Here is a 56,990-nt window from a genome sequence, read left to right on the forward strand (position 1 = left end):
GAAGCCCGCTTACTTACCCGCACCATCAACGGCAAAGAGCGGCAAGTGTTGACCTCAATGGTCGACCCGATGCGCTTTGTGGGCACCGACATCGTCGAGCTCTACAGCCATCGCTGGGAAATCGAGTTGGGCTATCGGGAGATGAAGCACAGCCTGCAACAACACCGATTGACCCTGCGCAGCAAAAAGGCGGCGGGGATACGGCAGGAGCTGTGGGGCGTGTTGTTGGCGTATAACCTGCTGCGCAACCAAATGGTAAAGATGGCAGCGAGCCTCAAGGGGTACACGGCAAGCCAGCTGAGTTTCCACATGGCGTCGGTCTATCTTATCCATGAACTGAGCTGCATGCCGTACCTGTCACCGGGGACTATCCCGAAGCGGGTAGCTGACCTGGAGAAACAAGCGGGACAGTTTGTGCTGCCGGAACGAAGGGAGCGAAGTTACCCCCGCTGCGTGAAACCAAGGCCACAGAGGTACAGTGTGAAAAAAGCCAATAAAAACAATGCCAGTCAGGCTTAACTGACTGGCATTACCCGACATGGCGGGAGCCTTGATTGTAATAAATCATTTAATCGGAATTCGTATTATGGGGACACCCGTAATGATTCCCGGCAACACTCATAACATCTCTTAGCTTTGGCGACTCACCATGCCAACGCAGCTTGGCCACCTTGCCATATTGATGAAAGGTATTGGTACAAGGCTTATCGGCTCATTTTAAGCCGGCGAACCAACCCGCAGATAACCAAAGTCAGCAGTGAGATCGGTCCTGTCGAACCACCACCACCGCCTTTTTCACCACCTTTACCTCCATTATCAGTGTTGACACCTTGCACTGTGATGGCCATCGGTTTGGTAATCACGTTACCGCCAGTACCGCTACGCAGGCCGAGGGTAACCAGAAGTCAGCACCGGAAGTCGCCATCCCATCAAAGTTGCCATCTGGGCCGCCCTTGGTGGTGATCCACATATCGGCACCAGAGCTGTGCGCAGCAAAGGTCAGATCTTGAATGTCTTGTTCATTGGTGCATACACCGTCCCACAGCGGAGGCTGTTTAATGCCGAAGTCAGGGCCATAAGAGTCACGAACAGCAACGACTCGCTCGTTGAGCAGGACAACACCGGCTGAATATCCTGTTTTACAGGTGGGGTTCAGCACGGTATCGCTCATAACGAGGATCTGCTTCACCTCGAAATGCAGGTTCTCAGGATTACCATTTTTGATGATGCCGGTGCGTTGACTGGTGTAATACTCGTCCATAGCTGCTACGCGCTGGTGAATGGTGTTAAATACCTTCTCAGCACCATCCTGAGCAACGATGGACTTGGGCACCATTACGTTTACATCGATAACCGTAGTGGCTATCACCGCATTGCTTACAACCAAGGTTGCAGCCATAAAGAGTAGCTTTGACATCAATAGTTTCTCCGGAACTAGTATAACCATATGAAACCGCAGGCAATACACCATTGAATCCTAACCACAATGAGCTACATGTTTTTTTAAAAAAAACACATCATGATTTGTGAACGAATTCACAATCCTTTAAAACACAAAAACTTTATTAACTCTCTGCTTAACCCCCACTTTTATTACCCCCTCGTGGCTAACCTATTCAATCGCTTTTTCAACTCTACCAATAATGAATAGAGCCACCCGTTGACTTAACAACACGAACACACTCCATACCCAACCATCGAGAGCTAAAAGGAGTCAAAAATGTTATTGAAATTTACATATCATGACCATAAGCCATATTGTTCCACTGCCATTTCCATTGCTTTTATAATACACAAAAACAATTATTAAATTGACTTTCGCAGTATGGATGTTTTTCTATATCATAAAAGCAAGTTGTCTAAAAATATGGTAAGTTGACACATATACCCATCATGTTTAACCTCCTAAAAAAACAGGAGGCTATATGAACAACAACGAACCAGCACTAATAAGAACCAAAACATTATTAAAAAAACTTGGCATATCCAGATCGACGCTGTACAGATGGATTAAAGAAGACAAATTTCCACCACCTATCAATAAAGGCTTTTATTCTGCCGCAGCGGTAAATAATTGGATATCAAGGGAAAATCATTCATCTTAGATGATAAATTACATCAACTTTGGTTCGGTTATATTTAGAGTTCCCGCAATGATTTTACTGCCTCCATTAATTTTTTATCCCATAATTCATATGCCTCACGTTGCTCATCAATCCAGTCATGGAGATTGTAAATAGCCATGACACCCGCCATCCTGTGGCCAAGCATTCTCTCGGTTACCTGAGGCATGACATGCTCTTCCGATAGGCGCGTACTCAATGTTCGACGCATGTCGTGCATACGCCAATACGGCAGATCCAGTTTATCTCGCACACGCTCTGCTAACTGGATCAGAGACGCACTGCTCAACGATCTTTTCGGATTCACTGGCGAGCGACATACTGGCCCTCCCCTGAGCCGAGATCTCGCTGCCGCTTCTTGCAACAACACCATTACTCTCGAAGGAATAGGCCTACGTATTGGCGCCCCACATTTGGCACGAGCAGCGGGAACCGTCCAAATTTGCTCCTCCATATTGAACTCACTCCACTGTGCACCCAATGCCTCGCCGCTGCGACAGCCAAGCAGGATCACTAATTTGGCTGCCAATTTTAATCCGCGGCTGGCCCTGCTCTGTTCAAATGCAATCCAAATCTGAGCGAGTTCACGCATGGTCAACACACGAGTGCCTCTCTCAGGTTGAGAGCCCACATCTTCGGTGCGTAATTGCAGCACCGGGGAGCCGCCAATGAGATTACGCCGAATACAAAAACTAAGAATGGATTTTAACCTGCGCAATAAATGCCCTGCGTTTTTCGGCTTTTTCTTGCCAATCTTATCAAACCACTCCAGCCAGCTCGAAAACGGGATCTGTTCAACCGGAATGCCAATAAACAGAGGTTCGAAATAGCGCTGCATGGTATGCTCATAGAGCATGACCGTACGAGGCCGCAGCTTGGGCAGATGGTGTTCACGAAAATGCTCGCAGCACTGTTTAAGTGTGACATCATGCTTCTGGTGGAGCTTATCCCAGAAAACTCTGGGATGTTCATTACGCTCAAGTGCACCACGGATTGCAGGGATCAACGCCCTGGCATCAGCGAGTTTAAGGTCGGGATAGCGTCCAATTTTGAGTCTCGCCGCTTTTCCTTGCCAGCGATAGCGATATTGCCACGAGATGGTGCCTCGCTCGGTGACCCGAGCTGACAATCCATCACGGTCTGACAATTCCGTCTTGCCAAAGTAGGGCTTACCATAGAGGGCCCGTAGCTTCGTATCAGTAAGTGGCATATGACTCTCCTGTGACTGGTCATCTGATTTTTCACTGACACATTAACGCGTCCTAACGTGTACACAGATATGTACCAAACTGGTCTGAAACGGACTGAATCAAGGTCGGACAAAGTGAGACAATCTGAGATAACACTCCGTATAACGACTTGTTTTTCAAGCATATAGACACAATTCAGAACCACGAAATGAACCAGCAGACAAATCCTACCTTCTATTTCCACGACTACGAAACCTTCGGCATCAGCCCCGCCAAGGACAGGCCGTCGCAGTTTGCCGGTATTCGCACCGATGCGGATTTCAACATCATTGGCGAGCCGCTGGTGATTTATTGCAAACCGCCAGCGGACTACCTGCCGGATCCGGAGGCGTGCCTCATTACCGGTATCACGCCGCAAAAGGCGATGAAGGATGGGCTGTGCGAGGCGGATTTCATTCGCCAGATCCACGAGCAGTTCGCCACTCCGAATACCTGCGTGCTTGGCTACAACAGCATCCGCTTCGATGATGAGGTGACCCGCTACACCCTCTATCGCAACTTCTATGACCCCTATGCCTACAGCTGGCAAAACGGCAACTCCCGCTGGGACATCCTCGACATGCTGCGGGCCTGCTATGCCCTTCGGCCGGAGGGGATCGAGTGGGCCTTTGACGAGGAGGGTAAGCCGAGTTTCCGGCTGGAGAAGCTGACAGTCGCCAACGGCGTGGCCCATGCCAATGCCCACGATGCGCTCTCGGACGTGCTGGCCACTATCGAGATGGCCAAGCTGGTGAAAAAAGCCCAACCCAAGTTGTTTGGTTATCTCTTTGATCTGCGCAACAAAAACAAGGTGAAGGCGCTGATTGACGTGGTGACCATGAAGCCGCTGGCGCACGTCTCCGGCATGTTCTCCCCCTGGCAAGGGTGTGTGAGCTGGGTTTCGCCGCTCGCCTGGCATCCTACCAACCAGAACGCGGTGATCATGGTGGATCTGACCCGCGATCCGACCCCGCTTATCGAGCTCACCAGCGAGGAGATCCGCGAGCGCCTCTATACCAAGAAAGAGGAGCTGGGGGATCTGGCCAGCATCCCAGTGAAGCTGGTGCATATCAACAAGTGCCCGGTGCTGGCGCCGGCCGCTACCCTGACGGCGGAGCGCGCCGACCAGCTTGGCATCGACCGGGAGCAGTGCCGCAAGAGCCTGGATCTGCTGCGCGCCCACCCGGAGGTGCGGGAAAAACTGGTGGAAGTCTTTAATCAGGAGTTCGCCGGCAGCAATGACAGCGACCCTGATACCCAACTCTACGCCGGCTTCTTTGGCCACGGCGACAAGTCCACCATGGATCTGGTGCGCGCCACCCCCGCAGATCTGCTGGGTGAGCGGGAGTTTGCCTTTACCGACGCGCGGCTGCCGGAGATGTTGTTCCGCTACCGCGCCCGCAACTGGCCACACACTCTGAGCGAAACCGAGCAGAAGCGCTGGCGCCTGCACTGCAGCGACTACTTCAGCCGCCGTCTGCCGGACTATGTGCCCCGTCTCGAGGCGCTGGCAGAGCAGAACCAGAGTAACGAACGGAACTTTGCGATTCTCAAGAGTCTCTATCGTTATCTGGAAGATTTATGAGTTGTGAGTAGTTTCACACTAAATCCTTCCCGCCAGCCCCCTTCTTCAGGTCATAATGACGAAGGGGATTTTCCCAAAAACCAATATCTTGCGACATCCTGAGCGGATGTATCCCAAGCAAGTAATCTCTTTGGCCGAACGGAAGCCATTTGCTGATGCCTCGTCACCACGCACTGCTCGGATTACTGACCCTGCTGCCGCTGGCAGCCAACGCCGCATACCGGTTCGATGTGCCGGATTATCTTGCTCGCCTGCCCGAGCAGACCTATCGCATCGTAGAACAGAATTTCAACACTCTTTATCAGCAGACTGACTTCACCCCCCAGATCACCAACAGCTACTTCAACCGCTCCCATCTGTACAAGTTTGTCGGGGTGCCGCTTGCCATCAGTGCCCAGTCCGGTTTCCAGCTGGAGGTGTTTGGTCAGGTCTATAACCGCGCGTCTCAGGCCTATATGCACCTGAGCGAGGATATGTCCCTCTATCGAGTGATGCGGGTCGATCTGATGGGGAACCCCAATGATCAGCTGGCCATCGGCTTTGGTCTGGGGGTACCCATCACCCCGTTGCTGACCCTCAAGGCGATCGCCTCCGGCAGCGACATCCCGGGCTATGGCTCCGCCAAATACGCCGTCGGGGTCGAGTGGCGTTACTGATACCGTCTCCCAAATCACAAAAACTCAGGCTCCCGAAGGAGCCTGAGTTTTTTGAGAGATGCGCCTTATCAGGCGTAGCGGATCACCCGCCCCTCACCCCCTTGCAGGGTTACGGTTGTGCCGACAGCCTGCTCTTGCCAAAAATCGGTTCCCCCTTCCGGCAACAGAAACTCCTGTGGTAACCCCTCCCAATTGAACAGGCAGAGCAGAGTGCCACCCTCGGGAAGGCTCACTTCACCGCAGGCAAAGTCCATCGACTCGAAACGGGCAGAGGGTGCTCGGGCTGCGCAGAGCGCAAGCAGCTTATGCAGTTGCGCCGCCTGCTCCTCATCGAGATCTTGCAGTCGATCACCAGCCAGCATCATGCCGCCGCTCGCCACCAGCGCTGCCAGATGGAAGCTGTAATCCGCCTTGCTTGCCTGCTGGCTCGGTAGATCCCGCAGGCAGATGCAGTCGGGGTCGAGGGCCCAGAGCTTGTCGTTCTGCCAGGCGCGGCAGAAGGCTTCGCGAGCGATCTGGCGATAGCGGTGGCCGTTGCGTTCCACGTCATCGCTCACCCGCATGCCGTGCACCAACCCAAGGCTTGGCCAAATGGGGGCATTGCAACCGAGCAGGAAAGCGCCTTCACCTGCACCACGCAGGATGGCGGCCATACCGCGCCGATAGGCTTCAACCCGGGTGGCAGCCGGATCGTGGAAACGGCCACCGTGGATGGCGCCCCAGAAGTTGGCATCGAGTTTGAAGTAGTGGATACCCCACTGTTCGCGCAGGGTGCGGAACACCTGCTCAAGGTGCGCCTGCACCTCGGGGTGGGTACCATCCAGCACATACCAGGGGGTACAGCGCCAACCACCATAGGTAACCCGCTCTGAGGGCAGCGGCAAGCCGTCATCCCCCTTCACAAACCAGTCGGGGTGATCCTGAAACACCTGCGAACCGGGCTCTGCAATAAAAGGAGCGACCCAGAGGGCAGGCTCGCAGCCAGCCTGTTTGATCTCCTCAGCCAGTGATGCCACCCCCTGCTCGAACTTGGCCGACGGGGTGAGCCAGTCGCCCATCTTGGCCTGATAGCCGTCATCGATCTGCACGTAACGCAGGGCTGGGAAACGCTCGGCACGCACCTGCAGATTTTCGCGAATATCGGCAGCACTCACCTCGGCGTAGTAGTGATACCAAGAGCACCAACCGCTCGGGCGATCACTCACCTTGCCGATCAGCGAGCCATGCTCGGCCTCGATCAGCCGTGCCAACTCAGCCAGCAGATCTTCGCGCTCCGGCCCTTCGAGGCAGATCAGCGCCTCACTCTGCCAATGCTCACCGGCCGCAAGTTTTCGCCCTTCGCAGTTCATCAGGATCTGCAAGCGACCATCGGGGTAGAGGCGAAACTCCCCGCCAAAACGGTGGCAGCTGGCAAAGGCGAGCAGCAGCCACCCCTTGCCATGCTCCACCAGCAACAGGTTGTGAATGGTGTGATAGTCATTGTCATCAGTGATGCGATAAACGCTGGCATCGGGACAACGGCCGACATGTTGCGGTGATTGCCAGCTACCCATGGTCTGGGCCAGCATCTGGAATCCTTCGCCATAAATGGTGCTCTCCACCGGCAGGCCAAGCTTGCCGTCAAACAGCACCCAGCGCTCGACCGGGGTGGCATCAGAACCGGTGTTGTCGAGTCGCACCCGACACAGGGGCCCTTCCCACTGACGGGTTTGCAGCAGATGGGGTGGCAACGCATTATCGTTCGCCAGCTGGCGAACTCGGGACAAGAGGGATGTCATCACTACTCCTTGTAGTTCGAAAAGGGTTCTATCAGACGATGTTCAACAGATAATCTGCATACAAATCAGCTTCAAATGAACTGATTTCAGTTGTTATTGTTTTAATGCCGCGACCCGGCCTCTCTGGTAAACTGCGATTTTTCTTCCCAGTCGATGAGGTTCACGTGATCGCGCAACGCGCCTTGCTGTACTTTCGTGACTTTATGGTCATCGTCGCCTGCCTGCTGGCAGGCAAATCCGTGGCAGCCATCCTGCCTTTCGCCTTTCCCGGCAGCATCATCGGCATGCTGCTGCTGTTTGTGCTGCTCTCCCTGCAACTGATCAAGCTGCACTGGGTCGAGCTGGGCGCTGGCTTGCTGCTGCGCCACATGGGCGTTTTGTTCGTGCCGGTCGCGGTCGGACTGGTGGCCTGGCTAGAGCCCCTGCGCCAATCCTTCGGCGTCATCATGCTCTGCATCGTGCTCGGGATTGTGCTGATCCTCGCCACCGTCGGTCGGCTCTACCAGAGGATGAACAAATGATCTTCTGGCTAGCCATTCCCCTGACCCTGGCGCTCTATTTCGCCACCCGCGCCCTCTATCGCCGCCTGCCCTGGCCCATCATCAACCCGGTGCTGGTGCCAACCGCGGTGATCATCGGCCTGCTACTCTGGCTCGATCTACCCCTTGAGCAGTACGAGCACGGCAGCAGCCTCATTACCATGCTGCTGGAACCCGCAGTAGTGGCACTGGCGCTGCCGCTCTATCAACAGGCGCGCCAGATCCAGGCCAAGCTCAAGCCCATCCTAATCTGTACCCTCGCCTCCGTCTTGATCTCGGTGTGCACAACCCTGCTGATCGGTCATTTTATGGGCACAGATCCGGCGCTACTCGCCTCATTGGCGACCAAATCCATCACCACCCCGCTCGCCATGAGCGTCAGCCAGTCTATCGGCGGCATTCCCGCCATCGCGGCGGCCGTTGTTGTTGTGGTGGGAATTGTCGGTGCCCTGATCGGCTACCCGCTGCTCAAACTGCTGAAAGTGACCGACCCGGAAGCGCAAGGGCTCGCCATGGGGGCCTGTGCCCACGCCATCGGCACCGCCACCTCCGCCGAGAAGGGGATCACCCAAGGGGCCTTTGCATCGCTCGCCATGGTGGTATGCGGGATCCTCACCGCGGCCGTTGCGCCCCTCCTTTTTGCCATCTATCACTGGCTCACCTGACCGATGATTAACCACCCCGACGGCTCTGCAGCGCTGTCGGGGTGCGACCTGCCGCACAATTTGCACAAGACAAACGTTTCCATTACCATCCCCCTCCGTTTGCCCGTCAGGGCGTGAGCCTGCTCACACATTTACCCGAGCTTGCTCCCTACAATGGCCGCCCAATTGGCCTTTGAGGACACACTATGCATCCCCGTTTTGCCAAGCCATTCGATACCCTCTCTGCCCCGCTCAAAGCAGCCGTGCAGCCCATGCTGGATAGTGCCGACTTCAACGCCCGCTTCACGCCGGAGCAAGTCGCCACCCTGAAAGCAGCCACAGGTCTCGATGATCGCGCCCTGCGCCTCGCCCTGTTGCCGCTGGCCGCCGCCTGCTCGGTCGCGCCCATCTCCAAATTTTACGTCGGTGCCATCGCCTGCGGCCTGAGTGGCACCTGGTACTTCGGTGCCAACATGGAGTTTGCGGGGCAAGGTCTGTTCCACTCGGTGCACGCCGAGCAGTCCGCCATCTCCAACGCCTGGCTGGGTGGCGAGACCGGGATCTCTGAAATCACCGTCAACTACACCCCCTGTGGCCACTGCCGTCAGTTCATGAACGAGCTGAGCACCGCCAAGATCCTGAAAGTTTCTCTGCCGGATGACCTGAGCGCCCTGCAATCCTTCCTGCCCCACTCGTTTGGCCCGGCGGATCTCGACATCACGGATGCGCTGATGAGCCCGCAGGATCACGCCGAGCTTGAGCTTCAAAGCGAAGACCCGCTGTGGCAAGCCGCGCTGGCCGCCGCCCGTCAAAGCTATGCCCCCTATAGTCAGGGCTATGCCGCAGTGGCGCTGCAGTTTGCCGATGGCCGCATCTTCTCTGGCCGCTACGCCGAGAACGCCGCCTTCAACCCCAGCCTGCCGCCGATGCAGATGGCCTGCGCCCATGCGGTGCTTAATGGCGAAGATCTCGCCACCATCCGCCGCGCCGTGCTGCTGGAGAACAAAAACGGCCAGATCAGCCAGCGTGACTCCGCCCAGTCCACCCTCAAGGCGCTGGGCTCGGTCGAGCTGGAGTATCAGGCGGTCTGACCCCCGACTTTGCTTAGATAAACAAAAGCCCCCGCACCTTGGTGCGGGGGTTTTTTTACTGGGCTGTTTAACCGGGAACGGCCCTTGGTCTTCACAGCTTGGCCCGGTTGATCACCCCGTCTAACCGATTGCTGATCAGACCGGTTTCAGCCGCGCAGTGAAGTGGCGCAGCAGCGGCGGCTCGTAGTCGAAGGTGAGCCCGCGAATGTCGCTGGCCCGTGCTTTCACCGCGATCAGGCAGTCGGCCACATAGTCCATGTGATCGCGGGTGTAGACCCGGCGCGGAATGGTGAGGCGCAGCAGCTCAAAGTCCGCCTCCTCCTGCTTGCCAGTGGCGGGATCACGCCCCAGCAACAGGGAGCCGATCTCCACCCCGCGCACGCCCCCTTCCAGATAGAGCTCGCAGGCAAGCGCATGGGCCGGGAACTGCTCGGCCGGAATATGGGGCAGCAGCTTCTTGGCATCCACAAACACCGCATGGCCGCCGGTGGGGGTCTGAATGGGGATCCCCGCCTCGGCCAGGCGCTCGCCGAGATAAGCCACCTGACTGATGCGGTAGGTGAGATACTCCTCATCCATCCCCTCCCGCAGGCCGATAGCGAGCGCCGCCATGTCCCGCCCGGCAAGGCCCCCGTATGTGACAAACCCCTCCATCGCCACGCAGCGCACCTGCACCGCGCGGAACAGGTCGAGATCCTCTTTAAAGCAGCAGAGCCCGCCGATATTGACCAACCCGTCCTTCTTGGCCGACATGGTGAAGATGTCCCCCAGCGCAAACATCTGGCGCACTATCTCCTTGATGCTGCACTTCGCATAAGCCGGATCCCGCTCCTTGATAAACCAGGCATTCTCGGCAAAGCGGGCAGCGTCGATCACCACCGGAATCTGGTGACGACGGGCCAGCGCCGAGACAGCCTCCATATTGGCCATGGAAACCGGCTGGCCACCGGCGCTATTGCAGGTGACCGTGATGATGATGCCGGCCACATTGGCTGCCCCCAGGGTCTCGATAGTGTCGCTCAGGCGAGGGAGATCAAAATCCCCCTTCCAGGCGTAGGGGGCCGTGGTGTCGAGGGCTTTCGGGGTGAGCAGGTTGATGGCCCGCGCGCCAGCCAACTCCACATGGGCCTTGGTGGTGTCGAAGTGATAGTTGGAGATAAAGACCGGCGCCTTGCCCTTGCAGCGCTTGACCAGCTCGGGGAAGAGGATCTGCTCCGCCCCGCGCCCCTGGTGGGTGGGCATCACATGCTGATAGCCAAAAATGTCGCGCACCGTGCGCTCCAGCTCGACGAAGTTGCGGCTGCCCGCATAGGCCTCATCCCCCATCATGATGCCGGCCCACTGGCGGTCGGACATGGCGCCTGTGCCACTGTCGGTCAGCAGATCGATATAGACATCCTCGGCCAACAGCAGGAAGGGGTTCCAGCCAGCGGCCTCGAGGGCAGCGCGACGCTCGGCGCCAGTGGTCTGTTTGATGGGCTCAACCATCTTGATACGAAACGGCTCGGGTATACGACGCATATAAGACTCCTCACCGGCGCAAGGCCAGTGTGTTTGAAAGCGGGATTGGCAAAGAGGCCGAGGCGATCAGGGTCGTCCGGCTGACAAATTCAAACGGCGGGTGCCGCCAATCAGCGGTGAGGAAAGTCGAAGGTGAGAATGGGATCCCGGGTATACCAGTGGGCGAGCAGGCAAGCTGCCCGGGGCGTAGCTGTCATGATTGGCATCACTCCCCTCCATATCGGTTGTAGACAGTCGGTGGCCAACAAGATCCATTGATGGATGCTGCCAACAGGCAGCCTCGCCACGTTAACGGCTGGTTAATTTGCAAACAAGGGGTGCACCGACGGGCTGTGCGCCCGCTCACAAAGTTCGCATCTGCGCGGCAAACCGGCAGTGAGGTTGATCCGCCCGCGCCCCCGGTTCGTTATTCTCCCTACCCACACGCCACATCCCCCATCAGCCAAGGCCGGAAGCCATCATGCATCGCAAACCCCATCTGCCCGAGAAGATCTGCCCCGTCTGCCAGCGCCCCTTCAGCTGGCGACGCAAGTGGGCGCGCAGTTGGGAGGAAGTTCGCTACTGCAGCGAGTGCTGTCGCCACGCTCGTCACAGCTGCCAGCAACCTGAGGGGGAGCGAGTGTGATGGAGCTGCGCCTGATTCTCGGCGATCAGCTGAACGCCGCTCACAGCTGGTTTCGCACCCCGGATCCGGCAATCTGTTATCTGATGGCGGAGCTGCGTCAGGAGACCGACTACTGCCGCCACCACCGTCAGAAGGTGCTGGCCTTCTTTGCCGCCATGCGCGCCTTCGCGGCGGCCCTTGGCAAGGCGGGCCACCGAGTCTGTTACCTGACTCTTGATGAGAGTGCCCGCTGGCCCGACTTGCCCAGCCTGCTGGCAGCCCAAATCGCGGCGCATCAGGCCGACAGCTTTGCCTGGCAGAGCCCGGATGAGTGGCGCCTCGCCAACCAGCTGAAAAGCTGGGCGGCTGGCCTTGCCATCCCTGCTACCGAGGTGGATAGCGAGCATTTTCTCACCCCTCGCGATGGCTGGCAGCGCTACCCCCACAGCCGGATGGAGTTCTTCTACCGCGCCCTGCGAAAGCAATATCAAGTGCTGCTCGATGAGCGCGGCCAACCCCTTGGCGGGCGCTGGAATTTTGATGACGAGAACCGCGCCAAACTGCCGGCGAGCCAGCCGATCCCGGCGCCCCTCACCTTTGCCAACGAGGTGAGCGACATCGATGCCATGCTGACCCGCCACGGGGTCAGCACCATCGGCGAGGCGGATGCCAGCGCCCTACCGTGGCCTATCACCCGGCGCCAGAGTCGCGAGCTGCTGGCCCATTTTCTCACCCACTGCCTGCCCCACTTTGGCCGCTATCAGGATGCCCTGAGCGAGCGCGGCTGGAGCCTGTTTCACAGCCGACTGTCGTTTTCCCTCAACAGCAAGATGCTCCATCCGCTTGAGGTGATCCGCGCCGCCGAAGCCCACTGGCAGGCCAATCAGGCCACCATCACGTTGGCGCAGGTGGAGGGCTTTATCCGCCAGATCCTCGGCTGGCGCGAGTTTGTCCGTGCCCTCTACTGGGAGAAGATGCCCGACTATCAGCGCACCAATTTTCTCGGTGCCAACCGGCCGCTGCCCGGTTTCTTCTGGAGTGGCGAAACCAGGATGGCCTGCGTGCGTCACGCCATTGGCCAGTCTTTGGAGCACGCCTACGCCCACCATATCCAGCGGCTGATGGTGACCGGCAACTTTGCCCTGCTGGCGGGGATCGATCCTGACGAGGTGGATCAGTGGTATCTCGGCATCTATGTGGATGCCATCGAGTGGGTGGAGCTGCCCAACACCCGCGGCATGAGCCAGTTTGCCGATGGCGGCCTGATGGGCAGCAAGCCCTACGCCAGTAGCGGCGCCTATCTCGAGCGAATGGGCCACTACTGCAAGGGGTGCCACTATCAGGTCAAAGCCCGCCACGGCGACGGTAGTTGCCCCTTCAACAGCCTCTACTGGCACTTTCTTTGGCGCAACCGGGACAAACTGGGCGGCAATCCCCGCCTCGCCCTCCCCTATGCCAACTGGGATGGCCAAGCCGCCGAACAGCAGCAGGCCATTCTGGCGACGGCGGAGCAGTACCTAATCCAGCTGGAGCAGCTGTAAGCGGGCCATGCCCCCTGACACATACCCCTGACAACAGCGCAGCGATTTACGCTGGCAATCAGGCACGTCATCGCACCAAACACCACCCCGTGACTGGCAGGCAGACGGAGATCCCAATCCTGCGCAGAGCGGTTGAATATCCTGTGGCGGCTGATTATGGTGGTGGCCACATCAGGAGATCAGTCAAGGAAAGACGATATGGAGATAGTGGTTCTCGGTGGCGGCGTGATCGGGGTAACCAGCGCCTGGTATCTGGCCAAAGCGGGTCACAAGGTGACCCTGCTGGAGCGACAAGGGGGCGTCGCCCTTGAAACCAGCCATGCCAACGCCGGGCAGATATCCCCGGGCTATGCAGCCCCCTGGGCGGCTCCCGGCATCCCGCTCAAGGCGGCCAAATGGATGCTGCAAAAGCATGCCCCCTTCACCGTGCGCCCCACTGCCGATCCCTTCCAGCTGCGCTGGATGCTGAAGATGCTCGCCAACTGCACCCCTACCGCCTATGCCACCAACAAGGGGCGCATGGTGCGTCTGGCCGAATACAGCCGCGACTGTATGAAGGCACTGCGCGACGAGCTCAACATCGATTACGAAGGGCGCCAGCTCGGCACCCTGCAACTGTTTAGAAGCCAGTCCCAGCTCGATGCCAGTCAACGCGATATCGAGGTGCTGGAGGAGTACGGCGTCCCCTACCAGTCGCTGGATGCCAGCGGCTGCGAGGCGGCAGAGCCTGCGCTGGCGCGGGTGCGCGGCAAAATCGTCGGTGGCTTGCGTCTGCCCGGCGACGAGACCGGCGACTGCTTCCGCTTCACCAAGGCCCTTGCCCTTGAAGCCGAGAAGCTCGGGGTCAGGTTCGTCTTCAACTGCGATATCGACGAGATTGAGCAAGCCCGCGGCCGCGCCGTGGCGGTGCGGGCGGGCGAGCAGCGCTATCGCGCCGATGCCATCGTCTGTGCGCTCGGCAGTTATGCCACCGGCTTTTTGCGGCCGCTGCTGCGCCCGCTCGGGCTGGAGCTGCCGGTCTATCCGGTCAAGGGCTACTCCCTCACCCTGCCGATGATCAACGCCGAGGCCGCGCCGCGCAGTACCGTGCTCGATGAAACCTACAAGGTGGCCATCACCCGTTTTGACGAGCGGATCCGGGTCGGCGGCATGGCGGAGCTGTCGGGCTACAACCTCGCCCTCAACCCGAGGCGCCACGACACCCTGGCGATGGTGGTGGGGGATCTCTTCCCCGAAGGGGGCGATATCAGCATGGCCGAGTTCTGGACCGGTCTGCGCCCCATGACACCGGATGGCACCCCGCTGGTGGGGCCGAGCCCCATTCCCGGCCTCTGGCTCAATACCGGCCACGGTACCCTGGGCTGGACCATGGCGGCCGGTTCGGGTCAGTTGTTGTGCGATCTTATCAGCGGCAGCGCGCCCGCCATCAGCGATGAAGGGCTGACCCTGGCCCGCTACGCCTGAGCACCCACGCGGTCGGGCTATTTCACCCGCTTTATTGACAGGCCACCGCCATAAGCGGTGGCCTTTTCATCGTTACTGCGCCCCGTTTTGTCCCTCGCTCTGTCGTTGCCGGTTATTGCAGCGAACGGCACAGAATATTGCGCAATTCGACTTGCGCCCGCCGCCACAATCCGTAATGTGGATAGACGCATTTTTCGCAGCGCATATTTTTTAAATGGCTTGTAAAGACCTTGTAAATGGCCTTCGCCAGCAGGGACGCAGGCGTGCAACACCCCTTTCATTAGCAGCAATCCAGGGTAGGACATTATGAAAAAAGTAGGTTTGGTCGGTTGGCGTGGCATGGTGGGATCGGTTCTGATGAGCCGGATGCAGGAAGAGCAGGATTTCGCCCATATTCAACCCACCTTCTTCACCACCTCCCAGGCCGGTGAGGTCGCTCCCAACTTCGGCGTCGATGCCGGTACTCTGCAGGACGCCTTCGATATCGAGGCGCTGGCCAAGCAGGATATCATCATCACCGCCCAGGGCGGCGACTACACCAAGGATGTCTATCCGCGCCTGAAAGCCGCCGGCTGGCAGGGTTACTGGATTGACGCCGCCTCCGCCCTGCGGATGGAGAAAGATGCCGTCATCATTCTGGATCCGGTCAACGGCGACGTCATCGAGCATGCCCTGAACAACGGCATCAAGACCTTCGTTGGCGGCAACTGCACCGTCAGCCTGATGCTGCTGGCCCTCGGCGGCCTGTTCAAGGCCGATCTGGTGGAGTGGGTGAGCGTGGCCACCTATCAGGCCGCTTCCGGTGGCGGTGCCCGCCATATGCGCGAGCTGGTTACCCAGATGGGGATGCTGCGTGATGAAGTGGCGGTCGAGCTGGCGGATCCCGCCTCCGCCATTCTCGATATCGAGCGCAAGATCACCGAGAAGACCCGCTCCGGCACCCTGCCGGTGGACAACTTCGGCGTGCCGCTGGCCGGTGGCCTTATCCCCTGGATTGACACCAAGCTCGACAACGGCCAGAGCCGTGAAGAGTGGAAGGGTCAGGCCGAGACCAACAAGATTTTGGGTATCGAAAACGCCGTCATTCCGGTGGATGGTCTGTGCGTGCGGATCGGCGCCCTGCGCTGCCACAGTCAGGCGTTCACCATCAAGCTGAAAAAAGATGTGCCGCTAGCAGAGATCGAAGCGCTGCTGGCTGCCCATAACGACTGGGTGAAAGTGATCCCCAACGATCGCGACATCACCGCCCGCGAGCTGACTCCGGCTGCCGTCACCGGCACCCTCAGCATTCCGGTGGGCCGTCTGCGCAAACTCAATATGGGCCCTAAGTATCTGGCCGCCTTTACCGTGGGTGACCAGCTGCTGTGGGGCGCCGCCGAGCCGCTGCGCCGCATGCTGCGTATCCTGCTGGCGCGCTAATTCGCAAGCTAGAGGCAGAAACAACAAGGGCGGGGAGTCACACTCCCCGCCCTTTTTATTGGCTGTTTTTATAAGCCCTTTAGCAGGCTCTCACTCTTGCTGTTACTTAAGCAGGATACGCTGACAGCCGCTGTAGATCTCGGCCCGCCCGGGGCGGCAAAAACCTACCAGGGTGAGCCCGGTCTGCTCGGCCCGCTCGACCGCAAGCTCGGTGGCAGCCGAGATAGCGAGCAGGATCTCGACCCCGGCGCTAGCGCACTTTTGCACCATCTCGAAACTGGCGCGGCTGGTCACCAGAATGGCACCGTCACGGCGACCCGTGCGGCACAGATGGCCCACCAGCTTATCCAGCGCAATATGGCGCCCCACATCCTCGCGGATGGCGAGAATATTGCCCTCACCATCCAGATGCACAGCCGCATGGGTAGCGCCGGTGCGCTGGCCCAGCAGCTGGAGCGGGCGCAGCGCGCTCAATACCTTGTCGATATGGCCCACCGCCAGACGCTGACTATCGGGCAAGCTTGGCTGGGTGCGGATCACCTGCTCCAGACTCTCGCTGCCACAGATGCCGCAACCGGTGCGCCCCGCGAGCGTGCGCCGCTTCTCTTTAAGGCGATGGACGCAGCGGTTGGCCAAGGTGATATGCAGCTCAATCCCTTGACAGCCATCGATCTGCTCGATGTCGTGGATATCGAGCAGGCTGTCGATGATCCCCTCGGATAGCGAAAAGCCGATGGCAAAATCCTCCAGATCGGAGGCCGAGCACATCATCACGCTGTGGGCGATGCCGTTGTAGACCAGCGCCACCGGCGTCTCGGAGGGGAGCGCCATTTCGCTGTCGCAGGTCAGCGCATCGGCGCGGTAGTGCACCACCTCGCGGTGGATGGCGCAGCGGGCCAGCTCGTTCTGTTCGCTCTGCTCGCTAAGCTCGCCCCGCGCCTCAAGCTCAAGTAGCTCTCTCATGGTGCGACCCCGTCAATGATCTCGGGATCTCTGGCCGAAATGCCGAGCCGCTTCATTTTGGAGAGCAAGGTGGTGCGCTTCATACCGAGGCGGTTGGCCGCCCCCCGCTCGCCAGCGACGATGCCGTTGCAGTCACGCAGGGCGGCGATGATCGCCTCACGCTCATCAATCGGCCCCTCCTCGGTAAAGAGCGGCGTGGCGGGCTCGTCATAGACCAGGGTCTCAATCTTGTGGTAGCCCTTGAGGGGCATCAGCTCCTCCGGCGAGAGGTTGAGCACATGACCGCGGGTCATCACCACGGCACGCTCGATGACGTTCTCCAGCTCGCGGATATTGCCGTACCAGGGGAGTGACACCAGCATTTTCATGGCATCGGCGGGGATCGAGGTGATGGTGCGGCGCATCCGCTTGGCAATCTTCTTGATGAAGAAGTTGACCAGCAGCGGAATATCCTCGCGCCGCTCCCGCAGCGGCGGCAGCTCGATGGGAAAGACGTTGAGACGGTAGTAGAGATCGCTTCTGAAACGCTTGTTCTTGACCATGGAGAGCAGATCGCAGTTGGTGGCGGCCACCAGCCGCACATCCACTGCGATGGGGTTGCTGTTGCCCACCCGCTCCAGCTCGTGCTCCTGCAATACCCGCAAGAGTTTGGGCTGCAAGTCCAGCGGCATATCCCCCACTTCATCGAGGAACAGGGTGCCCTTGTGGGCCCGCTCGAAGCGGCCGATGCGCTGGGTCAGGGCACCGGTAAAGGCCCCCTTCTCGTGGCCAAACAGATCGCTCTCGATAAGGCCGGTCGGGATGGCGGCGCAGTTCACCTTCACCATCTCGTGGTCGTGGCGGGCACTCAGGGCGTGAATGGCCTGGGCGATCAGCTCCTTGCCGGTGCCGGTCTCGCCGAGGATCAGCACGGTGCTGTCGCTCTCGGCCACCAGCCGCACCTTCTCCAGCACGCTCTCCATCACCGCGCTCTGGTAGATGATGTGGGGGAACTCCCCCTGCATCTGGGGCTCGTTGATGCGAATGGTCTTCTCTTTGGCACCGTTGGTGTTGGAGATCTCCTGCTGTGCCTGCACGTTGTTCATGGCAATCGCCGTGCGCGCCGCCACCTGCTCCAGCAGAGAGATATCGATATCGGCAAAAAAGTCGGCGTTGGGATGCGAGAGGATCAACACCCCCAGCAGGTTGCCCCGATAACGCAGCGGCAAAATGCAGGAGCTGTCGGCCTCGGGGGGCAGGATCTGGGAGGTAAAGCGGCAGCGATTGCTGCAACCGTGGCCGTGTTCGCGATAGACAAAAAACGGCTCGCTATGACCAAGGGCCCCCTGCAGGCACTTCTTTTCAAAACAGGAGTGATCGATGATGCCCGGCTGATCGCTCTGGTGCTGATTGACCAGATAGCTCTTGAAGCTGTCGGAGGTAGCGTTGTACTCCGCCAGACACAAACTGCTGATGCCAAAGTGGTGGTGCAGGATGGTAAACAGGCTCTTGGGCAGCTCGGCGATGCGCACCAGTTTGATCACTGCGTTGGTCACATCCACCAGAATTTTGCAGCTGTCGCGCTCAAGGCGCAGGGAGTTGGCCTGCTCCAGGGTGCGCTCCTTGTCGAGCACGTTCTCCAGCGCAATGGCGATAATGGCCGCCAGCTGGGTCAGCTTGGCCAGGGTCTCCATGGTGAAGCTGTCGAGCTGGGTGTTGATAAACTCGACCCCGCCAAGGTGGCTGCGGGCGGTGGTGATGGGGAGCTGGCAGTAGGAGCGCAGCCCCCCGTAGACCCCTTCGCGATCCAGCGCCGGGCAGCGATTCTCAAAGCGGGCGGCAGCGAGAATGATGGCCTGTTCCGGGGTCTCTTTGGCAGGACGGGGGGAGAGGTGCAGCTCTGCCTTGGGGCAGACCAGATGCTTTGGGCCGGAATGTCCCATGAAGTAGAAGATGGCCTCCTCGTCCGCACCCATGTTGAGGATCAGGTTGACCCGGGTCACGCCGCCGAAGCTGGCATCTATCTTGTTGAGTTTGTGGATAAAATCATCGAGCGTCACGGCCGACAGGAGGGATTTGGAGAGCAGGAGGAAACCGTCGTCCCAGATGGGAGAGATCTCGTCCAGGGGGATGGCACTCACATTTAGCATTGCGGCCTCACGTTATATCGATTTAGTCACCAGTCAGGCTGTCCATGCCATCGCATCACGACAAACACCCGTCACCAAAATAAATAGCCGCAGCCCGTAAAAGCGGCTGCCAATAAGGAAAGCGGTGACGAAAATTGTCGCATGTTGCAATTCCAGAGTTGTTATTAACGAACGACAACAAAAAGTAACATCGTTATCGGGGGATATATTGGAATGGCGACTCATCATAGATGAGCTCAAATTTCATTACAATCCGATTTAATATATCTGATGGCCATATTTAACCGGTTATTTCATCAGTTCTTGATCTCAATTAAGGCGCCCGAAAAGTGGGCCGCCGTCAACTGTCAGATCTGCCTCTCCTCTTCGCTGGCTGCTTCACTGGCTGCGGGTTTCGAGATGGCGTTTGCTGCCCATCCATCGGCAATTTATGAGGTGATGATCCGGCTGTGGCAGCACTTCAGGCCACCGAAGATAAAGAGGGCCGACAAGCTCTGGAAGGCCATCAGCAGCCAGCTGGCGTTGTCGGCAAGCTCGGTGGTGACGCTCTGGTGCGTGAGGTAGATCAGCAGGGTGATCACCCCCAGCAGCAGGCCGTTGATCAAGGTGGTGGAGATAAACCCGATCAGCCAGGCACTGGGAATACTCAAGGCAGAAAATACGCTGCCCATGGCGAGTCGTGCTGCCATAAAACAGCCGAAAAAACCGAAGCCGAGCAGAAATATCATCTCGTCGCGCCAAATATAGCAACCTATTCCCAGCAATATCGCCGCCAGATAGGTGCCAATATAGAAAATTCCGAATAAGCGACCAATTTCATGTTGCATCATTTATCCCCTGTTTTTGGGTAATAAAAGGGTGCCCGACTCGATAAATCCGAGTCGGGTTCCCTTATTTGTGCAGAACGTCCTTTTTTAGGGCGGGTCAGCCTTTGGCTGCGCTGCGCAATTTCGCCTTGAGCGCGCTGTATTCAGTCTGGACGTACACTTCCGCCTCAGGCTGATTGTCGATGCGCTCTATCTTCACCGCGCAGTACTTGTACTCCGGCGTGTGGGAGACGGGATCGACGTGCTCGATGGTGAGCTCGTTGCAGGCCCCGATCCACCACTGGTAGGTCATGTAGACCACCCCGGCATTGACCCGGTCGTTGTAGTTGGCGCGGGTAATTACCTTGCCACGGCGCGACGAGATCCAGACCAGCGCCTGATCCTTCACCCCGAGCTTTTTGGCATCGCTCGGGTGGATCTGCACATAGCCCGGCTCATCGGCCAGGGTCTGCAGCGCCGAGCAGTTGCCGGTCATGGAGCGGCAGGAGTAGTGACCCACCTCGCGCACGGTGGAGAGCACCAGCGGGTACTCGGCACAGGGCTGCTCCAGCGGCGGCCGCCACTCGGAGGCAATCAGCTGACCCTTGCCACTCGGGGTGGTGAACACATTCCCCTCGAACAGAGTGCTGGTGCCCGGGTGATCCTCGGTCGGACAAGGCCACTGCACGCTCTTGAGATCGGCCATCTTGTCGTAGCTGACCCCGGCATAGAGCGGGCAGAGCGCACGCATCTCGTCCCAGATCTCTTCGGTGTTGTGGTACTCCATGGGATAACCCATGGCGGTCGCCATCAACGAGAAGATGGCCCAGTCCGGCTTCACGTTCTCGGGGGGCGTCACCGCCTTGTAGAAGCGCTGGAAGCCGCGATCCGCCGAGCTGTAGACCCCTTCGTGCTCGCCCCAGCTGGTGGCGGGCAGAATGACATCCGCCATCTCGGCGGTCTGGGTCATGAAGATATCCTGCACGATCACCAGCTCCATCCCCGCCAGAGTGCGGCGGAACTGACCGAGATCTGCCTCGGTCTGGGCCGGATCTTCACCGAAGATGTAGAAGGCCTTGCACTTGCCCTCCTCCACCTTGTGGCCAAGCTCGGTCAGGCGATAGCCGGGTTTCTGGGAGAGCGACTCCACGCCCCACGCCTTGGCGAACTTGGCGCTGATGGCGGGATCGGCCACCGACTGATAACCCGGGAACTGGTGCGGCAGCATCCCCATGTCACAGGTGCCCTGCACGTTGTTCTGACCACGCACTGGGCCGCAGCCGGTGCCACGACGACCGAAGTTGCCGGTCAGCAGCGCCAGACCCGCCAGCCCCTTGACCACGTCCACTGCCTGACCGTACTGGGTCACCCCCATGCCCCACAGGATCATGGAAGCAGGCGACTCGGCGTAGGTGCGAATGGCGGCGCGGATATCGGCGGCCTTGAGGCCAGTGATCCCCTCCACATATTCCGGGGTGTACTTGGCCACCGTCGACTTGAAGGTCTCGAACCCTTCGGTGTAGTTGGCGACAAAGGCCTTGTTGTAGAGCCCTTCATTGATCAACACGTTGGCGAAGGCGTTAACCAGCGCCATGTTGGAACCGTTTTTGAGCGGCAGCCACTGATCGGCGATGCGGGCGGTCTCCACCATGCGGGGATCACACACAATCACCTTGGCCCCGTTTGCCTTCGCCTTGAGGATATGGCGGGCCACGATGGGGTGAGAGTCAGCAGCGTTGTAACCAAACACCAGCAGGCACTTGGTCTCTTGAATTTCGGGAATGGCGTTGCTCATGGCGCCGTTGCCTACAGTTGTCTCCAGACCGGAGACTGAGGGTGCGTGTCACACCCTCGCGCAGTGGTCGACGTTGTTCGTCCCAATCACCGCACGGGCAAATTTCTGCATCACATAGTTGGCTTCATTGCCCGGGCCACGGGCAGAGCCGGTGGTCATGATGGCGTCCGGGCCATATTTCGCCTTGATGGCAGCCAGACGGCTGCTGGCAAACTCGATCGCTTCATCCCAGGAGACAGCCTCGAACTTGCCACCGCGCTCGCGGCGGATCATCGGGCTCTTGAGACGGGGGGTCAGCAGGTTGGTGTCGTTCAAGAAATCCCAACCGTAATAGCCCTTGAGGCAGAGCTGCCCCTCGTTGGTCCGGCCGTTGGCGCCTTCGGCCCCCACCACCTTGTCGTTTTCAACCAGCAGGTTGATTTTGCAACCGGTGCCGCAATAGGGGCACACGGTAATGACTTTTTTCATGACTCACACTCTTGTTTGTTAACGAAAAACGGCTCGGCAAGCCCGCTCACACCCGCGCCGGCATCGCCAGCAGTGCCTCGGCACTGGCCAGCTGTTTCTGCCGGTTCAGGTTTTCAAGATGCTCCGGCGTGACCAGCCGCAGCGCCTGGGTCGGACACACCTCGACACAGGCCGGGCCCGCCTCGCGGTGACGGCAGAGATCGCACTTGAGCGCCTGCGCCTTGGTCTGCGGACGCTTGAAGAGCGAATCGGCAGCGGGAGCCACCTCTTTGAGCACCACCGCCATGGCGCCGTAAGGACAGGCCACCACGCAGGACTTGCAGCCGATGCAGCGCTCCTGCAACACCTTGACGCAACCATCCTCGCTGACGATGGCATTGTTCGGGCAGGCCATGGCGCACGGCTTGTCTTCACACTGGCGGCAGAGCACCGGCGTGGTCACCTTGCTGCCCACGATCACCTTCAGGCGCGGCTGAAAGTAGCTGTCCTTGGAGACCAGATGTCCATCCTCGATGGCAAGATGCAGGCCGCCCTCCCGCTCAAGGGTCCCGCTGCAAGACCCTGACTGGTGTGAAACGGCGCAGGCCACCTCACAGGTACGACACCCAATACAGAGACTGGGATCTGCAATCACGAAGCTGTTCATAGAGAGGGATCCTAAATGGTTCGTTACACCGGGCCGCCCGCCGACAGGCAAAGAGGCGGCCAGCCCCCCACAAAGCATTTATCAGACCAAAACGGGCAAATGGTGCGATAAAAAATTGCAAGCAACTGAAAATAAAGGAGTAATCAGAAAGAGATGCGTGCTGAATGCCACTACTGACGAGGGTGACGACGGGGTGGGAAGTGTGATCGACACGACAAAAGTGACGAGCTCGACACTGGCAGTCCAAGCAGCGCCACTCACCTTTGAGGTCAAATACTCGCCAATAAATGAATAATTAATTGATCTTCACCAGATTTTTCACCAATTTCTCTTTTTGACCCCTATCCGATTGGATAGCATGCTTCAGTTGACAACCAGCTCCTTTGGGGGCGTTTCCATACTGATAAGCAACACGACGCAACAGGTTAAAATCAGCAGACTAGGGGCTGTAAATTAAAAGTGGTAGTGCTCTCCGGCATAAATATAAATTTGATTTATATATTATCCTTTGCAAATATAAAAATGAGGCTTAGATGATTAAACTAAAAAGGGTCAAGATTAACGGTTTTAAGTCTACATTGCGTAGTGTTGAAGTTAAATTCCCTGACGAGCCGACATCTATAATATATGGAGATAATGGTTCAGGAAAAACAACTTTTTTAAAAATTCTAAATGCAATATTCACGCAAAATGAATCTATTTTAATCAATGAAGAAGTTAACGCTATTGAAATAGACTATCTGACTAGTAAAAATAAAATTGAAAAAATAGTAATAAATCGTTACGAAGATTTATTAGGTGTAGTTAAAAACACAAAAAGAAGCTATGTCAGAACTAATACAAGAGATAATGAACGTGAACTAATATTAAATAACTACATATGGAGTGATTATGAAAAAAGTGAGCTATCGCAAAGTAAATCACTTTTTTAGGGGTTGATAGAGGTAGTCAGTCTCATAGATTAAATGTAAGTCCTAGGCTGCTTGTAAACTTTCTATCAAAAAACCCTCGTGTCCGTAAAATGTTTGGCTCACTCAGTGAGCTACATGATTTTGCTAGTGAGATTGCATATTATCTTAGGGATCGTGTAAATTCCTCTCAACTAGGCATGAAGACTATAGACTTTGATTCAGACCATGTTTTTTTAAAAGAAATAAATATGGAAAACGTCGAAGACTCCTTACTTAATCGCTATAGACAAGCAAGGAGAAACGCCGCTAGACAAGTGCAAACTGCATTATTTGATACACTTGCGGTAGCAATCTCAGAGCAGCAAAAAAAAGAGGATAATGAAGAGGATATTACAAGTATTTCAGATCAGATCTTCAAGAATAGAGATCTAATAATTGAAGCATTAGATGATAATCTAGAAAATATATTTAAAGATACTATCGTCGAGCAACTTAAAAAAATTGAGTCCAGAGATGACGTCTTAAAATTCAAAACCAATCCCCTTCTTATGAAGCTATTGGTGAAAATGTCCAAACAGCTCAAGGAATCGGAGGATGAATTATCCGCGGTCAATACTGTTATAGATAGGTTCAGTCGATTTACGCATGATGATAAAAAACTAGACTTTACCAAAAGCCAGATCATGGTGAAGGTAAAAGGTGGAGAGCACTCGATTAGTGAGTTATCAAGTGGTGAAAGACATATTCTTACGCTGTTTACCTTACTCCTAGACCAAGGGCGCCACCGGGACTTTATAATCATTGATGAGCCAGAAATATCTTTAAATAGTAAATGGCAAGAAGCCTTATTACCAACGTTAGTGGAACTACTTCCAAATCGTCAAATTATTGTAGCTTCACACAGCCCAATTATTGTCCAATCTATTGATAGCTTGGCAGAGTTAGAGGTTTTGAACTGATGCCTGCTAGAGATATGCAAATTTCACTACATCAAGCTGTAATCAATGCAGTTATGACTAAAAAACCATTGATTGTTGTCGAAGGAAAGGATGATTTAAGCATTTATCATGATCTCCTAAATAACAATGCAAGTAAATTTAACATCAAGCCAATAGAATATTTCAAAGATTGCGCATCTGGCTGTAAAGAAATAGAAACTCAAGTCTCTATAATTAATGAAGACTATGGTGATGGACATAGAATTTACTCATTCTTTAGAGGGATTGTTGATCGAGATGCAAAGAAGTTTAGAAATGAACTTCATGCTAAAAATGGTTTGACCTATCTACACAGCTATTCTTTTGAGAATAGTTTTGTAACAAGAAAATCTATTTTATCCACTGTAAAACTCTTAACCTCAGTATCTAGTGAACAGCTTACAATAAATATAACAGATAAAATGTTGGAACAGATAAACAGTCAGTTTGCTGACTTTTATTATATCTGCCTCGAGGCACTTAAAAATGCAGTAGTGAATGATTATCAAGGCTTAGTTGGATTTTCTCAAGGATATGAAAGATTTTTATATGATAAAGAAATGATACAGTTATTAGAGTTAAGAAAACCAGATTTAGACATTTTTGCCATGGAAAATGGAATAACCTCAGACTGCGTTATAAACATGAAGGATTATTGCAAAGGAAAATGGCATTTAAAATATTTTCTATCTTCCATCCAAAATTTCATCAATGTACTGCAAGAGTGTTGCGGACAACAAATACCTATATGCCCTTATTGTGAAGTACATGATTATGACCGGTGTCTGTATAAGCCATCTATAAATATGAATATAGATCACGTAATCAAAACCATTAAAAACAACATAGCAAATGCTGATTTGGACTATTTAAGAGATGAGTTATTAGAATTAGTCTCGTAGTTGTAGCATTATTACACTACGTATACATTCCCTATGTTACGATGGCTGCCCTTGTGGCGGCCCCTTTCCCGTAAATCCTTATCCTCCTACCAAATAAAGACGCTATTGCAAACCAGTGCCGTAGGGTGCAATAAGCGCAACACATTGCCCCATACTTGCTGCCTCTTGATAAATAAAGACTCCATTGCAGCCTTACTCCTTTTCTTTTACTGCCAGAGCCCCTCTTTATCGGTCAGCATTTTATCGTTTATTTCTTAGCCAGCTTGATGCAAAACGCTGGAAAAATAGGATAGCCAGCTAAAACAATCACTTGCCAAGGTCTGGACGGGGAATTTCAATCAGTGGCCAATTAATAATTTCGTTAGCCACCCCTTTTTGATTATTTATACCTGAGCATGAACCCGCAGAGTGTGTGTCATTATAAGCTTAACGACAGATGAACAGACTGTGTCCCATGAAACGCATCTTTATATCCGATTAGCTCCCTTCCCATCGCAATCCTTTGATTTCCCCCCGATGTTGTATCCACACATACCTGATGTGTTCGGGGCGATCTGCTGTGGCAAACGTGTAAACATCAAACTGACAAGATGAACTCATGAACTGTGATAAACAACAAGCCATGTCCGGCGTCATGCTGGCGGCGATTGGCGTAGTCTATGGCGATATCGGCACCAGCCCGCTCTATACCTTGCGCGAGTGCCTGTCAGGTCAATTCGGATTCGGCGTCGAGCCGGCCTCCATTCTCGGCTTTCTCTCGCTGATCTTCTGGCTGCTGATCCTGGTGGTGTCGGTCAAGTACCTCTCCTTTGTGATGCGGGCCGACAACGCCGGCGAGGGTGGCATTCTCACCCTGATGTCGCTGGCGACCCGCAACGCCTCCACCCGCTGGACGCCGCTGCTGATCATCCTCGGCCTGATTGGTGGCAGCTTCTTCTATGGCGAGGTGGTGATCACTCCGGCGATGTCGGTGATGTCGGCCATCGAGGGTCTGAGCATTCTCACCCCCGCCCTCGACCCCTATATCGTCACCCTTTCGGTGCTGGTGCTGACCCTGCTGTTTGCCATCCAGAAACATGGCACCGCCATGGTGGGCAAGCTGTTTGCCCCCATCATGCTGATCTGGTTTATGACGCTGGCGGTGCTGGGGCTGCGCGGCATCATCCACAATCCCGAGGTGCTGGGGGCGCTCAACCCCGTCTGGGCGGTGCGCTTCTTTATCCAGTACCAGACCACCTCCTTCTTTGCCCTCGGCGCCGTGGTGCTGGCCATCACAGGGGTGGAGGCGCTCTACGCGGATATGGGCCACTTTGGCAAAAATCCAATTCGCCTCGCCTGGTTTATCGTGGTGCTGCCCTCCCTGGTGCTCAACTACTTCGGTCAGGGGGCGCTGCTGCTAAGCAACCCCGCCGCCATTGCCAACCCCTTCTTCCTGCTCGCGCCGAAATGGGCGCTGGTGCCGCTGCTGCTGCTGGCAACCATGGCGACGGTGATCGCCTCGCAGGCGGTGATATCCGGGGTCTTTTCGCTGACCCGGCAGGCGGTGCGCCTCGGTTATCTCTCCCCCATTCGCATCGTTCACACCTCCGAGCTGGAGTCCGGCCAGATCTATATTCCGGTCATCAACTGGATGCTCTATATCTCGGTGGTGATCGTCATCATGAGCTTCGAGCACTCCAGCAATCTGGCGGCGGCCTACGGCATCGCCGTAACCGGCACCATGGTGCTCACCTCCATCCTCTCCTGCTCGGTGGCCAAGAACAGCTGGCACTGGAACAAGTATCTGGTGGCCATCCTGTTTGCCGCGCTGCTCTGTATCGACGTGCCGCTCTTTGCCGCCAACCTCGCCAAGATCTTCTCCGGCGGCTGGCTGCCGCTCACCTTGGGCGCGGTGATGTTCACCGTGATGACCAGCTGGAAGAGCGAGCGTTTCCAGCTTATTCGCCGCCTGAACGAGCACGGCAACTCCCTTGAGCCGATGATCGCCTCGCTGGAAAAATCCCCGCCAACCCGGGTGGCCGGTACTGCCGTCTATATGTCGCGGGTGGTCAATGTGATCCCCCATGCGCTGCTGCATAACCTCAAGCACAACAAGGTGCTGCACGAGCGGATCATCCTGCTCACCCTGCGGGTGGAGGAGGTGCCCTACGTCCACAATGTGCGCCGGGTCTGCATCGAGCAGCTCTCCCCCACCTTCTGGCGGGTGGTAGCAAGCTACGGCTGGCGTGAGACCCCGAACGTGGAGGAGATCTTCCACCGCTGCAACGCCGAGGGGCTGAGCTGCCGGATGATGGAGACCTCGTTCTTTATGGCCCACGAGTCGCTCATCATGAAAGACCGCCCCTGGTATCTCTATCTGCGCGGCAAACTCTTTATGCTGCTGCAACGCAACGCCCTGCGTGCGCCGGATCAGTTCGAGATCCCGCCCAACCGGGTCATCGAGCTGGGTTCGCAGGTGGATATCTGATGGCGGGTTGATGGCCTTTTGATGGCATAGAAAACCTCAGCAAATAGAGAGGGAGGCATGGGCCTCCCTCTGTTGTTTCCGTTAACACCGATTACCGGCCCCCTCATCCCCACCCCTTCTCCCGCGAGGGGAGAAGGGAGCAAACCACGGCGACCATATGCTGCAAACGGTGCAATTCACTGCGTTCTTTGCACCCTACTCATGCTGCGTTTTCCAAGGTGACGAACCCTCCCGGCGGCTTCGTCACAAGTGACGAACGTCACAGTTCGACAGCCACACCGGCCCTTTCATTCAACCGCATGAAGATTTTTATTTATTTAAAAACAGCCACTTAAAACCAATTTTGCTGCAAAAACCATTCTGGCCCGTATCTTGCCAACCTGCCCCTACTTTCTCCGTTCGCGACACGACAAGGTAGGCTATGAACCGCTTCGTTATCGCTGACCCCAAGCTTTGTATCGGCTGTGGCACCTGTATGGCGGCCTGCAGCGAGGTACACAAGGCGCAAGGTTTGCAGCAAGCCCCCCGTTTAACCGTTATGCGACACGAGCAGGCGACCATGCCGGTTCAGTGCCGTCACTGTGACGATGCCCCCTGCATCAAGGTGTGCCCGGTCGAGGCAATTCGCCAGACCGGTGATTGCGTGCAACTCAACGAGTCGCTCTGCATCGGCTGCAATCTCTGCGCCGTGGCCTGCCCCTTTGGCGCCATCCAGAGCGGCGGCAGCCGTCCGGTGGCCGTGGCCACCAGTTACGACACCTATATCCCCTGCTCCATCCGCTCTAGCAACCCCTCCACCTCCGCCGGCCTGCGCTGCTTTGGCGAGGATCTGCTGAGCTGGGAGCCGGGGGTGCGCAGCATCGCTGTCAAGTGTGACCTCTGTGAATTTCGCGCCGAAGGCCCCGCCTGTGTCGGTGCCTGCCCCTCCCAGGCACTGAAGCTGGTCAATGACGGCGACACCGAACGCGCCGCCCGTATCCGTCGCCAGCAAGCGGCCGACACCAACCCGCAAGGGGCCTCCGCCTTCTCGGCACCTGCCACGGCGCTCCCTGCATCCGATTTATCCACCACAGAGGGAGTTCGCTGATGTTGTCCCCCCTTGTTATGGCCACGCTCCTGCTCTTTTTGCTGGGCGCTGCCGCCGGTTTGCTCCTGCAAAAGCTGCCCGCACTGGCCAACCGTCTCAATAGCGGCCTTGCCCTGCTGGGGTCACTCGCGGGTCTGGTCGCTGCCATCCAGATCTTTGCCCAAGGCGCCCCCGTCGACGGCCAGCTCTGGCTGCTGGGCTCGGTGCACCTCGACATGCTGGCCGCGCTGATGCTGCTGGTGATTAGCACCGTCGGCGTCGGCGTCGCCCTCTACTCCTTTGCCTATATCCGCGAATATCAGGGCAAGGGGGATGTGGCCATCGGCGCGCTGATGAACCTCTTCCTCTTTGCCATGGTGGGCATGGTGCTGGCCGACAATGCGCTCGGTTTCTTGCTCTGCTACGAGCTGGTGACCCTCACCACCTACTGGCTGGTCAAGACCAATCCGGAGGCTGCCAAACAGAGCCGCCTCTACTTGGTGATGAACCATATCGGCATGGCGCTGGTGCTGATCGCCTTCTGGCTGCTCTGCCGCGAAAGCGGCTCGCTGGAGTTCGCCGCGCTGCGCGAGCACCATCTGGCGGGCGCTTTGGCCTCCCTGGTGTTCCTGCTAAGCTTCTGCGGTTTTGGCCTGCGCGCCGGTTTCGTGCCGCTGCACGGCTGGCTGCCGGTGGCAGAGCCCGTTGCGCCCTCCCATATCTCGGCGCTGATGTCTGGCGTCATGGTGAAGCTGGGTCTCTTCGGCATCTTGCGGGTCAGCATCGATTTTCTCGGTGCCAGCCAGCTCTGGTGGGGCTATGTGGTGCTGATCTTCGGTGCCTGCTCGGCGGTACTCGGGGTGCTGTTTGCGCTGGCCGAGCACGATCTCAAGCGGCTGCTCGCCTACCACACGGTGGAGAACATCGGCATCATCCTGATGGGGATGGGGATCGGCATGATCGGCATCGCCAACCAGCAACCGGCGCTGGTGGTGCTGGGGCTGCTCGGCGCGCTTTATCACCTGCTCAACCACGCCATCTTCAAGAGCCTGCTCTTTATGGGTACCGGCTCTGTGATGTTCCGCCTGCACACTCGTGACATGGACAAGATGGGGGGCCTGGCCAAGCTGATGCCCTGGACCGCGCTGGCGTTCCTCATCGGCGCCATGGCCATCTCGGCGCTACCGCCGCTCAACGGCTTTGTCAGCGAGTGGTTTATCTACCAGTCGCTGCTCTCCATGACCAAACTCGGTACCTCTGTCGTTGCGCCGCTCGCGGTTGTGATGCTGGCGGTGACCGGTGCCATGGCGGTGATGTGTTTCGTCAAGGTGTACGGCATCTGCTTCTGCGGCGCACCGCGCAGCGAACACGCGAGCCACGCCCGCGAAGTGCCGGGCGCCATGGTGGCTGGCACCCTGCTGCTGGCCGCCATCTGTCTGGTGCTGGGTCTGGGCGCCCCCTGGATTGCCCCCCATATCGCCAGCTATGGTCAGGCACTCGTTGCCAGCCAGATGAGTGTCGCCACCGGCGCCACCCTGCTGCCGCTCGATAGCAGCCAGGCGATCCTCTCCACGCCCGTTATCGCCATCACCTTGCTGGGGCTGTTCCTCATTCCGCTGCTGGTACTGGCCATCTTCAAGGGGCCCAAGCTGGGTCGTCGTCACGCTGGCACCCCGTGGGCCTGTGGTTACGCCTACGAGGAGCGCATGAGCCTCACCTCCGGCGGTGTCACCCACACCTTGCGCCAACTCTGCGCGCCGCTCTATAGCAAGCAGCCGCAGCTCGATCTGGCCAGCGCCCTACACGGGGTGAGCGATACCAGCGGGACAACCGGCTGGCTGCTGCATGGCGTGGTGCTGGCGCTCTTTATCCTGATGGCTGTAGGAGTCTGATATGCCTGTTCTTGAAATGCCGAGCTGGGGCATGGTTGCCCTTGCCCTGACCCAGGCCATCGCCATGCTGGCGCTGGCGCCGCTCGCCACCGGTTTCAACCGGGTGCTGCGGGCCAAGATGCACTCCCGTCAGGGGCCGGGCCTGCTGCAGGATTACCGGGATATCGGGAAGCTCCTGCGCCGTCAGGAGGTGACCCCCGAGCCTGCCGGCATCATCTTCAACCTGATGCCTGCGCTGCTCATCGCCGCCCTCTTGCTGGTGGGGATGGCGCTGCCGACCCTGACTCATGAGTCCCCCTTCCCCATCGCCGGGGATCTCATCACCGATATCTATCTGTTCGCCATCTTCCGCTTCTTCTTCTCCCTCTCGGGGCTCGACAGCGGCAGCATGTTTGCAGGGATCGGCGCCCGCCGCGAGCTGACGCTGGGCATTCTGGTGGAGCCCATTCTGGTGCTCGCCTGCTTCATCATGGCGATGATGGTGGGCAGCTCGGATCTGGGCAACATCAGCAGCTATGTAGCGACCCAGCCGCTGGCCGCGCCGGTTGCCACCCTGCTGGCCGGCGCCGCCTGCGCCTTCGCGGTGTTTGTCGAGATGGGCAAGCTGCCCTTTGACTGCGCCGAAGCCGAGCAGGAGCTGCAGGAGGGACCGCTCACCGAGTACTCCGGTGCGGGGCTGGCCCTGCTCAAGCTCTCCATCGGCCTCAAGCAACTGGTGGTGGTGCAGCTCTTTCTGGTCATTTTCCTGCCCTTCGGCAAGGCGGCCAACTGGAGTCTGCCCGCGCTCATCGGTGCGGCGCTGATCCTCGCCTGCAAGCTGTTGGTGGCCTTTTTGCTGGCTGGCATCATCGAAAACGCCATGGCCCGTACCCAGTTCGTGCGCACCCACAAGCTCACCCGCTACGGCTTGGGGCTAGCCCTGCTGGCGCTGCTCGCCTATCTGGTCGGGATCTGAGCCATGCCCGCCAGCACAGCAACTTTTTCCGATTTCATCATTTGTGAATGCTCATTCCCGAACATTAAAGTGAGAACTGCATGACCATCGCCATTTCGGATCGCATCGGCTGCGACTACATCCAGCAGGTGCGAGCACAACTGCCCCACGCCATCGTCGACGAGGAGTGGCAAACCGCCGATCAGGCCACCATTACCGTCAAGCCCACCAGTCTGGTCGAGACCGCCAGCCTGATCTTCCATCAGCTGGGGGGCTGGCTTCCGCTCTCCTTTGCCAATGACGAGCGCAGCCTCAACGGCCACTTCGCCGTCTACCACGTCTTCTCCATGGAGGGCGACACCAAGTGCTGGATCACCGTCAAGGTGCTGGTGGATGCCGATACCCAGGAGTACCCCTCCATCACCCCGACCATTCCGGCGGCGGTGTGGGGCGAGCGGGAGATCCGCGACATGTACGGCCTGCGTGCCATCGGTCTGCCGGATGAACGCCGTCTGGTACTGCCGGACGACTGGCCGGAGGATATCCATCCCCTACGCAAGGACGCCATGGATTACCGCCAGCGCCCGATGCCCACCACCGACACTGAGACCTACCCCTTCGTCAACGAGCTGGGCAGTGATGCCAACCGCATCGTGCCGGTCGGCCCGCTGCACATCACCTCCGATGAACCGGGCCACTTTCGTCTGTTCGTCGATGGCGAAGACATCATCGATGCCGACTACCGCCTCTTCTATGTCCATCGCGGCATGGAGAAGCTGGCGGAAACCCGGATGGGCTACAACGAAGTGGCCTTCCTGACCGACCGGGTCTGCGGCATCTGCGGTTTTACCCACAGCGTCGCCTACACCACCTCGGTGGAGAACGCCATGGGTATTCCGGTACCCGAGCGGGCCAAGATGATCCGCGCCGTGCTGCTGGAGGTGGAGCGCCTGCACAGCCATATCCTCAACATCGGCCTGTCGAGCCACTTCACCGGTTTCGACACCGGCTTCATGCAGTTCTTCCGGGTGCGGGAAAAGTCCATGACCCTGGCCGAGCTGCTGACCGGTGCGCGCAAGACCTACGGCCTCAACCTGATTGGCGGGGTACGCCGTGACATCTTCAAGGAAGATCGCATCAAGGGTGCCCAGCTGGTACGGGAGCTGCGTGATGAGCTCAAACCCCTGGTGGCCATGCTGCTGGATACCGCCAACATCTCCTCCCGCCTCATCGGTATCGGCAAGCTCGACCCGCAAATTGCCCGCGATTTCAGCTGCGTCGGCCCCATGGTGCGGGCGAGCGGCTTCAAGCGTGACGTGCGCCGGGTCCACGACTTTGCCGGCTACCGCGAGTTGCCGATGGAGATCCAGACCAAGGCGGGTTGCGATGTGCAATCCCGGGTGCTGGTACGCATCCACGAGCTCTACGACTCCCTCGACATGATTGAGTTTGGTCTTGAGCACCTGCCGGAAGGGCCACTGCTCACCGAAGGCTTCACCTACCAGCCGGGCAAGTTTGCGCTGGGCTTTACCGAGGCGCCCCGCGGCGAGAACGTCCACTGGAGCATGACCGGAGACAACCAGAAGCTGTTCCGCTGGCGCTGCCGCGCCGCCACCTACGCCAACTGGCCCGCCCTGCGCTACATGCTGCGCGGCAATACCGTGGCGGATGCGCCGCTCATCATCGGCAGTCTGGATCCCTGCTACTCCTGTACCGACCGGGTCACCCTGGTCGACCCCAAGAAGGGCAAATCCACCGTGGTCTCCTACAAGGAGATCGAGCGCTACGGCATCGATCGCAAAAACTCTCCGCTGAAATAAGGGGTCATCATGATCAAGCTGTTCAAGACCATCCTCAAGGCTGGCACCCCGACCGCCAAGTACCCCTTCGCCCCTTACGAGGTGAACCGGGATTTTCGCGGCAAACCGAAATATCAGGCGGATCAGTGCATCGCCTGCGCCGCCTGCACCAAGGCCTGCCCGGCCAATGCGCTGGTGATGGAAGTGGACATGGAGACCGGCGAACGGCGCTGGGAGATCTCCATGGCGCGCTGCATCTTCTGCGGCCGCTGCGAGGAGGTCTGCCCGACCCGCGCCATCGCCCTCTCCCCCGAGTTCGAGCTGGCGGTGACCAACAAGGCCGACCTCTATGAGGAGGCCCGCTTCGCGCTGGCCCCCTGCACCCTGTGCGGCACCTACTTTGCCCCGAGCAAGCTGGTGGCACTGGTGGAGGACACCCTCAAGCAAGCTGGCACGCCGCTGGCTCGCGATGCCAAGCCGCTGGCGCCGCCAGAGCGACTGCACCACTGCCCCGACTGCAAACGAAAACAGAGCATGCTGAGCCAGCCTGACTCGGCCCTGATCACACCGATAGCCACACCGATGGCCGCACAAAAGGAATGGATGTGATGAGCAAGATCAACGGCATAGAACCGGTTGTCGGCCATGCCCATACCCGCGCCGTGCCGCTGGCACAGGATCCCGAGATCACCAAACTCAAGAAGACCCTGCTCAAGGACATTCGCCGCTCGGCCTATGTCTACCGGGTCGATTGCGGCGGCTGCAACGCCTGCGAGATCGAGATCTTCGCCACCATCACCCCGCTGTTTGATGCCGAGCGTTTCGGCATCAAGGTGGTCGCCTCCCCCCGCCACGCCGACATCCTGCTCTTTACCGGCGCGGTGACCCGGGCGATGCGGGTACCGGCCCTGCGCGCCTACGAGGCGGCGCCCGATCCCAAGATCTGCATCGCCTACGGCGCCTGCGGCTGTGACGGCGGCATCTTCCACGACCTCTACTGCGTCTGGGGCGGCACCGACAAGATCGTACCGGTGGATGTCTATATCCCGGGCTGCCCTCCGACACCGGCGGCCACCATCTACGGCTTTGCGGTGGCGCTCGGCCTGCTTGAGCAGAAACTCAAAGCCACCAGCCACGAGGTGCAACCGGGTGAACGGGTCGAACTGCGCCACACCGGCATCCCCAACGAAATCCGGGTGATGATCGAACGCGAAGCGCGCCGCATGGCCGGTTATCGTCAGGGACGGATCATCGCCGACGAGTTCATGGCCCTGCTCGAAGGGGCGACCCAGCAGGATGTGGATCTGCGCATCCAGAGCTACCTCGATCAGCACGATGATCCCCGCCTGGCGGAGATCGTCAACAACCTCGCAAACGCCTGCCTCAACCGGGCGGCTGGCAAGGGAGAGGCGGTGCATGGCTGACGAGGTTTTCTTCTATCGCCTCTCGCGCAAGTTCGTCGACGAGCAGTTCGACGTTCCGGAAGAGGCCAGGGAGGTGATGTACTACAGCCTCGCCATCGGCCACCACCTCGGCATCGTCGATTGCCTGCGAGCAGACCTGGTCTGCTCGCTGATCGGTTATCGCGACTGGGTAGCCAAGCTGCCAGAGGGAAGTGAAGCGCGCCGCAAGATGGAGGGATTTCTCACCTTTGGCGAGATCACCATCTATCGCGAGCACTGCCATATGCTGGCCTGCGCCTTCGACCGACTGCGCAAAGCCGACAATCTGCTCGATGAGCAGGAGCTGGGCTGGACCAATACCTTTATGGATCAGCTCACCGCCCTCTTTAACGACCCCCATATGTACCTGATGGTAAGGAGCCGCTGATGGGCTGCAATCTCGTGTTGACCGTGGGCAATGCCATGATGGGGGACGACGGTGCCGGCCCCTATCTCGCCGACAAGCTGCAAGCCGCCCCCCTGCCCGGCTGGATCCATATCGACGGCGGCATCGCGCCGGAAAATGTGGTCTACAAGGTGCGGGAGCTGCAACCGGAGCGAGTGGTGCTGGTGGATGCCGCCGAGATCGGCGAGAAGGCGGGAACCCTGCAGGTGATCCCCCCCGAGACCATCGCCGAGATGTTTATCTTCTCGACCCACAATATGCCGCTCAATTTCCTGATCGACGAGCTCAAGACCTTTGTCCCAGAGGTGATCTTTGTCGGGGTACAACCGGCCATCGTGGCGTTCTCTTTCCCGATGACCGAGATGGTGAGCGAGGCGATGGATTATCTTTATCAGCACCTTGATGCCGCCAAGGATACCGACTTGTTAATAGAGAAACTGGAGCAGTGGAATATTGCCAACGCCAAGCGGTGATTATTTATCGAGTTGTTAACGACCGTTATTGACCAACGGTTCCGGCAATGTGATCGAGGCCCGATGTTAAATTAAAAACATCGGGCTAATTGTGCTGAACTTGATATAAAACAAGGTTCTTTGATTTTTTCAAAAAATCGCTAACTCTCGCTTTTTTATGACAAAAAAAGCGTTGCCAGTCACAGAAATTTGCCACAAAATGGCGACCGTTACGGAAGTTGATGGGGTCTGGTGGCCTCCTCGGTCTTCAAAACCGATGTGAGCCGAGAAGGCTTTGGCAGGTTCGATTCCTGCCTCTTCCGCCAAATTTATCTATTGAACAAATACTCTCCCGCTGAATTTTTTGGCTTGGATGTTATTTCCATTGTTTGTTCAATATGTTTGAAAGAATATCTTAGTAAAAGGTGCTTGCCGCTTGCCAATATAATCCGAACTCAGGTTATCTCGCTGGCCAAAAATTAATTTATCAGCATTGATGCAGCATTAATTTATACCCGCTCATTGATGCACCCAGTTTGCAGTCATCCGCAAATCGCCAGCAGTGCCATAACCCGTCAGCTCGGCCTCTCTATCGGCAAACCGGTGCGCATCCCGAACCCACGCACTGCACTGGTAATCCCATGCCGAACTCGTCTCACGCGCCAGCCATCCCCCATCGCCAGCCCGCATCAGGTACGGCTGCCGACGATTCACTGCCAGATTCACAGCAACAGCCCGGCCAGCAACCAACACGCCGTTTGCCGCAAGTGGAACAGCTGCTGCAGCAACCCTTTCTCGCCGGGTTTATCGAAGCGCTGAGCCGCCCGCTGGTGACTCAGGCGGTGCGCGACACCCTGAGCGAGCTGCGCCAGAGCGAAGATTTTCGCCAGCACGGCGTCGCCCCCGAGCAGATCGAGGCGCTGATTGCCAAACGCTGCCAACAGCAGTTGCGCCAGCGTCAAACCCGGGTGATCAACGCCACCGGCACCCTGGTGCATACCAATTTGGGGCGTTCGCCGTTAAGTGCCGATCTGTGGGACGAGGTGCGGGATCTAAACACCGGCTACAACAATCTGGAGCTGGATCTCGCCACCGGCAAGCGCGGCGGGCGCAAGGGGCTGATCGCCCCCCTGCTCCGTTGCCTCACCCAGGCCGAGGATTCGCTGGTGGTCAACAACAACGCCGCTTCGCTCTTTTTGCTGCTGCAGGAGGTGGCCAAGGGGCGCGAGGTGATCGTCTCGCGCGGCGAGCAGATCCAGATTGGCGGCGGCTTTCGCATTCCCGACATCCTGGCGCTCTCCGGCGCCAAACTGGTGGAGGTGGGCACCACCAATATCACTACCGCCAAAGATTACCTCGATGCCATCACCGATCAGACCGCGCTGGTGCTGATGGTGCACAGATCCAATTTCGCCATTCGCGGCTTTACCGAATCCCCCGATATCGGCGAGGTGGCCCGCGCCCTGCCCGAACACGTGGTGCTGGCGGTGGATCAGGGCTCCGGCTTGACCACCGAAGAGTTTGCGCCGGATGAAACCTCGGTGCGCCAGTACATCAAGGCGGGGGCGGATCTGGTCTGCTACTCCGGCGACAAGCTGCTGGGTGGCCCGCAATCGGGCATCATCAGCGGCCGCAGCGACCTTATCAAGCGGCTGGAAAAGCACCCCATGATGCGCACCTTCCGCCCGAGCCGCATCGTCTACTCCCTGCTCGAACGCCTGCTCATTCACAAGCTCAACAAATCTCCCGTCGGCGAGGGCATTGCCCAGCGCACCTTGAGCAACCCGGCCGCCATGCAGGCGAGAGCCTCCCGACTGATGGCCGCCCTGCCCGGCTGCTTTGTGCCGGTCCCCACCCAGTTGGTGGTGGGCGGCGGTACATTGCCGGACGAGTTCTACCCGGCCCCTGCGCTGGAGTGCACCGACCCGCGACCGGCCCAGCAGCTGCTCGATGATTTGCGCGAACTGCCGGTGCCGGTCATCGCCACCGTGCGCCAGCAGAAGGTGCTGCTCAATATGGCGACCCTGCTGCCGACCGAGATGGAACTGCTGATCGCCCAGCTACACGAGCTTCTGCTACCTGCCTCGCTCAATGCAACTGAGGAGTCCTGACCCCATGACCCCCTATCGCGCCGTTATCGGCCTTGCCGGCCACGTGGATCACGGCAAGACCCTGCTGATCAAGGCCCTCACCGGCATCACCACCTCCCGCGCCCATGAGCAGGCCATCGGCATGACCCAGGATCTCGGCTTTGCCCACTTCGACGACGGTCAGGGCAACACCATAGGCGTCATCGACGTACCCGGCCACGAGCGCTATATCCGCAACATGGTGGCGGGGCTCTGGAGTCTGGATCTGGTGCTGCTGGTGATTGCCGCCGACGAGGGGTGGATGCCGATGACCGGCGATCACCTGCGCCTGCTCAAGGCGATGGGGGTGCCGCGCCTCCTGGTCTGCATCAACAAGTGCGATCTGGTTAGCTCCGACGAGCTTTTGCTGTTGGAAGAGAGCCTGCTGGAGCGGGTGATGGACGAGAGCGGCATGGTGCCCGATATCGTCAGCGTCAGCGCCAAAACCGGCTTTAATATGGCGGCCCTGCACACCGCCATCGTGCGCCAGTTGGGGGATATGGCCGAGCATCATGTCCCCCGCGAGCAGGCCGCCCCGCGCCTCTATGTAGACCGGGTCTTTACCGCCAACGGCACCGGCACAGTGCTTACCGGCACCTTGCAGCAGGGCAGCCTCAAGGTGGGGGACAAGCTGCGCCTCTACCCCGCCGATCGGGAGGTGCAGGTGCGCTCCCTGCAGGCCTATCACCAGAGCGTCGACGAGATCGGCGCCGTCTGCCGGGTGGCGGTAGGCCTGAAAAAAGTGCCTCACAAGGAGGTGGCCCGCGGCCACTGCCTTACCAGCACCGCCGGTCAGTGCGAGGCGGCAACCCACCTTATCGTGCGGCTCAACGCCGAGAGCCTGAGCGGCAAGGCGCTACGCACGCAGGAAGTGGAAGTAGCCCTCGGCAGCTGGCATGGCCGTGCCCGTTTCGTACCCATCAAGGATACCCGGCTGGCACGACTGATCTTTGCCAGCCCCATCCCCTGCTTCTTCGGCCAGCCGCTCGCCATCATTCGCCACGGCAGCAGCGAACTGCTGCACGGCGCCCGCATCGCCTGGTGCGGCGACATCCACCCTGCCAGGCGCAAGGCGCTGCACACCCTGCTGGGCGAGCTGCCTGATGACTTGGAGCGCTACAACCCGGCCACCCTGCAACTGGGGCTCAATGGCTATGTGCTGGCCAGCCGCTTTGACCAGCGGCCAGAGCAGGTCACCCCCCTCGGTGAGTGGCTGCTGGACAACCACTGGCTGGCCCAAAGCCGCGATCAACTGCTCGCCACGCTGGCCAGCGAACCGCTCAGCGCTGTGGAGCTCGCGACCCGCTTTGGTATCGCCCAGCCAGTCACTCAGGCCCTGCTCCAGCAGCTCAAGAGCGAGCAACACATTCGCCTGCACCATGACAAGTGGCAACCGGGCAGCGGCGAGTCGGAAGATGATCTGGGGGAAGAGGCACAGCTGGTGCTCAAGGTGGTGCGAGATCAAGGCAAGGAGGGTTACGAGCCCGGTAAACTGGGCCCCGGCGGCGTGGAGCTGGATCCCTTTATCACCCGCAAGCTGCCCGCGGCCCTGCAGCAGGGCTTGCTGCAAAAAGGCGCGTTGCAAAAGCAGCTGCGCAATCTGGCACGACTCAAGTATCTGGTGCAGCTCGATGGCCCCATCTACTACGACGCCGAGCTTTACAACCAGATGGTCGCCGCCGTGCTGGCGGGCCAGCAGGTGGGAGATCTGATCGACATGGCATCCCTCAAGGAGATCACCGGTTTGTCGCGCAAATACGCCATTCCGTTCTGCCTGCGCATGGAGATGGATGGCTGGGTACGCCGCGAGGAGAACGAGCGCCGGGTGCTGCGTTTGCCGCAGACTCAAGATGAGATGGAGCTGGCATGAGCGCCACCATCGCCCCCTCTGGCTCTTCCAATCCTGTGGCCAACCGGCTGCGCCGCGAATTTCATATCGACGGCATAGTGCAGGGGGTCGGCTTTCGCCCCTTCGTCTATGGGCTGGCGCTGCGCCACGGCCTTGCCGGTTATGTGTTGAACGATGCCAACGGCGTCACTATTGGCGCCGAAGGATCGCCCGAGCAGCTCGCCAGCTTTGCCCGCGAGCTGCGGGAACTGGCGCCGCCACTTAGCCGCATCGATCATTTCAGCGAGCGGGAACTGCCCCTCGCTCATGATCCCGATTTCGATGGCCAATTTCATGGCCAGTTTCGAATTAAAGCGAGCCAGCAGCAGAGCGCGGCCACGGTCGCCATCTCGCCGGATCAGGGGATGTGCGAGGCGTGCGCCACGGACGTGGCCAATCCCGCAGATCGCCACCATCACTACCCCTTTACCAACTGCACCCACTGCGGCCCGCGCTACACCATCATCCGCCGCCTCCCCTACGACCGCCCCCATACCGCCATGGCGGGCTTTGCCATGTGCCCGCGCTGCGCAGCGGCCTATGAAAACCCGTTGGACAGACGCTACCACGCCCAGCCGGTGAGCTGCCCCGAGTGCGGGCCGCATCTGACCTGGCGCAGCGGCCTCGGCGATGTGCTGGCCGAGCGCGAGGATGCCCTGCAAGCAGCAGCAAGCGCACTTCAAGCGGGGGCGCTTATCGCGGTCAAGGGGATGGGGGGGTATCACCTGATATGCGATGCACGTAGTGAACAGAGTGTCGCCAGATTGCGAACGCTCAAGCGGCGCGTGCGCAAGCCACTGGCGGTGATGATGGGATCCCTTGCCGAGGCCAAACTGCATGTCACCGGCAGCGAAGACGAGTGGAAGCTGCTCGCCTCTCAGGCCAGACCCATCACCTTGCTGCGCAAGCGCAAAAATGATGATCGGCACTCAGAATCTGGACCGTCAGCCGCGCCGCTGGCCGAGGGGATCGCCCCCGGCATCCCCTACCTTGGGATCATGCTCCCCTATACCCCGCTCCATCAGCTGCTGCTGGATGCCTGCGCCATCCCGCTGGTGGCCACCAGCGCCAATGGTCGCGGCAGCCCGATCCTTATCGAGTGCGAGGCGGTGGTCAGGGAACTCGGCAGCGAGATTGACGGCATCCTGGATCACAATCGCCCCATCCTGCACCCGTGCGACGACAGTCTGGTGCAGTGGGCAGGCGGGCGACGCCAGACGTTGCGCCTCGCCCGGGGCTATGCCCCCTGCACCCCCAGCCTGAAACAGGCGGTCAAGGTGCCGCTCTTGGCAGTCGGGGCGCAGCAGAAGAACCAGCTGGCGCTCGCCTTCGGCCGCCAGCGCATCTACAGCCCCTATATCGGCGATCTGCACAGCCTGCCAATGCAGGAGCACTTCGAGCAGACCCTGGCGACCTTTCGCGAACTCTACGATCTCAACCCCGAAGTGCTGGTGTCGGATCGCCACTCGGGCTATCTCAGCCATCAGTGGGCCAAACGCTATTGCCAGGATCAGGGCGCAACCCATCTCGAGGTGCAGCACCATCACGCCCACCTGCTGGGGGTGATGGCCGAGCACAACATCACGGGCCCGGTGCTGGGGGTTGCCTTCGATGGCACCGGCCTTGGCGATGACGGCACCCTCTGGGGCGGCGAGCTGCTGCTGGCCGATGTGAAGGGCTTCGAGCGCGTTGCCCACCTTGCCCCCTTCAAGCTGATCGGCGGCGAGGCGGCCATCCGCGAGCCGGTACGTCAGCTGCTGGGGCTGCTGCTTGAATCGCATAGCCCTGAGCAGATCAGCGCCCTCGATATTCCGCTGATCAACAAGTTGCCCCTTAAGCGGATCAGCAACCTGCACCAGCTCTGGCAGCTGGGTCGAAACGCCCCCTACACCAGCTCCATCGGTCGGCTGTTCGATGCGGTGGCAGCGCTCTTGGGAGTGATCGATACCCCGGATTACGAGGGCGAAGCGGGGCTATTGCTGGAGGCGGCAGCCTTGCAGCTGGCCCCCGATGAACAGCCCTTCCCCCTTGCCTTTGATCTCAGCCAATCAGAGGAAGGGCCGCTGCAGATCGAGTGGGCAGAGCTCATCAATACCCTTATCAGCGAGCAGAGAAAAGGCATCTCCACCGCCAGCCTGGCCGCCGGTTTTATCCGCGCCATCAGCAATCTGGTGGTTGCCCTGGCCAAGCGTTTCCCCGGCTATCCGGTGGTGCTCGGGGGCGGCGTTTTTCAAAACCGGGAGCTGATGGACCAGCTGGTGCCCGCTCTCGAAGCGGCCGGTCGGCAGGTATTAACCTCTGAAACCCTGCCACTCAATGACGGTGGCATCGCCGCCGGTCAGCTCTGGTTTGCCATCCACCATCTTGCCACGCACCAGCCTGCCACAGCCGGTTGTGCCACCTTGTCGGAGTCCTGAAATTCATGTGTCTATCCATCCCCTCTCAGGTGGTGCAACTGCACCCCGAAGATAACTGCGTCACCGTCGATACCCTGGGGGTGCAACGGCGCGTCAGCTGCATGCTGCTCGAAGAGCCTCTCAACATTGGCGACTATGTGCTGCTCCATATCGGCTTTGTGATGAGCAAGATTGACGAAGAGGAGGCGCAGGCCAGCCTCGAAAGCTTCCGCCAGATGGTGGCCCTGATGCCCGAACAGGATATCTTGCCATGCTGACCTTGAATGACCTGTTTCAGGGCTTTCGCCAACCCGAGGTGATCCGCGCCCTCGCCGCCCAGATCACCGAACTGGCCAAATTACTCCCCGAACCGCTGCGGGTGATGGAGGTGTGTGGCGGCCATACCCACACCATCATGAAGTACGGCCTGCACCAGCTGCTGCCCGCCAGCATCGAGTTCGTTCACGGCCCCGGCTGCCCGGTCTGCATCATGCCCAAAGAGCGCATCGATCAGGCCATCGAGCTGGCGAGCCAGCCCAGCGTCATTCTGGTCACCTTGGGAGATATGATCCGGGTGCCGGGCTCCAAAGGCACGCTGGCCCAGCAGCGGGCCAAGGGGAGCGATATCCGCCCGGTCTATGACCCCCTCGATGCCCTGCGCATCGCCCATGAGAACCCTGAGAAAACCGTGGTCTTCTTCGCCATCGGTTTCGAGACCTCCACCCCGATGACCGCCGCCTTGCTGGCTGCCGCTGAAGAGCAAGGGGTCGAGAATCTGCTGTTTCATATCAACCATGTGCTGGTGCCGCCCGCCATTCATGCGGTGATGGCCGATGGAGTTGCCAAGGTGAACGCCTTTATCGGCCCCTCCCACGTCAGCGTCATCACCGGCGCCGATATCTACCTGCCCATTGTCGATCGCTATCAGGTGCCGGTAGTGGTGAGCGGCTTCGAGCCGGTGGATGTGATGGAGGCGCTCTTGATGATGGTGCGCCAGAAGGTGGAGGGTCGCTACGCCCTGGAGGTGCAGTACAGCCGCGCCGTCACCGCCAGCGGCAACCGCGCCGCCCAGCGGCTGGTCGACCAATATTTTGAGACCCGCGAGCACTTTCGCTGGCGGGGTCTGGGGGATATCAACGCCTCCGCCCTGCGCCTGCGCGATGCCTTTGCCAAGCGCGATGCGGAGCGTCACTTCGCGCTCAATCAGACTCCCATCGATGACCACAAGGCGTGCCAGTGCGCCGATATCCTGCGCGGCCTGGCCAAACCGAACCAGTGCAAAGTCTTTGGCCGGGGCTGCACCCCGACCCAGCCCATGGGCAGCTGCATGGTCAGCTCCGAAGGGGCCTGCAATGCCTACTACCGATATATGGGGATCCAGGAACAATGAGAGAAATACAACTTAGCCACGGCGGCGGCGGCGTGGAGATGAACCAGCTGATCAACCAGCTCTTCTTTCGCCACTTTGGTAACGAGATCCTGTTGCGCGGTGAAGATGCCGCCCTGCTGCCGGTGAACGGCCCCGTCGCCTTCACCACCGACAGCTTTACCGTCTCGCCACTGTTCTTCGAGGGGGGCGATATCGGCAAACTGGCCATCGCCGGTACGGTCAACGATCTCGCCATGATGGGGGCCAAACCCGAGTATCTGAGCGCAAGCTTTATCATCGAGGAGGGCTTTCCCTACGCCGATCTCGCCCACATCGTCGAGTCGATGGCAGCAGAGCTTGCCAAGAGCGGCGCCCGCATTGTCTGCGGCGACACCAAGGTGGTGCCCAAGGGAGCCGCCGACAAGATCTTTATCAACACCAGCGGGGTCGGCACCTTCCCTCTGCCTGAGCAGAGCAGGGGCATCTCGGTACGCAACCTCAAGGCCGGTGACGCCATTCTGGTGTCGCGGGATATCGGCAGCCACGGCGCCTGCATCCTGATGGCCCGTGACGCCCTGCAACTGGGATCCGATCTCAAGAGCGACTGCACCACCCTCTGGCCGCAGGTCGAAGCGCTGCTGCAGGCTGGCATTACCCCTCACGCCCTGCGCGATGCCACCCGCGGTGGCCTCGCCGCCGTGCTCAACGAGTGGAGCACCGCCTCCGGCGTTGCCATCGAGCTGGAGGAGTCCACCATTCCGGTGTGCGATCCGGTACGCGGCCTGTGCGAGCTCTACGGCTTCGAGCCCCATGATCTCGCCAACGAGGGGACCATGGTGCTGGCCCTGCCTGCCGAACAGGCGCAGGACGCGCTGGGCATCTTGCGGCAATTCAACACTGCTGCCAGCCAGATCGGCGTGGTGCAGGCGAGCGAGCGCCACAAGGTGATCCTCAACAATCCCTGGGGCAGCCGCCGTTATCTGGAGCTGCCACAAGGGGAGCTGCTGCCGCGGATCTGTTGAGCGGCCATGCCGTTCCGTCAATCACAGGGAGGAGTCACTGCTCCTCCCCATATCGGTTAAGGAGTCACCATGCACGAAATGTCTCTGGCCATGGCTGCCATCGATCTGGCGGCCGAGCAGGCCACCCAGCGGGGGTTTACCAAGGTGACCGCCCTCTGGCTCGAGGTTGGCAGCTTCTCCTGCGTCGACCCGGACACCATTGCCTTCTGTTTCGAGGCGGCCGCCAAGGGCACTGCCGTCGAAGGGGCCCAGCTTCACTTTCAGCACCAGGCGGCAGAGGCCTGGTGTTACGACTGCAACCAGACGGTCACCCTCACCGAGCGCGGGCAGGCCTGTCCCGAGTGTGGCGGATACAAATTACGAGTCGCGCAGGGTGATAGCCTGCGCATCACCGACATCGAGGTAAGTTGATATGTGTAGCGTATGCGGATGCGGCCAGGCGCGGCTCGCCGGCCATGAGCACGATCATGAGCACGATCATGAGCATCATCACGAACATGAACATCACCATGAACATGGTCATGAACACGACCATCATCATGCTCATGACGCCCATCACCATCATGATCACGAGCAGAGCGCGCCGCGCACCCTGATCATTCACCACCACTATCACCATCAGGGGGATGTCCATCACCACTACCACGGGGTGCGGGCTCCCATAAGCCATGAGGGACATGATCACCCGCATGAGCACCACCATGATCACCCCCACGACCATCATCATGAACATGCCCACTCTCATGACCACGGCCATTCCCACACGCATCCCCATGATCACAGCCATGACCATGACCATGACCATGACCATGACCATGACCATCAGCAGGGTGACCTGCACTATGGCAAAGGGGAAGCGGGATTGTCGGTGCCCGGCATGGGACAGCGCCAGCTGATCGCTATCGAGATGGATGTGCTGGCCAAGAACAACGCGCTGGCGGCCCACAACCGCGAACACTTCGACGAGGCGGCCCAGCTGGTGCTCAACCTGGTGTCTAGCCCGGGTTCAGGCAAAACCACTTTGCTGTGCGAAACCCTGCGCCAGCTGGCAGACAAGCGCCCCTGCGCGGTGATAGAAGGGGATCAGCAGACCAGCGCCGATGCGGATCGCATCCGTGCCACCGGTGTCCCTGCCGTGCAGATCAACACCGGCAAGGGCTGCCATCTGGATGCCAAAATGGTCCACGACGCCTGCCACCAGCTGCCCGCCAATGAAGGGGGCATCCTCTTTATCGAGAACGTGGGCAATCTGGTCTGCCCCGCCAGCTTCGATCTCGGCGAGAAGTACAAGGTGGCGATCCTCTCCGTCACCGAGGGGGAAGAGAAGCCGCTGAAATACCCGGATATGTTTGCCGCCGCCCAGCTAATGGTAATCAACAAGATCGATCTGCTGCCCTACGTCAGCTTTGACGTGGCACGCTGCATCGAGAACGCCAAACGGGTCAACCCCTATATCCAGGTGATCCAGGTAAGCGCCACCACAGGCGAAGGGATGGATGCCTGGCTCAACTGGCTGGCCAGTGCCTGAACCGGTTAAACGCCGCTGATAACGTTAGAAAACAAGAGAGGGAGGCTGATGCCTCCCTCTCTTTATCTGCGCACTTTGCCAACGGTTCTCTCTGTACAGAATGGCCAGCGTTTCATACTCACATCCCCTCACCCTGGCCCTCTCCCCAGGGAGAGGGAATCGGTTGGTGGATGCTCGCGAGATGCTCGAAGTACGCACAGCCCCCCAGAGAGTCTGCGACCATAACAACCCGCCCTCCGCCCTGTTTCCCAAACCCCCGAGTCTGGCGAGATGGCACCGTCTGCCCCTTCTCCCCTTGCGGGAGAAGGGCTGGGGATGAGGGGGAACTAACCCTCAGGCCGCATTTTCAGCCAATACACCAGTCACGGGCTGCATCTCCCCAAAGCGCAGCACCCGATGGCAGATCTGGCGCAACAGCGCCTGCTGGTGACTGAAGATAACCATGCCAAGCCCGCGCTGCTCGCACTCAATCATCAACTCCCGCCAGAGTTGGCGCTGAATCTGCGGATCCAGCTGGGCGGTCACCTCGTCGGCAATCAGCAGACGAGTGCGAGGATCGAGGGCGCGCAGCAGCGCGATGCGGGCCAACTCACCACCGGAGAGCTGACCGGGTTTACGACCGAGCCATTCAGGCTTGACCATAAAGCGGGCCAGCATGGCGTCATCGGGGCGCCATACATCCCAGAGCGCCTGCCCGGTGGTGCGATAGGGATTGAAGGTGAGCTCCGGGTGCTGGGGCACCAGCTGGATGGGGTTATAACCTTTTACCTGTTCAGACACCGGCTGCCCATCCAGCAGGATCTGCCCACCGGCGCCAACCGGTTGCCAACCAGCCAATACCCGCCCCAGCGTGGTCTTGCCATAACCGCTCGGGGCGGAGATGCCGAGCCGTTCGCCCGCTTTCACCGTCAGCGATAACCCCTGCCAGAGGGGGCGTTCCCCCTGGGCGATGGTGAGATTTCGTACTTCCAACATCAGGAGACCTCCGGCACAGAGAAAAGCGAATTGAACTCCGGCAGCGCCTGCCAGTGGGCGCGGAGCATCTCGCTCCCCTGCCCCTGACGCAGATGGTGGCAGCTCAAGGTATCGCTCACCTGCCCTTGATGCAGCGCCACGATGCGATCGGCGAAGCGGGCCGCCAGCGCCAGATCGTGGGTCACCCAGAGGATGCCGCTACCCTGATTGGCCAATTCACGCAACTGACCGAGCAGCAGACAGGCCAGCCCTTCGTCGAGCCAGGCGGTGATCTCGTCTGCGAGAATGTAGCGGGCGCCGCCGAGTGCCGCAGTGCAGGCCAGAATGCGCTTGGCCATGCCGCCGGAGAGCTGGCGCGGATAGCTGTCCAGCGTGGCCGCGGGCAGCTGGTAACGCAGCAGTTGTTCGCCGAGCCGCTCGCGAGAACCATTCTGGCCGCAGAGGTGCGCCGCGCGGCCCAGCTGGCGCTCCACCGTCAGCAGCGGATTGAGGGCGCTCACCCCCTGCGGCACATAGCAAAGGGTGTGGCCGCGCAAACGGGCCCGGCTGGCGTCGCACAGGGGCGTGCCATCAAGGGAGAGGGTGCCGCGCATCCGCAGGTTGTCCGGCAGCAAGGTCAGGGCGCTTTGCAGCAGCAGGCTCTTGCCCTCGCCGCTCCCCCCCACCAGCGCCACTATCTCCCCCGGCGCCAGTTGCAGGCTGATATCGGTCAGCAATGGCTGCCAGCTGCGCCGCCCCAGCCAGGAGTAGTGGGCCGCCTCTATGGTCACATGGTCAAAACTCAGCATGGTTCACTCCTGTGCCACAGCAGCTGTTGCAGGGCGCGAGTAGCCTGATCAAACAGCAATACCAACAGCAGCAACATCAGCCCCGGGAAGAGCGCCAGCCACCAACCGCCACCGGCCAGATAACGCAGGGCATCGGCAAGCAGCAGGCCCAGCGAGGCCTCGTGGGCCGCCAGACCAAAGCCGAGAAAGCTCAAGGCCGCGCTGTGCAGCACCGCATGGGGAAACATCAGCAAGGTGCCGATAAACCACTGGGGCAACAGCCCCGGCAGCAGGTGGATGCGCCAGCGACGCAGCGCCCCCATCCCCTGACAGCGGGCCAGCACCACATAGTCGCTGCAGGCGATCCGCCGCGCTTCTGCGCAAAGGATCAGCGCCAACTTGGGCCAGTGGGTGAGCGCCACCGCCAGGATCACCCCGCGCATACCGCCCCCCACGGTGAAGCAGATCAAGATCAACAGCAGCATATGGGGTAGCGCCAGCATGGCGTCGATCACCATTCGCACCGCCGCATCGCATCTGGGATGGATGAGCGACACGCTGGCCGCCACCATGGCCAGCAGCCCGCTACAGAGCGCCGTGCTGATACCCAGCGCCAGACTGGTGAGGGTGCCCTGAAAGGCCCGCAACCAGAGATCCCGCCCCATCTGATCGGTACCGAACCAGTGGGTCAGCGAGGGGGGCTGCTGGCGCGCCAGCAGATCCATCGGCACATCCTGAGCCGACAAGCTCCAGCCGTAAGCGGCCAGCAGTGCCAATCCGAGCAGGGCAAAAACCAGCCGCAGTATGGAGGGAAACGGATTAAACAGCATGCTCGCCCTCCCAACCCCGATTGATGCGAGCCAGCAGCAAATTGGCCACCGTGTTGCCAATAAAGACCAGCAGGGCACAGAAGAGCACTATGCCCATCAGCAAGGGAATATCGCCCCGCAGCCCTGCATCCACGGTGGCCTGGCCGAGCCCCGGATAGGAGAAGACCTTTTCGGCCAAGAGCGAGCCGCCAATCAGCTCGCCAAGGGAGGCAAACTGCAGGCAGAGCGCCGGGGTCAGGGCGTGGCGCAGCACATGAAAACGCAGCATGGGCCAGCCGCCATCCCCCTGAGCGCGGGCGTAGCGGATAAAGTCGCTCTCCAGCACCTCGGCCACCCGCGCCCGGGTATGCAGGGCAATATTGCCCAGCCCGAGCAGGGCGAGCGTGGTCACCGGCAGCAGCAGATGACGCAACCGCATGACCCAATCCGCCTCATCGGCAGCGAGCCCCGGCGTCCAGGCGCAGCAGACCGGCAGTAGCGGCCAGTGCACCGCAAACAGGGCGAGCAGCAACAGGCCGACCCAGAAGGTGGGCAGGGAGGCTAGCAGGTAAGCAAAGCGGCAAATAAAGCGATCGGGCCAGCGGTTGAGATAGCGACCGGCGCAGAGGCCCAGCAAAATCCCGAAAAAACCGGAGAGCAGCCAGGCGCCCGCCAGCAACAGGAAGGAGGCAGCAAAGCGCTGGCCTATGACCTCCCCAACCGGTGCGTTGTAGAGCATGGAGTAACCGAGATCCCCCTGCAGCACCTGGGTAAACCAGTGCCAGTAGCGCAGCCAGAGCGGTTGATCCAGCCCCCAGCGAGCGGCAATGCGGGGGTACTGCTCCGGCGGCACATGGAGCAGATCGTTGCCGATATAGGCCTTGATGGGGTCGATGGGGGAGTAACTCAGCAGCACAAAGGTGGCGACCGAGACCAGACATAACAGCCCTGCCAGACGCAGCAGGGCTTTTAGCAACAGATAACCTGAATGACTCAAGGGCGAACTTACCGGCACGTCCACCGCCAATCCTGCAGGTTGTTGAGCAGGGACCAGCTACCGTGGATTTCCGGCGCCCCCTTGCCAAGATCGATGCAACGGTTGGCGAGATAGGTGTGCTGCACATTGAGCAGCCAGGCCCAGGCGGCATCCCCCTGCACTCCGGCGCCGGTTTTGCCATCCCACTCCACCTGCTGCCAGAACGGCACGGCCGCCTGCCAGTTGGGGGCATCCAGCGCCTGCTTGAGGTGGCCATCCACCACAGGGTTGCTGTAGTAGCCAGGGTTGTAGAACTCCACGCCACCGGAGCCGCTCTGGTAGTGGTGATAGAGCTCCATGGGATCCAGACTCCCCCACCCCATCAGCACCGGATTGGCGTGCATCTCCCGCTCCACCTGCTCCCAGCTGCCGGACTTGAGGCTCACCTCAAGGCCGATGGGTTTGAGCATGGCCCGCACCGCTTCTGCCAAATCCCGTCGGGTGCTGTCGCCGCTGGTGTACCAGAGGGTAAAGGCGGCGCGCAGGGAGCCCTTGTGGCGAATGCCATCGCTGCCCCTCTTCCAACCCGCCTCGTCGAGCAGGGCGTTGGCATGGGCGACATCCCCATCCTTAAAGGCGGTGGCTTTGTTCAGCCAGGGCAAGCCTTCCACCGCGCTGTAGGCGGGGATGGCATGTCCTTCCAGTAGCTGGTCGGCCAGTAGCTTGCGGTCGATGGCGTAGTTGATGGCGCGGCGCACCGCCACATCCGAGGTCACGTCGTTGCCGATGGGATAACCCTTGGCATCCTTGCCGCCCGCAGGCGGAATGGGGAAGACGATACCGCGGTTCTCCACACTCGGCCGCACCCAGAGCTTGAGGGAGGCAGGCACGGTGGGCGCCAGTGACGGTGCGATGCGCACCACATCGAGCTGGCTACTCTGGGCCGCGGCATAGGCGCTCTCTTCATCGATAAAGACAAACACCAGCCGTTTGAAGTCATTGTTGCCGCCGGCGTAATAGGGGTTCGCCTCCACCACCAGTTGCTGACCGGGCAGGAAGCTCACCAACCGGTAAGGGCCAGCACCGACCGGTTTTTGGGCATAGGCTTTTGCGTCGTAATCCTGCTTCGACACTATCCCCAAGGATCCCAGCACGTTGACGAAGGTGCTCTGGGGGGCGCTAAGAGTGATGGCCACCTCGGTGGGCGAGAGCACCTTGGCCGAGACAAAGTTGCCCATGTCGATCTTGCCACCACCCTGGGCTGCGCTGTTGTAGGTAAAGGCCACATCTTCGGCGGTGAGCGGCGCGCCATTGGAGAATTTCAGTTCAGGCTTGAGGGTAATGATCCACCCCTTGCCATCCTTGCTCGGGGTCACCGCTTGGGTGAGCACATTCTGCCAGCTGAGATCTGCGTTCTGCTTGAGCAGCGGGCTGTGCAGCAGCAGGTAGCTGCCGTGACTCCAGCCAAGCAGAGGATCAAACCCTTCGGTGGGCTCACTGCCGATGGCGAGCTTGAGCTCGGCAGGCACAGATTGGGCGGCGGCCAGCGCCGCGTGAGAAGCGGTGCCCAGCAGCAGGGTCAACAGAGCGGTAGCGCTGGATCTGGCGTAATGGCGAAGGGAATTGCGAGAAACAGTCATGGGGATCCTTCTTGTTTTGTACCACTCACGGATCATCACTCAAAAAAGAGGCGGAATGCGTGTCTGAACATGGGAGTGAGGGGCCAAAATGGCCCCCTATTCTAAACTTGATTTCGCGTGAAACCTAGCGACTATGCCGGTTGACCGCGCCGGGCACCTAATAGCCGTCTGCGACCCAGATCCACGCCGCCAGCCCCTTGTTGTACCGGCAAGGAGAGCAGCATCTTGAGGGTGCTGCTCACCAGTGCTCGCCCCTCCCCGGCCCCGAGATGGGGATCGAGCGGCGACATCAGGGAGCAGGCCAGCAGCTGACCACTTTCGGGCAGATCACCCACCATAAAGGTCATGTTGCCGCAGGGGAGCTGCAGGGCGAGTCGATCGCTGCTGCTGCGCACCGGCCAAAGCTGATCCGGCCCCGGCAGCACCACCACGCTCAGCATCCAGGGGGTGAGCACACAGCCAAGCCACTGACCTTCAAACAGCACGCACTCCGCCACTATGGGCATGTCCGGGTGATAGAAGGGCAACGCCTGCATCTCTTCGCGAGCGATCCGCTCGTACTGGGCTACCAGCAGAGGCGCAGGATTGCTGGCAAATCCGGCAAACTCCTGTGCCGTCTCCGGTACTATCTCCAGCACTCTATCAACCTCGCTTAAATGGGACTGCGCCATAGGCCCTCCCGCGCTTGTTCAGCTTTCTCCTGCTCAGAGAGCGGGATGGCAGGGGCACCGACACTGGCCAGCAGGGTCAAGATCCGATCCGTCGCCTCCCCCATGGCCGCCGCCACCACAGGGGTGAGGCCGATGCGGGGCTCGAGGGATTCGGGTTCTATGCCGATCAGAGTGAGCCGCTTGGGCGACTCCCCCGTCATATGCAACGCCGAGAGCACGTCCGCCAGCCCCAGCTGATGGGGGGAGATCTTGCGGCCAAACAGGGTCGGGATCTCCTCATCTTTCAGAGTCACTACGGTGCCCGGCGGATTACCGCTGCGCACCGCATCCGCCAGAATGATGTGATCGCGACTGGCCATCGCTTCGAGCAATTCCATGCCGGCGGTACCGCCGTCGAGCAGCTCGATGCCGGGGGCGAAACGGTAGTTGCGCCCCAGCGCCTCGACGATGCGAACCCCTACCGCCTCATCGCTCAACAGCAGGTTGCCGACGCCCAAGATCAGGATGTTCATCACAACACCTTCACCTGAGTTGTTTCGCCATTCTGGGTATCCACCACGTGCACCGCGCAGGACATGCAGGGATCGAACGAGTGGATGGTGCGCACCACCTCCAGCGGTTTGGCGGGATCCGCCACCGGGGTGCCCACCAGCGCCTGCTCGTAGGGGCCGGGCTCGTCATTGAAGTTGCGCGGGCCCGAGTTCCAGGTCGATGGCACCACCGCCTGATAGTTCTCGATCTTGCCGCCCTTGATGACGATCCAGTGGGAGAGCATGCCACGCGGCGCCTCTTCAAAGCCCACTCCGCGAAACTCTTTATCCGACGGGATCTCTGCCTTGATGTAGGCGGTGGTGTCCCCCTTGCCGATGTTGTCCACCAGCGCCTTCCACTGGTGCGCCAGGGTATCTTTGAGCACGCAGCAGCGCACCGCTCGACCGATGATGCGACCCATGGTGGAGTGCAGCTGTTCAGTCTTGATGGCAGAGCCGGTGAGCGCCTTGTAGATGCCGTTCAGCTGATCGAAATGCGCCACCGTTTCCGGGTGTTTGGCGGCGAGCTTCACCAACAAGTCTGCGAGCGGCCCCACCTCCACCACCTTGCCGTAGAAGGTGGGGGATTTGACCCAGGAGTATTTGCCGTCATCCTGCCAGCCGGTGTAATTAGGCTCGGTTTTGCCCTCCCAGGGTTTGAGGGGCTCGTCATCCTTGTACCAGGCGTGCTTGTTGCTCTCGGCGATGCCGTCCATCAACCAACCATCCTGATGACTCTCGATGGGGCGATAACCCGCCAGATTGCCATTCTCGATATAGCCGCCCGGCATCAGGAAGCTGCCGCCGTTGGCGTCGGTGGGGAGCTCCGGCACGCTCAGGTAGTGCTTGGCCCCCTGCCCCAGATGCAACCACTCGGGGTAGTGGGCGGCTATGATGGCGGCATCCACCTTGTAGACCTGCTCGATAAACTCGCCGAGCCGGTCGATAAAGCTCTTCACATAGAGCAGCCGCTCCAGGTTGAGCACGCTCGGTGCATCCAGATTGATGGGGTTGGCCACGCCGCCCACCGCCAGATTCTGGATGTGCGGGCTCTTGCCCCCCAGAATGGCGACAATGCGGTTAGCATCGCGCTGGCACTCCAGCGCCTGCAGGTAGTGGGCCACGGCGATGAGGTTCACCTCCGGGCTCAGCTTCATCTCCTTGTGACCCCAGTAGCCGTTGGCAAAGATGCCAAGCTGGCCGCTCGCCACCAGGGCGCGGATTTTATCCTGCACCTTGGTCAGTTCATCGGCACTGTTGAGGGACCAGGTTGATACCCCCTTGAGCATGTCCGCCGCTTTTTGCGGATTGGCCTCAAGGGCCGCGGTGATATCCACCCAGTCCAGCGCGGAGAGCTGGTAGAAGTGGACGATGTGATCGTGGATGTTGTGGGCCGCGATGATGAGGTTGCGGATAAACTGGGCGTTGACCGGCACCTTGGCGCCGATGGCGTTCTCCACAGCCCGCACCGAGGCAATGGCGTGAATGGAGGTACATACCCCGCAGATGCGCTGCACTATCATCCAGGCATCGCGCGGGTCGTTGCCCTTGACGATCTCCTCCATCCCGCGCCACATGGTGCCGGACGACCAGGCTTTGGTCACTTTTCCGCCTTCGATTTCGCAGTCGATACGCAGGTGCCCCTCAATGCGGGTGATGGGGTCTATGGTGATACGTTGGCTCATACGTTGGCTTTCCCTCGGGCCTGATAATCTTGGTGAACACGTTCAAGTGATGGCAGTACCGGCAAGAGCCGGATCAACAGCAAATAGGCACACACCTCGATGGCAACAAAGCCCAGAGAGATCAGCACCTCCTCCGCAGAGGGGAAGTAGTGGTAGCCATTGCCGGGGTTGAAGGCGAGCAGGGAGTAATCCAGCCGCCAGAGGGCGGCGCCCAGCAGCATGCTGAGGGCCCCCAGGAACAACATGCGCGAATCCCGGCGGCTCTTGTCCCAGTGGAACACCAGCAGCGGGAAGATCATCAGCGCAATCTCGCTCCAGAACATGATGGAGAAGCGATTGAACTCGGAGAGATACTCCGACTTGTCGTGGATGACGATCTCGGCAAAGCGCAGCGCCACAAACAGGATCAGGAAGATATCGATCACCTGGGTCAGTTTGTAGAAGAGCGACTTCTCGTTGGGGCCCCGCCCCGCCAGTCCCGCCTGCACCAAAGAGCCCTCAAATACCACGATGGAAAAACCCATGATGAAGGCGGTCAGCAGCGAAAAGACCGGCAGCAGCTCGTAGCTTTGCCAGAGCGGATGGATCTTCTCCCCCGCGACGATCATCAAGGAGCCCATGGAGGATTGGTGCATGGTGGGCAGCAGAGCCCCCAGCGCCAGCACGAAGAACATGATCTTGTTGAGGCGAATGAGTGACGCCTTCCAGCCGAACTTCTCCAGCAGCACGGGCGCAAACTCCAGCGCCATCACCCCGATATAGATGGTCATGCAGACCGCCGTCTCGAACAGCACCGAGGAGGTGTTGAAATGACCGGGCAGATAGAAGTACGGCAGGTTCCAGTAACGCCCCACGTCGATGGTGATGGAGAGACCACCGAGCGAGTAGCCAAACAGGCTAGCCAACAGGGCCGGTCGCACCAGCGGATGATACTCGCCCCGGTTGAACACATAGACAGCCCAGGCCAGCGCCCAGCCGCCGCAGGCGAAACCGGTACCGATCAGCAGATCGAACGAGATCCAGAGACCCCAGGGGTAGCCGCCATTCAGATCGGTGACCGAGCCCAGCCCGAAGACGAGGCGTTTTAAAATCAACATGCCGCACAGCACGGCAAAGGGGGCCAGCACCAGCACAGGCCAGCTGACCAGCTTGCCGCCGAGGGGATAAGCCTTGTGATTACTCATGATCCTTGCCTCCCTTTGTGGTGCCCTGATCCTTGATCTGCGCCCTCCCCTGATCATGGCCATCATCGTGATGATGATCGTGACCATTCTTGGTATTGCGGCGGATCAGCACCGAGAGGCCGGTCAGCACCACCATGGGCAGCACCATCCCCTTGTAGAGGGTGTGCTGGATATGCTCGGAGCGGGCACCGGAGGAGAGCTCCGGCAAGTCGGGCATGTCGAGCTTGGTGTAGGGCACCCCGGCCAGCACCAGCACCTGGGTGCCGCCCCCCTCCTTCTCGCCATAGACGTAAGGCTGGTAGTTGGGCACTTCGTGCAGGTAGGGGTCGTTGGCAGAGAGGGTCTGGCGCGGATAGGCATATTCGCTGCCAGGGGTCGCCAGCAGGCGGCGCTTGGCCTCGGCCATCAGCTCCTCGCGGGTACCGAAAATCACGGCGCCGGTGGGGCACACCTCGACACAGCCGGGCAACTTGCCCTGATCGATCCGCTCAAGCCCCTTCTGGTTGCAGAGCTCGCACTTGTGGATCGCCCCCAGCGGATTGTCGTAGTCATATTTGGGCACATCGAACGGGCAGCCCACCATGCAGTAGCGACAGCCGGTGCAGACGCTCGGGTCGTAGTGAACGATGCCGGTCTTGGGATCTTTTTTAAGAGCCTGCACCGGACAGACAGAGACGCAGTTGGGATCGACACAGTGCATGCACTGCTTCTTGATGTAGGCGTAGCCATCCACCAGCTGATCCTTGTGCTCGCCAGTGCCGCTCTTCCACACCTGAATGATGTTGTTGGTGTAGGGGGTCAGCTTGTCGTTGTTGGACCAGGTTTGCGCCCCGGCTGGATTGGCCGGGTTGCCGTTGAGGCGCTGACACTCCGCCACACAGGCCTGACAGCCGACGCAGAGGGTAGAGTCGTAGAGCATGCCGAGCGCGCCGGGAATGGGCGGCTTGTTCTTGGCCGCCGCCAGTGCGGTGCCAGGTACGGCTGTGCCCGCCGCCAGTGCACCGACGGAGGCAAATTTGAGGAAGTTTCGTCTGTTCACGGTTACTCCTCCCGTGATGGGTGCTGCCCGGCTTCGTGGCGTTTTTGCTGGCGACCGAGTTCACGCACCGTCATCAGACTCACCCCCACCAACACCCCGAGGGCGCCACCAATAAGGCCGGTCGCGGTGGGCG

The 56,990-nt window shown here is 59.4% G+C and carries 53 protein-coding genes, 1 tRNA gene and 1 pseudogene (2 of these 55 only partly in view); 32 read left to right on the forward strand and 23 right to left on the reverse strand.

Features of this window, described 5'->3' with window-relative positions:
- Window positions 1-519, forward strand: a pseudogene (locus tag G5149_RS01010) (IS4 family transposase); it begins 805 nt to the left of the window's first position.
- Between the two features lie 185 nt (window positions 520-704).
- Here the strand turns inward: G5149_RS01010 and G5149_RS01015 are convergent.
- Both G5149_RS01015 and G5149_RS01020 read right to left on the reverse strand, forming a co-directional pair.
- A complete protein-coding gene (locus tag G5149_RS01015; RefSeq protein WP_421211447.1) occupies window positions 705-848 on the reverse strand; it encodes a GlyGly-CTERM sorting domain-containing protein in 144 nt (47 codons plus the stop codon).
- Between the two features lie 11 nt (window positions 849-859).
- Window positions 860-1,417, reverse strand: a complete 558-nt coding sequence (locus G5149_RS01020) for an SVAGG family GlyGly-CTERM protein (RefSeq protein ID WP_421211175.1) — start codon at window positions 1,415-1,417, stop codon at window positions 860-862.
- A 508-nt stretch (window positions 1,418-1,925) separates the two neighbouring features.
- Between G5149_RS01020 and G5149_RS01025 the strand changes: the two genes are divergently transcribed.
- Window positions 1,926-2,105 (forward strand): helix-turn-helix transcriptional regulator, encoded by a 180-nt coding sequence (locus G5149_RS01025; protein ID WP_350237627.1) that lies wholly within the window; start codon window positions 1,926-1,928, stop codon window positions 2,103-2,105.
- Between the two features lie 34 nt (window positions 2,106-2,139).
- Here G5149_RS01025 and G5149_RS01030 read toward each other — a convergent pair whose 3' ends face one another.
- Complete coding sequence (locus G5149_RS01030; RefSeq protein ID WP_408744805.1) at window positions 2,140-3,333, reverse strand: tyrosine-type recombinase/integrase; 1,194 nt, start codon at window positions 3,331-3,333, stop codon at window positions 2,140-2,142.
- A 188-nt stretch (window positions 3,334-3,521) separates the two neighbouring features.
- Between G5149_RS01030 and sbcB the strand changes: the two genes are divergently transcribed.
- On the forward strand, window positions 3,522-4,937 hold the full coding sequence (gene sbcB, locus G5149_RS01035) for an exodeoxyribonuclease I (RefSeq protein WP_216978697.1): 1,416 nt from the start codon (window positions 3,522-3,524) through the stop codon (window positions 4,935-4,937).
- A 155-nt stretch (window positions 4,938-5,092) separates the two neighbouring features.
- On the forward strand, window positions 5,093-5,593 hold the full coding sequence (locus G5149_RS01040) for a hypothetical protein (RefSeq protein WP_216978696.1): 501 nt from the start codon (window positions 5,093-5,095) through the stop codon (window positions 5,591-5,593).
- A gap of 68 nt (window positions 5,594-5,661) precedes the next feature.
- Here the strand turns inward: G5149_RS01040 and G5149_RS01045 are convergent, their stop codons facing one another.
- Window positions 5,662-7,371: a glycoside hydrolase family 36 protein gene (locus G5149_RS01045; protein WP_421211179.1), complete on the reverse strand. Its 1,710-nt coding sequence runs from the start codon at window positions 7,369-7,371 to the stop codon at window positions 5,662-5,664.
- Window positions 7,372-7,535: 164 nt separating this feature from the next.
- Here G5149_RS01045 and G5149_RS01050 point away from each other — a divergent pair, with 164 nt between their 5' ends.
- The 3 genes from G5149_RS01050 to cdd all read left to right on the forward strand — a co-directional run bounded on the left by G5149_RS01050 (window position 7,536) and on the right by cdd (window position 9,645).
- A complete protein-coding gene (locus tag G5149_RS01050; protein WP_005333279.1) occupies window positions 7,536-7,892 on the forward strand; it encodes a CidA/LrgA family protein in 357 nt (118 codons plus the stop codon).
- Window positions 7,889-8,575: an LrgB family protein gene (locus G5149_RS01055; RefSeq protein ID WP_421211181.1), complete on the forward strand. Its 687-nt coding sequence runs from the start codon at window positions 7,889-7,891 to the stop codon at window positions 8,573-8,575. The genes G5149_RS01050 and G5149_RS01055 overlap by 4 nt, the downstream gene beginning before the upstream one ends.
- 185 nt (window positions 8,576-8,760) lie before the next feature.
- Window positions 8,761-9,645, forward strand: coding sequence for a cytidine deaminase (cdd, locus tag G5149_RS01060; RefSeq protein WP_005333283.1), 885 nt, complete (start codon window positions 8,761-8,763; stop codon window positions 9,643-9,645).
- A gap of 135 nt (window positions 9,646-9,780) precedes the next feature.
- Here cdd and G5149_RS01065 read toward each other — a convergent pair whose 3' ends face one another.
- Window positions 9,781-11,166, reverse strand: coding sequence for a tryptophanase (locus G5149_RS01065; RefSeq protein WP_421211183.1), 1,386 nt, complete (start codon window positions 11,164-11,166; stop codon window positions 9,781-9,783).
- A 460-nt stretch (window positions 11,167-11,626) separates the two neighbouring features.
- Here G5149_RS01065 and G5149_RS01070 point away from each other — a divergent pair, with 460 nt between their 5' ends.
- The 3 genes from G5149_RS01070 to G5149_RS01080 all read left to right on the forward strand — a co-directional run bounded on the left by G5149_RS01070 (window position 11,627) and on the right by G5149_RS01080 (window position 14,775).
- Window positions 11,627-11,791, forward strand: a complete 165-nt coding sequence (locus G5149_RS01070; RefSeq protein WP_421211185.1) for a DUF2256 domain-containing protein — start codon at window positions 11,627-11,629, stop codon at window positions 11,789-11,791.
- Window positions 11,791-13,311 carry a cryptochrome/photolyase family protein gene (locus G5149_RS01075; RefSeq protein WP_421211187.1) on the forward strand — a complete coding sequence of 507 codons (1,521 nt, stop codon included), beginning with the start codon at window positions 11,791-11,793 and terminating at the stop codon, window positions 13,309-13,311. The genes G5149_RS01070 and G5149_RS01075 overlap by 1 nt, the downstream gene beginning before the upstream one ends.
- Before the next feature lie 156 nt (window positions 13,312-13,467).
- The gene (locus G5149_RS01080) at window positions 13,468-14,775 is read left to right on the forward strand and encodes a D-amino acid dehydrogenase (protein ID WP_421211449.1); all 1,308 of its coding nucleotides are present in this window, start codon (window positions 13,468-13,470) and stop codon (window positions 14,773-14,775) included.
- Between the two features lie 17 nt (window positions 14,776-14,792).
- Here the strand turns inward: G5149_RS01080 and G5149_RS01085 are convergent, their stop codons facing one another.
- Entirely contained in the window at window positions 14,793-15,056 is a 264-nt protein-coding gene (locus tag G5149_RS01085) for a hypothetical protein (protein ID WP_421211189.1), read from the reverse strand.
- 25 nt (window positions 15,057-15,081) lie between these two features.
- Between G5149_RS01085 and asd the strand changes: the two genes are divergently transcribed.
- Window positions 15,082-16,194 carry an aspartate-semialdehyde dehydrogenase gene (asd, locus tag G5149_RS01090; protein WP_421211191.1) on the forward strand — a complete coding sequence of 371 codons (1,113 nt, stop codon included), beginning with the start codon at window positions 15,082-15,084 and terminating at the stop codon, window positions 16,192-16,194.
- A gap of 102 nt (window positions 16,195-16,296) precedes the next feature.
- On the opposite strand, the gene fdhD is transcribed toward asd, so the two are convergent.
- The 5 genes from fdhD to G5149_RS01115 form a co-directional block, all read right to left on the reverse strand.
- Window positions 16,297-17,157: a formate dehydrogenase accessory sulfurtransferase FdhD gene (gene fdhD, locus G5149_RS01095; RefSeq protein WP_421211193.1), complete on the reverse strand. Its 861-nt coding sequence runs from the start codon at window positions 17,155-17,157 to the stop codon at window positions 16,297-16,299.
- Window positions 17,154-19,286: a sigma 54-interacting transcriptional regulator gene (locus G5149_RS01100; RefSeq protein WP_421211195.1), complete on the reverse strand. Its 2,133-nt coding sequence runs from the start codon at window positions 19,284-19,286 to the stop codon at window positions 17,154-17,156. The genes fdhD and G5149_RS01100 overlap by 4 nt, the downstream gene beginning before the upstream one ends.
- Before the next feature lie 428 nt (window positions 19,287-19,714).
- Window positions 19,715-20,113: a hypothetical protein gene (locus G5149_RS01105; protein ID WP_421211451.1), complete on the reverse strand. Its 399-nt coding sequence runs from the start codon at window positions 20,111-20,113 to the stop codon at window positions 19,715-19,717.
- 97 nt (window positions 20,114-20,210) lie between these two features.
- A complete protein-coding gene (gene fdhF / locus G5149_RS01110; protein WP_421211197.1) occupies window positions 20,211-22,355 on the reverse strand; it encodes a formate dehydrogenase subunit alpha in 2,145 nt (714 codons plus the stop codon).
- Window positions 22,356-22,401: 46 nt separating this feature from the next.
- Entirely contained in the window at window positions 22,402-23,001 is a 600-nt protein-coding gene (locus G5149_RS01115; protein ID WP_033112617.1) for a 4Fe-4S dicluster domain-containing protein, read from the reverse strand.
- Window positions 23,002-23,534: 533 nt separating this feature from the next.
- On the opposite strand from G5149_RS01115, the gene G5149_RS01120 reads away from it, so the two are divergent.
- The 20 genes from G5149_RS01120 to hypA all read left to right on the forward strand — a co-directional run bounded on the left by G5149_RS01120 (window position 23,535) and on the right by hypA (window position 45,464).
- The gene (locus tag G5149_RS01120; protein WP_421211199.1) at window positions 23,535-23,933 is read left to right on the forward strand and encodes an AAA family ATPase; all 399 of its coding nucleotides are present in this window, start codon (window positions 23,535-23,537) and stop codon (window positions 23,931-23,933) included.
- Window positions 23,934-24,109: 176 nt separating this feature from the next.
- The gene (locus G5149_RS01125) at window positions 24,110-24,871 is read left to right on the forward strand and encodes an AAA family ATPase (protein ID WP_421211453.1); all 762 of its coding nucleotides are present in this window, start codon (window positions 24,110-24,112) and stop codon (window positions 24,869-24,871) included.
- A complete protein-coding gene (locus G5149_RS01130) occupies window positions 24,871-25,791 on the forward strand; it encodes a hypothetical protein (RefSeq protein ID WP_421211201.1) in 921 nt (306 codons plus the stop codon). The genes G5149_RS01125 and G5149_RS01130 overlap by 1 nt, the downstream gene beginning before the upstream one ends.
- 598 nt (window positions 25,792-26,389) lie before the next feature.
- Window positions 26,390-28,258 carry a low affinity potassium transporter Kup gene (kup, locus tag G5149_RS01135; RefSeq protein WP_421211202.1) on the forward strand — a complete coding sequence of 623 codons (1,869 nt, stop codon included), beginning with the start codon at window positions 26,390-26,392 and terminating at the stop codon, window positions 28,256-28,258.
- Window positions 28,259-28,679: 421 nt separating this feature from the next.
- On the forward strand, window positions 28,680-29,345 hold the full coding sequence (locus G5149_RS01140) for a 4Fe-4S dicluster domain-containing protein (RefSeq protein WP_139411686.1): 666 nt from the start codon (window positions 28,680-28,682) through the stop codon (window positions 29,343-29,345).
- The gene (gene hyfB, locus G5149_RS01145; RefSeq protein WP_421211204.1) at window positions 29,345-31,216 is read left to right on the forward strand and encodes a hydrogenase 4 subunit B; all 1,872 of its coding nucleotides are present in this window, start codon (window positions 29,345-29,347) and stop codon (window positions 31,214-31,216) included. Before G5149_RS01140 ends, hyfB begins: the two co-directional genes overlap by 1 nt.
- 1 nt (window position 31,217) lies before the next feature.
- Window positions 31,218-32,171 (forward strand): respiratory chain complex I subunit 1 family protein, encoded by a 954-nt coding sequence (locus G5149_RS01150; protein ID WP_065018050.1) that lies wholly within the window; start codon window positions 31,218-31,220, stop codon window positions 32,169-32,171.
- An 80-nt stretch (window positions 32,172-32,251) separates the two neighbouring features.
- The gene (locus tag G5149_RS01155) at window positions 32,252-33,970 is read left to right on the forward strand and encodes an NADH-quinone oxidoreductase subunit C (RefSeq protein ID WP_017784116.1); all 1,719 of its coding nucleotides are present in this window, start codon (window positions 32,252-32,254) and stop codon (window positions 33,968-33,970) included.
- A gap of 9 nt (window positions 33,971-33,979) precedes the next feature.
- Window positions 33,980-34,558 (forward strand): formate hydrogenlyase complex iron-sulfur subunit, encoded by a 579-nt coding sequence (locus tag G5149_RS01160; protein ID WP_005333322.1) that lies wholly within the window; start codon window positions 33,980-33,982, stop codon window positions 34,556-34,558.
- On the forward strand, window positions 34,558-35,373 hold the full coding sequence (locus G5149_RS01165; protein ID WP_421211207.1) for an NADH-quinone oxidoreductase subunit B family protein: 816 nt from the start codon (window positions 34,558-34,560) through the stop codon (window positions 35,371-35,373). Before G5149_RS01160 ends, G5149_RS01165 begins: the two co-directional genes overlap by 1 nt.
- A complete protein-coding gene (locus tag G5149_RS01170) occupies window positions 35,366-35,779 on the forward strand; it encodes a formate hydrogenlyase maturation HycH family protein (protein ID WP_071910396.1) in 414 nt (137 codons plus the stop codon). The genes G5149_RS01165 and G5149_RS01170 overlap by 8 nt, the downstream gene beginning before the upstream one ends.
- Window positions 35,779-36,270 carry a hydrogenase maturation peptidase HycI gene (gene hycI, locus G5149_RS01175; RefSeq protein WP_338711568.1) on the forward strand — a complete coding sequence of 164 codons (492 nt, stop codon included), beginning with the start codon at window positions 35,779-35,781 and terminating at the stop codon, window positions 36,268-36,270. The genes G5149_RS01170 and hycI overlap by 1 nt, the downstream gene beginning before the upstream one ends.
- 213 nt (window positions 36,271-36,483) lie before the next feature.
- A tRNA-Sec gene (locus G5149_RS01180) sits at window positions 36,484-36,575 on the forward strand.
- A gap of 315 nt (window positions 36,576-36,890) precedes the next feature.
- Complete coding sequence (gene selA / locus G5149_RS01185) at window positions 36,891-38,360, forward strand: L-seryl-tRNA(Sec) selenium transferase (RefSeq protein WP_421211210.1); 1,470 nt, start codon at window positions 36,891-36,893, stop codon at window positions 38,358-38,360.
- Window positions 38,361-38,364: 4 nt separating this feature from the next.
- A complete protein-coding gene (gene selB, locus G5149_RS01190) occupies window positions 38,365-40,248 on the forward strand; it encodes a selenocysteine-specific translation elongation factor (RefSeq protein WP_421211212.1) in 1,884 nt (627 codons plus the stop codon).
- Entirely contained in the window at window positions 40,245-42,683 is a 2,439-nt protein-coding gene (gene hypF / locus G5149_RS01195; protein ID WP_421211214.1) for a carbamoyltransferase HypF, read from the forward strand. Before selB ends, hypF begins: the two co-directional genes overlap by 4 nt.
- Window positions 42,684-42,688: 5 nt before the next feature.
- Window positions 42,689-42,940: a HypC/HybG/HupF family hydrogenase formation chaperone gene (locus G5149_RS01200; protein WP_021230224.1), complete on the forward strand. Its 252-nt coding sequence runs from the start codon at window positions 42,689-42,691 to the stop codon at window positions 42,938-42,940.
- Complete coding sequence (gene hypD / locus G5149_RS01205; protein WP_421211216.1) at window positions 42,934-44,052, forward strand: hydrogenase formation protein HypD; 1,119 nt, start codon at window positions 42,934-42,936, stop codon at window positions 44,050-44,052. Before G5149_RS01200 ends, hypD begins: the two co-directional genes overlap by 7 nt.
- The gene (gene hypE / locus G5149_RS01210) at window positions 44,049-45,053 is read left to right on the forward strand and encodes a hydrogenase expression/formation protein HypE (RefSeq protein ID WP_421211218.1); all 1,005 of its coding nucleotides are present in this window, start codon (window positions 44,049-44,051) and stop codon (window positions 45,051-45,053) included. Before hypD ends, hypE begins: the two co-directional genes overlap by 4 nt.
- Before the next feature lie 69 nt (window positions 45,054-45,122).
- Entirely contained in the window at window positions 45,123-45,464 is a 342-nt protein-coding gene (gene hypA / locus G5149_RS01215) for a hydrogenase maturation nickel metallochaperone HypA (protein ID WP_024944968.1), read from the forward strand.
- Here the strand turns inward: hypA and G5149_RS01220 are convergent.
- Window positions 45,442-45,828, reverse strand: a complete 387-nt coding sequence (locus G5149_RS01220; protein WP_421211220.1) for a hypothetical protein — start codon at window positions 45,826-45,828, stop codon at window positions 45,442-45,444. The two genes, hypA and G5149_RS01220, sit on opposite strands and share 23 nt — an antisense overlap.
- Here G5149_RS01220 and hypB point away from each other — a divergent pair.
- Window positions 45,715-46,581: a hydrogenase nickel incorporation protein HypB gene (gene hypB, locus G5149_RS01225; protein WP_416245814.1), complete on the forward strand. Its 867-nt coding sequence runs from the start codon at window positions 45,715-45,717 to the stop codon at window positions 46,579-46,581. The two genes, G5149_RS01220 and hypB, sit on opposite strands and share 114 nt — an antisense overlap.
- Before the next feature lie 333 nt (window positions 46,582-46,914).
- On the opposite strand, the gene G5149_RS01230 is transcribed toward hypB, so the two are convergent.
- The 11 genes from G5149_RS01230 to hybO all read right to left on the reverse strand — a co-directional run.
- A complete protein-coding gene (locus tag G5149_RS01230; RefSeq protein WP_421211222.1) occupies window positions 46,915-47,556 on the reverse strand; it encodes an ATP-binding cassette domain-containing protein in 642 nt (213 codons plus the stop codon).
- Entirely contained in the window at window positions 47,556-48,344 is a 789-nt protein-coding gene (locus G5149_RS01235; protein ID WP_421211224.1) for an ATP-binding cassette domain-containing protein, read from the reverse strand. Before G5149_RS01235 ends, G5149_RS01230 begins: the two co-directional genes overlap by 1 nt.
- Window positions 48,338-49,153 carry an ABC transporter permease gene (locus tag G5149_RS01240; protein WP_421211226.1) on the reverse strand — a complete coding sequence of 272 codons (816 nt, stop codon included), beginning with the start codon at window positions 49,151-49,153 and terminating at the stop codon, window positions 48,338-48,340. Before G5149_RS01240 ends, G5149_RS01235 begins: the two co-directional genes overlap by 7 nt.
- Window positions 49,143-50,153, reverse strand: a complete 1,011-nt coding sequence (locus G5149_RS01245; protein ID WP_421211228.1) for an ABC transporter permease — start codon at window positions 50,151-50,153, stop codon at window positions 49,143-49,145. The genes G5149_RS01240 and G5149_RS01245 overlap by 11 nt, the downstream gene beginning before the upstream one ends.
- Complete coding sequence (locus G5149_RS01250; protein ID WP_421211230.1) at window positions 50,138-51,748, reverse strand: ABC transporter substrate-binding protein; 1,611 nt, start codon at window positions 51,746-51,748, stop codon at window positions 50,138-50,140. Before G5149_RS01250 ends, G5149_RS01245 begins: the two co-directional genes overlap by 16 nt.
- Window positions 51,749-51,879: 131 nt before the next feature.
- Complete coding sequence (hybE, locus tag G5149_RS01255; protein WP_064337830.1) at window positions 51,880-52,419, reverse strand: hydrogenase-2 assembly chaperone; 540 nt, start codon at window positions 52,417-52,419, stop codon at window positions 51,880-51,882.
- A complete protein-coding gene (locus G5149_RS01260) occupies window positions 52,401-52,931 on the reverse strand; it encodes a HyaD/HybD family hydrogenase maturation endopeptidase (protein ID WP_064337829.1) in 531 nt (176 codons plus the stop codon). Before G5149_RS01260 ends, hybE begins: the two co-directional genes overlap by 19 nt.
- Window positions 52,931-54,634: a hydrogenase 2 large subunit gene (gene hybC / locus G5149_RS01265; protein WP_421211232.1), complete on the reverse strand. Its 1,704-nt coding sequence runs from the start codon at window positions 54,632-54,634 to the stop codon at window positions 52,931-52,933. The genes G5149_RS01260 and hybC overlap by 1 nt, the downstream gene beginning before the upstream one ends.
- Entirely contained in the window at window positions 54,631-55,818 is a 1,188-nt protein-coding gene (gene hybB, locus G5149_RS01270; RefSeq protein WP_021230238.1) for a Ni/Fe-hydrogenase cytochrome b subunit, read from the reverse strand. Before hybB ends, hybC begins: the two co-directional genes overlap by 4 nt.
- Window positions 55,811-56,857, reverse strand: a complete 1,047-nt coding sequence (hybA, locus tag G5149_RS01275) for a hydrogenase 2 operon protein HybA (RefSeq protein ID WP_201991513.1) — start codon at window positions 56,855-56,857, stop codon at window positions 55,811-55,813. The genes hybB and hybA overlap by 8 nt, the downstream gene beginning before the upstream one ends.
- Before the next feature lie 2 nt (window positions 56,858-56,859).
- A protein-coding gene (gene hybO, locus G5149_RS01280) for a hydrogenase 2 small subunit (protein WP_005345182.1) crosses the window boundary here: on the reverse strand, window positions 56,860-56,990 show its final stretch. Its footprint extends 1,003 nt past the window's final position; the window shows 131 of its 1,134 coding nt (coding positions 1,004-1,134); its start codon lies beyond the right edge, outside the window; it ends in the stop codon at window positions 56,860-56,862.

The organism is Aeromonas sp. 600479 (genome assembly GCF_049175515.1).
Taxonomy (GTDB): Bacteria; Pseudomonadota; Gammaproteobacteria; order Enterobacterales; family Aeromonadaceae; genus Aeromonas; species Aeromonas veronii_A.

Bases quoted from the DNA above. Each gene is read 5' to 3' on its own strand.
- G5149_RS01015 (WP_421211447.1), bottom strand. From the start codon at position 848: ATGGCCATCACAGTGCAAGGTGTCAACACTGATAATGGAGGTAAAGGT.
- G5149_RS01020 (WP_421211175.1), bottom strand. From the start codon at position 1,417: ATGTCAAAGCTACTCTTTATGGCTGCAACCTTGGTTGTAAGCAATGCG.
- G5149_RS01025 (WP_350237627.1), top strand. From the start codon at position 1,926: ATGAACAACAACGAACCAGCACTAATAAGAACCAAAACATTATTAAAA.
- G5149_RS01030 (WP_408744805.1), bottom strand. From the start codon at position 3,333: ATGCCACTTACTGATACGAAGCTACGGGCCCTCTATGGTAAGCCCTAC.
- sbcB (WP_216978697.1), top strand. From the start codon at position 3,522: ATGAACCAGCAGACAAATCCTACCTTCTATTTCCACGACTACGAAACC.
- G5149_RS01040 (WP_216978696.1), top strand. From the start codon at position 5,093: ATGCCTCGTCACCACGCACTGCTCGGATTACTGACCCTGCTGCCGCTG.
- G5149_RS01045 (WP_421211179.1), bottom strand. From the start codon at position 7,371: ATGACATCCCTCTTGTCCCGAGTTCGCCAGCTGGCGAACGATAATGCG.
- G5149_RS01055 (WP_421211181.1), top strand. From the start codon at position 7,889: ATGATCTTCTGGCTAGCCATTCCCCTGACCCTGGCGCTCTATTTCGCC.
- cdd (WP_005333283.1), top strand. From the start codon at position 8,761: ATGCATCCCCGTTTTGCCAAGCCATTCGATACCCTCTCTGCCCCGCTC.
- G5149_RS01065 (WP_421211183.1), bottom strand. From the start codon at position 11,166: ATGCGTCGTATACCCGAGCCGTTTCGTATCAAGATGGTTGAGCCCATC.
- G5149_RS01070 (WP_421211185.1), top strand. From the start codon at position 11,627: ATGCATCGCAAACCCCATCTGCCCGAGAAGATCTGCCCCGTCTGCCAG.
- G5149_RS01075 (WP_421211187.1), top strand. From the start codon at position 11,791: ATGGAGCTGCGCCTGATTCTCGGCGATCAGCTGAACGCCGCTCACAGC.
- G5149_RS01080 (WP_421211449.1), top strand. From the start codon at position 13,468: ATGGTGGTGGCCACATCAGGAGATCAGTCAAGGAAAGACGATATGGAG.
- G5149_RS01085 (WP_421211189.1), bottom strand. From the start codon at position 15,056: ATGAAAGGGGTGTTGCACGCCTGCGTCCCTGCTGGCGAAGGCCATTTA.
- asd (WP_421211191.1), top strand. From the start codon at position 15,082: ATGAAAAAAGTAGGTTTGGTCGGTTGGCGTGGCATGGTGGGATCGGTT.
- fdhD (WP_421211193.1), bottom strand. From the start codon at position 17,157: ATGAGAGAGCTACTTGAGCTTGAGGCGCGGGGCGAGCTTAGCGAGCAG.
- G5149_RS01100 (WP_421211195.1), bottom strand. From the start codon at position 19,286: ATGCTAAATGTGAGTGCCATCCCCCTGGACGAGATCTCTCCCATCTGG.
- G5149_RS01105 (WP_421211451.1), bottom strand. From the start codon at position 20,113: ATGCAACATGAAATTGGTCGCTTATTCGGAATTTTCTATATTGGCACC.
- G5149_RS01115 (WP_033112617.1), bottom strand. From the start codon at position 23,001: ATGAACAGCTTCGTGATTGCAGATCCCAGTCTCTGTATTGGGTGTCGT.
- G5149_RS01120 (WP_421211199.1), top strand. From the start codon at position 23,535: ATGATTAAACTAAAAAGGGTCAAGATTAACGGTTTTAAGTCTACATTG.
- G5149_RS01125 (WP_421211453.1), top strand. From the start codon at position 24,110: ATGAAGACTATAGACTTTGATTCAGACCATGTTTTTTTAAAAGAAATA.
- G5149_RS01130 (WP_421211201.1), top strand. From the start codon at position 24,871: ATGCCTGCTAGAGATATGCAAATTTCACTACATCAAGCTGTAATCAAT.
- kup (WP_421211202.1), top strand. From the start codon at position 26,390: ATGAACTGTGATAAACAACAAGCCATGTCCGGCGTCATGCTGGCGGCG.
- G5149_RS01140 (WP_139411686.1), top strand. From the start codon at position 28,680: ATGAACCGCTTCGTTATCGCTGACCCCAAGCTTTGTATCGGCTGTGGC.
- hyfB (WP_421211204.1), top strand. From the start codon at position 29,345: ATGTTGTCCCCCCTTGTTATGGCCACGCTCCTGCTCTTTTTGCTGGGC.
- G5149_RS01150 (WP_065018050.1), top strand. From the start codon at position 31,218: ATGCCTGTTCTTGAAATGCCGAGCTGGGGCATGGTTGCCCTTGCCCTG.
- G5149_RS01155 (WP_017784116.1), top strand. From the start codon at position 32,252: ATGACCATCGCCATTTCGGATCGCATCGGCTGCGACTACATCCAGCAG.
- G5149_RS01160 (WP_005333322.1), top strand. From the start codon at position 33,980: ATGATCAAGCTGTTCAAGACCATCCTCAAGGCTGGCACCCCGACCGCC.
- G5149_RS01165 (WP_421211207.1), top strand. From the start codon at position 34,558: ATGAGCAAGATCAACGGCATAGAACCGGTTGTCGGCCATGCCCATACC.
- G5149_RS01170 (WP_071910396.1), top strand. From the start codon at position 35,366: ATGGCTGACGAGGTTTTCTTCTATCGCCTCTCGCGCAAGTTCGTCGAC.
- hycI (WP_338711568.1), top strand. From the start codon at position 35,779: ATGGGCTGCAATCTCGTGTTGACCGTGGGCAATGCCATGATGGGGGAC.
- selA (WP_421211210.1), top strand. From the start codon at position 36,891: ATGCCGAACTCGTCTCACGCGCCAGCCATCCCCCATCGCCAGCCCGCA.
- selB (WP_421211212.1), top strand. From the start codon at position 38,365: ATGACCCCCTATCGCGCCGTTATCGGCCTTGCCGGCCACGTGGATCAC.
- hypF (WP_421211214.1), top strand. From the start codon at position 40,245: ATGAGCGCCACCATCGCCCCCTCTGGCTCTTCCAATCCTGTGGCCAAC.
- G5149_RS01200 (WP_021230224.1), top strand. From the start codon at position 42,689: ATGTGTCTATCCATCCCCTCTCAGGTGGTGCAACTGCACCCCGAAGAT.
- hypD (WP_421211216.1), top strand. From the start codon at position 42,934: ATGCTGACCTTGAATGACCTGTTTCAGGGCTTTCGCCAACCCGAGGTG.
- hypE (WP_421211218.1), top strand. From the start codon at position 44,049: ATGAGAGAAATACAACTTAGCCACGGCGGCGGCGGCGTGGAGATGAAC.
- hypA (WP_024944968.1), top strand. From the start codon at position 45,123: ATGCACGAAATGTCTCTGGCCATGGCTGCCATCGATCTGGCGGCCGAG.
- G5149_RS01220 (WP_421211220.1), bottom strand. From the start codon at position 45,828: ATGGGGATGCGTGTGGGAATGGCCGTGGTCATGAGAGTGGGCATGTTC.
- G5149_RS01230 (WP_421211222.1), bottom strand. From the start codon at position 47,556: ATGTTGGAAGTACGAAATCTCACCATCGCCCAGGGGGAACGCCCCCTC.
- G5149_RS01235 (WP_421211224.1), bottom strand. From the start codon at position 48,344: ATGCTGAGTTTTGACCATGTGACCATAGAGGCGGCCCACTACTCCTGG.
- G5149_RS01240 (WP_421211226.1), bottom strand. From the start codon at position 49,153: ATGCTGTTTAATCCGTTTCCCTCCATACTGCGGCTGGTTTTTGCCCTG.
- G5149_RS01250 (WP_421211230.1), bottom strand. From the start codon at position 51,748: ATGACTGTTTCTCGCAATTCCCTTCGCCATTACGCCAGATCCAGCGCT.
- hybE (WP_064337830.1), bottom strand. From the start codon at position 52,419: ATGGCGCAGTCCCATTTAAGCGAGGTTGATAGAGTGCTGGAGATAGTA.
- G5149_RS01260 (WP_064337829.1), bottom strand. From the start codon at position 52,931: ATGAACATCCTGATCTTGGGCGTCGGCAACCTGCTGTTGAGCGATGAG.
- hybC (WP_421211232.1), bottom strand. From the start codon at position 54,634: ATGAGCCAACGTATCACCATAGACCCCATCACCCGCATTGAGGGGCAC.
- hybB (WP_021230238.1), bottom strand. From the start codon at position 55,818: ATGAGTAATCACAAGGCTTATCCCCTCGGCGGCAAGCTGGTCAGCTGG.